We start from the raw sequence: 55,581 nt of genomic DNA, 5'->3' as shown, positions 1-55,581 counted from the left end.
GCACGCAGGCCGGCGTGGGCGGGGTCGCGCTGGCCGCCGTGCCCGGCGACAACCGGCCCCAGCTGACCGGCATCTACTCGCAGCTCGATGCCGCGGTCGACGACGTTCGCGGCCTGTCCTTCGAAGCTCGGGTGGACGACCGCTTCGCGAGCCAGGCGACGCCGCTGAAGGTCGCCGTGATGGTGCTGGCCGTCCTGGCGTTCCTCGGCTCGATGGTGGCGTTGCGGCGCATGGAGGTCCGCAGGCCGCCGCGCTGGGCGCCCGAACGGTGGTGGCGGCCGAAGGTCCGCGACGTGGTCGTCCTCGGCGCGCTGGGCGTGTGGTGGTTGATCGGCGCGATGACCGCCGACGACGGCTACATCCTGACCATGCTGCGTGCCTCCGACAGCGCCGGGTACGTCACCAACTACTTCCGCTGGTTCAGCAACCCGGAATCGCCGTTCGGCTGGTTCTACGAGCTCTACGCGCTGTGGGTGCAGATCTCGCCCGCGACGCCGTGGGTGCGGTTGCCCGCGCTGTTCCTCGGCGTCGTCAGCTGGCTGCTCCTCAGCCGTGGCGTGCTGCCGCGGCTCGGGCAGCAGGTGCGGCGCAGCGAGTCCGCCGGCTGGGCGGCGGCGGCGGTGTTCCTGGCCTTCTGGCTGCCGTACAACAACGGTCTTCGCCCGGAACCGGTCGTAGTGGCGTTCTTCCTGCTCGCGCTGTGCGCGGTCGAACGCGCCGTGGCCACTCGACGGCTGACGCCCGCCGTGCTTGGGCTGCTCGCGGCGGCACTGGGCCTGGGGGCGAATCCGCACGGCATGGTCGCGATCCTGCCGTTCGTCGTGGCCGCGAAGCCGCTGCTCCGGATGCTGTGGCAGCGGGTGCGGGAACGCGGCGCGCTGCCGGTGCTGGCTCCCGTCGCGGCGGCCGGGCTGGTGATCCTGGTCGGCGTCTTCTTCGACCAGACGCTGCAGTCCGTGCTGGATTCCGTGGCGCTGAAGACCAAGTTCGGGCCGAACGAGCAGTGGTTCGAGGAGCTCAGCCGCTACGACCGGCTGTTCGGGCCGTGGCCGGACGGGTCGTTGACGCGTCGATTCCCCGTGCTGCTGCTCATCTTGTGCATCGTGGCGAGCGGCGTGGTGCTGCTGCGCCGGGCCAAGATCCGGGGCGCCGCGCTCGGCCCGAGCCGCCGCGTGCTGGCGGTCGCCGCGCTGAGCTTCGTGGTGCTGGCCATGACGCCGACGAAGCACACGCATCACTTCGGGATCCTCGCCGGAATCGGCGCGGTGGTGGCCGCGCTGACGGCGCTGGCGACGAGCGCGGCGGTGCTGCGGTCCCGCCGCAACCGGGCCGGGTTCTTCGCCGGCCTCATGGTCATCTGCGCCTTCTCGGTCACCGGCACGAACTCGTGGTGGTACGTCTCCGGCTGGGGCGTGCCGTGGTTCGACCGGGCGCCGAGCCTCGACGGGCGGAGCGCGAGCACGTACTTCCTGGCGGCCGCGGCGATCGCCGGCGTCGTCGCCATGATCGAGCACCTGCGCCACGACGAACTGCCTGTGATCACGCCGGAGGCGCGGCGGCGGGTGCTCAGCCTCGGCGCCGCACCGCTGACGTTCACCTGCGCGATCCTGCTGGTCGGCGAGGTGGCGCTGTTCGCCGCGGGCATGCAGCGGCAGCGCGACGGCTACAGCCTCGGCGCGGACAACGTGAAGCAGCTCGCCGGTTCCAGCTGCGGGCTCTCCGACTACGTCGGCGTCGAGACCGATCCGCGGCGCGGCGTGCTCGCGCAATCGCACATCCAGCCGCGCACGGAGAGCGCGGCGTCGGCGAGCCGGCGCACCAAGAACAAGTCCGCCGACTACCTCGCGGCCACCGCGACGGGCTTCCACCGCTTCGGCTACCCGGAGGGCAAGCACTGGACCCCGCCGTTCGGGTTCGGCGGCGACGACGCGCCGGTGTGGGGCACCTACGCCGCCGACGGCCCGCTCACCGGCGAGTTGCGCACGCCGTGGTTCGACCTGCCCCCGCAGGCCACCAGCGGCGAGGCCCCGGTGGTGCTGTCGTTCGGCGGCGACGCGACGGGCGTGAACGCGCTCGGCGTCGAATGGGGCCGGGACACCCCGGAGGGCTTCGAGATCCTGGGCCGCGTCGACGTCGCCCAGCTCAGCGGCATGTGGTTCGACCGCCGGTTCGTCGTTGACGGCGCGACCAAGGTCCGGGTGGTGGCCGTGGACCGGAAGATCGATGCCGGTGGCTGGATCGCAGTCAGCGCGCCGCGTGTCCCGCAGCTGACCAGCATGACGCAGGTGATCGGCGATGCGCCGGCCTTCGTGGAGTGGACCGCCGCGCTGGTGCATCCCTGCCTGAACCTCGCGCGGCTGCACAACGGGGTCGCCGAGTTGCCGCAGTTCCGAGTGGCCGGCGGCGGGATCTTGCGCGACATGGGCCAGAGCTGGTCGGCGCCGGGCGCCGGCGGCCCGTTTGGCTGGCTCAACGTGGCGGGCAGCGTGCGGACGATGCCGACCTACCTCAAGGGCGACCTGCATCGCGACTGGGGCACGCTGTACCTGGTGGACGCCTACCAGTCCGGCGCGCTGCCTGCGGAGGCCGCGATGGAGGTCCACCGCGAAACGCACTGGGGGCTTTGGAGTCCAGGGCCGCTGACGAAGGCGGTGAAGCTGCCCGGCGGTGCGCCCAGTTCGACCGGGCGCACCGACATCCGTCCGCTCGACGGGATTCCGACCGGTGACGCCACGTGATCGGCTGTGAGCATCGCCATTCCGGCGGGGTTGTGGCGACCTAGATCGCTTAGGATCGCTAACCAACGAGTCGGAACCCCTTAGCCCGGAAGACGAAGCATGCCTCGCGCTCGAGAGCGGGTGGCCCGGCGCCGCCCGGCCGCCATTATCGTCCACTGTGGAATTCGTGTGTGCCGGGGAGCGGAGGCGTCGTGTCCGGCGTGATCCAGGGCTTCGGCGTCATCGCCGCCATCGTGCTGATCGGCTACCTGCTGGGCCGCGGCGAACTGCTCGGCGAGAACGCGCGCGAAGCGCTGACCAAGCTGTCGTTCTACGTCGGAACTCCCGCGCTGCTGCTGCAAATGCTGTCGGAATCCGATGTCTCGGTCATCTTCTCCGCCCCGCTGCTGGTCAGCGCGCTGAGCACGTTCGCGGCGGCGGGCCTGTTCGTGCTGGTCGGCCTGCTGCGCAGGTGGAACATCCGCCGCACGACCATCGGCGCGCTGTGCTCGAGCTACGTCAACGCCGGCAACCTCGGCATCCCGATCGCCGTCTACGTGCTCGGCGACGCGAGCCTGGTCGCGCCGGTGATGCTGTTCCAGTTGCTGGTCATGACGCCGATCGGGCTGACCGTGATCGACTTCTCGCAGGCGGGGGAGCGTTCCTCGGTGTGGCTGCGGATCCTCGCGCCGTTCCGCAACCCGATCGTCATCTGCTCGCTGATCGGCGTCGCGATCTCGTTGAGCGGCTGGCGGATTCCGGCTCCGGTGCTGGAGCCGATCACGCTGCTCGGGCACTTGTCCGTGCCGACGGTGCTGCTTGCGTTCGGCATCTCGTTGCGTGGCAGCGCGTTGCCCGCCGGTGGTGCGGAGCGGTGGCCGGTGCTGATCTCGGTCGGCCTGAAGTCGGTCGTGCACCCGGTGATCGCCTGGGCGATCGGCGCCGGCCTGTTCGGGCTGGAGGGCGCGACGCTGTTCGCGGCGGTGGTGATCTCCGCGCTCCCGGCGGCGCAGAACCTCTTCGTCTACGCCTCCCGCTACAACGTGGGCGTGCGGCTGGCGCGCGAATCGATCCTGCTGTCGACGATCCTGTCGGTGCCAGTGCTTTTCACCGTCACGGCACTGCTCGGCTGACGTGCCCGTGCGCCTCCGGTCGGCACCCCGGAGGCGCAGGGCCCCTCGCCGGTCAGCCCACGTTGAGGTCGACGCAGGCGTAGAAGGCGTTGGCGGTGTCGGCGATGTTCCAGACGGCCAGCAGCTTCTGCTTGCCGCTCACGCCGCCGAGGTCGACGGTGTGGGAGAACCGGTCCGGCGGCTGGGCGCCGTGGTCGTCGAACACCGCGACCCGGTTGCCGCCGATGAAGTACTCCCACGTCGTCGTGGAGTGGTTGGCGGTGATCGTCCAGTTGAAGTTCACCGTGTTGCCGACCTGCGTGGCCTTCCAGCCCTTGCTGTCGTCGTCGAGGTCGGCGAACCGGCCGTTGCCGCCGCTGCAGCTGGTCAGGCCCTTCGGGCCCTCGACGCTCTGCGGCTCCCACTTGATCTCGCCGCAGGGCACCGTCCCGGCGGCGCACTGGGCCTGGCGGCTCGGCGGCGAGTCGATGTAGCCGTGCGCGCCGGCGGTGCTGGTGGGTATCGCCACCAGGAAGGGCGCGATTGCCGCGCCGACGGCAGCGGCGGCGAGCCTTCGCTTCGAGTTCATCTCAGCTCCTTGTCAGTGCGGCCGGTGTTCCCGGCCGGCGGACCCCCCGAAATCCGGATCGGCGGTCGGCGGATACGGCGCGCGGCGCCGGAGGAGCGGGAGGAGACCGGCCTGTCGACGACCGCACATCGACCGGGCCTTCCCCGAAGAACAATGTGGTCTGGACCATACTGAGGCGGCAGAATTCGGTCAACACCTGCGAAAACAGTCACCGCGATGGACCAGGACCACTCCGATAAGTGGTCCGCCTTCGGGAATCGCGAAACTGTCGGGGGTGCGCGGGAACATGCGGGTGTTCGCCGAAGTCGGGCCGTCGAGGAGGCGACCGACATGAATCCGCAGCAGCACATCGCCGACGCCCGCGCCGCGCTCGGCGCCGCCGATCTCGTCGAGACCGGTGATCCGGTCGCCGTCCTCGACGACCTGGCGGCGATCGCCGAACTTGTGGGCCGCCTGGCCGAACAAGCCCGCCGGGACTTGGCCAGCTGGGCGACCGTCGGCCCGCACCTGGCGCAAGCCGGGGATCGCGCCGCCGCGCTGGCGCGCAACCTGCAGCACGCGGGCGGCACCCTCGCCTACAACGCGGCGCCGCCTCGCGCGGCGGCCTCCTGAGATCATGGGAGCCGTGACAACCTCTGGCACCACAGGTTCCAGCCCGCGGCGTTTCGCCCAGATCGACGTGTTCGCGGGCCCCGCCTGCTCCGGCAACCCGCTCGCGGTCGTGCTGGACGCCGAAGGCCTGACCGACGACCTGATGCAGAGGTTCGCCAGGTGGACGAACCTCTCCGAAACGACGTTCCTGCTACCTCCGACCCAGCCCGGCGCCGACTACCGGGTGCGGATCTTCACGCCGTCCGGCGAGCTGCCCTTCGCCGGGCATCCCACCCTGGGCAGCTGCCACGCCTGGGCGAGCGGCCGGCCGGAACCCGTTCCGGACCGGATCGTCCAGGAGTGCGCCGCGGGGCTCGTCGAGGTCCGCACGACCGCTGCCGGATACGCGTTCGCCGCGCCGCCCCTGCTGCGCTCCGGTCCGGTCGACCGGCAGCTGCGGGACGAACTCGCGGCCGCGCTGGGCCTTTCGCCCGACGACATTCGCGATGCGCAGTGGGTCGACAACGGGCCGGGATGGGTTGCCGCCCTGCTCGACAGCGCGCAGGCGGTCCTGGACGTTCCGCTGCCCTCTGGGCCGCTCAAGGTCGGCATCGTCGGGCCGCACCCGCCCGGCGCGCCGTACGACTTCGAGGTGCGCGCCTTCTTCCCGGAGTCGAGCGGGGTGATCGAGGATCCCGTCACCGGCAGCCTGAACGCGGGAATCGCGCAGTGGCTGATCGGCACCGGGCAGGCCCTCGAGCACTACACCGTCCACCAGGGCACCGCAGTGGGCGCGGACGGCCGCGTCGTGATCGATCGCGACCGGGACGGCACCATCTGGGTCGGCGGCGCGGCGGTCACCCGCATCCAGGGCGAGGTGCGGCTCTGATCCCGCCGCCGCAACGGGAATCCCGTTGTCCACTGTGGATACCAGTGTGCGTCGCATTCGGATGGCTCACCGTGTGCGTTCCGCCGGGCGCGTAGGGTGGCCGGGTGGGTGATTTCTGGGATCCCGCCGGGGCTGGAGTGCTCCGGCTGCCGTCCGGCCGTCTCGTCAGGGGCCGCGGCCTGCGAAAGCCGCTGCCTCCCGGATCGGTGCCGGTCTTCGCCGTCTACCTGCTCGGCAAGACGCCGCCGGAGGTGGAGTGGGAGAGCCGCTGGCTGCGCTGGCCGGACTTCCGCCTGCCCAGCGACCGGGCGCAGGCGCGCGAGATCCTGCGCGAAGCGTGGGAACGCGCCGAGGCCGAGCGGGTGGAGCTGGCTTGCGCCGGCGGGCGAGGCAGGACCGGCACGGCGCTGGCCTGCCTCGCCGTCATCGACGGAGTGCCGGCTGACGAGGCGGTCGCCTACGTCCGGGCGAACTACGACTCGCACGCGGTCGAGACGCCCTGGCAGAAGCGCTACGTCGCCCGCTTCTCCGCCTGATCGATCACGCGACCAGGCGCAGCCAGGCCGCCGCGAGTGCGGCGTGACCGGCCGGCGTCGGGTGCACGCCGTCCGCGGTCCAGTACTCCGGCCCGGTCGTCGCGGCGAGCTCGGCGAACATGCCGTCGGCGGCGAGCAGGTGCGCGCCGTAGCCGCGGGCGAGCTCGCGCACGACCTGGATCTTCGGGTCCAGGTCGGCGCGCCATTCCTTTCGCTCTTCCTCTCCGATGAGCGCGCCACCGGCCCCGGCCTCGACGACGCCGTGGATCGGCAGGAGGAACGGCTCGATGAGGATCAGCTCCGTGCCCGCCTCGGCCAGCGGCGCGAGCAGGCGGTCATAACCCGCTTCGAACTCCTCCACGGGAATCACGTACCCCGTCGGGTCTAGCGTGTGCCAGCCCATGTCGTTGACCCCGACGAGGATCGACACCACGTCCGGGCGCGCGTCGAGCACGTCTGTCTGCCAGCGGGCTTCGAGGTCCATCACCTTGTCGCCCCCGTTCGCGGTGTTCAGCCAGGTCACGGGCCGGTCCGGGTGCCGGAAGCCCCACTCGCCCGCGACGCGCAGCGGGTAGCCGAACCCGAGACCCTCTTCGCTCTCCAGCCGTTGGCAGTCGGTGATCGAATCGCCGGTGAACATCACGGTGCTTCCCGGTCGGAGGGTGATCGTCATATTTGCTCCTGGAACTCGGTTGGGAAAGAAAGGGAACGGGGTGGCTGCACTAGATTTCCGGGCTGCCGAACCACTGGCGGGCGGCTCGCTCGAACGCTTCCCGGTCGGGGTCGCGATCCCCTGCCCAGGCGACGATGCCGTCGGGCCGGACGAGCACAGCGCCCAGCCCGAGGTCGTTTCTCGCCGGCCCGGCGGCATACCGCATCCGGCTTTCCCAGCCCATCGCCGAACCGTGCAGGCGTCGGTCGGCGCTGAAATCGAGTGCGACGCCTCGTCCGTCCTGCATCAGGTCGCCGAGGCGAGTGCCGTCCTCGAGACGGAAGTCCGGGGCGTTGCGGCCGACCAGCGGCTGCTCGCTGCCGAGGTCGTGGCGGATCGACGATCCCGAGATCTTCTCGAACACGTAGGTCGTTCCGTCCCGGGTACCGAGCAGGTCGCGAATCACTCCCTGGATCGCCTGGGCATGCGGGTCCGGCCGCATGGCCGCCGACTGGGCGCGGGTCCAGTCGAGCGCCCAGGCGCCGATCGGATGGCGCTCGCGGGTGTAGGTGTCGAGAAGTCCGTCCGGCGCGTGCCCGTGCACGGTCGCCGCGAGCTTCCACCCCAGGTTCGTGACGTCGCCGATGCCGGTGTTGAGTCCCTGCCCGCCAAGGGGGGAGATAAGGTGCGCGGCGTCGCCCGCGAGCAGAACGCGTCCCTGCCGGTAGGTCGTCGTCTGCATCGCCCGGTCGGTGAAGCTCGAGGCGAGATGGACGTCGCTCAGTGTCACGTCGGTGCCGGACACGCGGCGCAGCACCGCCTGGAGATGGTCGCGTGTCGGCTGCTGCGAGCGATCGAACGCGCCGCCGTCGAAGTCCATCATGCCGATGTGCCCTTCCGCGGGCATCTGGACGTACATGCCAGTCGGTGTCAGGTTGATCCCAGGCTTCAGCTTCTCGGGATCGGCGATGGTGGCGAGCACCACGTAGCCGGTGAACTGCGGCTCGGTGCCGACGAAGTCGAAACCCGCGAGCCCACGCACCGCACTGCGTCCGCCATCGCAGCCGACAACCCAGCGCGCCGCGTACTCGTGCTCGCCGGTGTGCAGGACCACGTTCTCGTCGTCCTGGGCGATGGCGGAGACCGTGACGCCGCGCCTGATCTCCACGCCGAGCTTGACGGCCCGCTCGGACAGCACCGTCTCGACCGATTCGAGGCTTGTCATCACGACCTCCGGCGCCGGGCTGGGCAGCCGAAACGGCAGGGCGGTGACGTCGACCTTGGCCGGATCGAGCACCATGCCGGCGAAGTGACCCGCCCCGCGAGGGGGTGACGGCTCGTCCGCGTCGGGGTTCGCGCCGGGATCGTCGTGCACGCCCGACGCCGTCAGCAGCGGGTCCAGCATCCCACGGCGGTGGAACGCCTCGACCGACGTCGCGAACAGGCCCCGCAGCCCGAGCGGGTCCGCCCGCCACGGGGAGCCGGGCTCCGGCTCCCGCTCAAGCACCAGGACGGAGCAGCCCGCGAGGCCAAGCTCGCAGGCTAGGAAAAGACCAACCGGGCCGGCGCCCACGATCACTACGTCATGCATGAGAAATCCCTTCCGAAGCCGGTTCTCGGCGACACGCCAAGGCTGCTGCGGGCCGCTCACACGGGGCGCACATGGCGCTGACATGGGGGCCCATGGTGCTCACACGGGTGCGCACGCGAAGATCAGGGAATGGACGGGGGTGCGCGGCTGCGCGTCACGCTGCTCGGCGCCTTTCAGGCGTCTCGCGGTGACACGGCCCTGCCCGTTGCGGGTGCCCGCTTGCAAGGTCTGGTCGCGCGGCTGGCGCTGGCTGGCGGGCGTGCGGTCGAGCAGGGCGTCCTGGTCGACGCGATCTGGGCCGAGAACCCGCCGGCCGGCCCCGCCCACGCCCTGCAGGCCCTCGTCTCCCGGCTGCGCCGGACCCTCGGCTCGGCCGGCGACGTCACACAGCTCGCGGGGGGCTACCGGCTGGCCGTGGACGCCGCCGATGTGGACGCGCTGCGGTTCGAGCAGCTCGCCGCCGCCGGCCGTGACCGCCTGCGCGCCGGCGACCTGAATGCCGCGGCGGCCGTGCTCGGCGAGGCCGTGGCGCTGTGGGGCGACCGTTCCGGCGCCGAGCCCGCGGTCGTCGCCGCGGTAGCGCCCGCCGCCGCGACCCGGCTGGCCCACGCCTCGATCGAGGCCGTCGCCGACCTCGCCGACGCCGAGCTGGCGCTGGGCCGTGCCGACGCGGCGGCCGCCCGCCTGACCGCCCTTGCTCTCCGAGCACCCCGTCCACGAGCGGACGGCCGCGCTGCTCATGGACGCGCTCGCCGCCCAGGGTCGCCAGGCTGAAGCCCTCGCCCAGTACGAGCGAGTCCGCGAAACCCTGTCCGACGTCCTCGGCACCGACCCGGGCGCCGCCCTGCGCGAGCGCCACCTCCGCCTGCTGCGCGCCGAGCAGCCCGCGCCCGCCGCGCAGCCAGGCCTAGCAACCTGCCCGCGCCGTTGACCAGCTTCCTCGGGCGCGACGACGACCTCGCCCGGATCGACACGCTGCTCGCCGCCGGGCGCCTGGTCACCGTGATCGGTCCCGGCGGTGCCGGCAAGACGCGCCTCGCCGTCGAGGCCGCCCGCCGCCACCGGTCCGAGTACCGGGACGGTGCCTGGATGATCGACCTCGCCTCGGTCACCGAGCCGGCCAAGGTCGGCGCGGCGCTGCTGGCCGCGATCGGGCTGCGCGGCTCGGCGCTGTTCGAGGCTTCGGCCAGGCTGCGCGGCGACCTGGTCGGCGAGCTGGACGTGCTGGCTGACCAGCTGGGCGGCCGGCAGAGCCTGCTCGTGGTGGACAACTGCGAGCACCTGATCGACGCCGTGGCGCACCTGATCTCGGCGCTGCTGACTCGCTGCGCCGGGCTGCGGGTGCTGGCCACCAGCCGGGAGCCCCTCGCCATCGACGGCGAGGCGCTGGTCCCGCTCGGCCCGCTCACGCTGCCCGAGCCGGACGCGGACGTCGAGCAGGCCCGCCGCGCGGCGTCGGTGCGCCTGTTCGCCGAGCGGGCGGCGGCCGTGCGGCCCGGGTTCGACGTCGACGAGCACAACCTCGGCGAGGTGCTGCGCACCGTCCGCAGCCTGGACGGCATGCCGCTCGCGCTCGAGCTGGCCGCGGCCCGCCTGCGCACGCTCTCGCTGGCCGACCTGGCCGCCGGGCTGTCCGACCGGTTCCGCCTGCTCACCACCGGCAGCCGGACCGCCTTCCCGCGGCACCGCACGCTGCGGGCGGTCATCGCGTGGAGCTGGGACCTGCTCGGCGCGGACGCGCGGACGGTCGCGGAGCGGATCTCGGCCCTGCCCGGCGGCGTCACGCCGGCGTCGGCAACCGCGGTCTGTGCTGGCACCGCGGTGCCGGTCGGTGAGGTCAGGGAGCTGCTCGCGGGCCTGGTCGACCGGTCGTTGCTGCAGCTCGCGCCGGACACCGGCCGGTACCGGATGCTGGAGACGATCCGCGAGTACGGCCTGGAGAGGCTGGCCGAGCAGGGCACCCTGACCGGCGTGCGGGACCTGACCGCCCGATACTTCGCCGAGCTGGTCGCCCGCTACGACTCGCTGCTGCGCGGCCCCGAGCAGCTCGATGCACTCCGCGTGCTGCGCGCCGAGTACGACAACCTGCTCGGCACCCTGCGCCACTTCTGCGATATCGGCGATGCCGGCGGTGCGATCGGGCTCGCGGTGAACCTGATCTGGTACTGGCAGATGCTCGGCCGGCACCCCGACGCGGCCTACTGGCTCGGCGAGGCGGTCGCGGTGCCGGCCGAGCGGCCGAGCGTGGAGCGCGACATCGCCGAGGGGACGTTGCTGCTCAACGCCATCGCCACCCAGGGCTCGCTGGTCGATGACTCGATCAAGGAGCTGCGGGCGCTCATCGACCGGCTGCTGAGCTATCCGGAATTGCCGGACATCGGCGGCGCGCTGATCGCGGTCGGGCTGGCCTCCCTCGAGGAGACCGAGGCGTCGTCGGCGATCATCCAGCGGCTGGCCGACGGGCCGGACGGGTGGCTGGCCGGGCTGGCCCGCATGTTCCGTGCCCAGTCCGCCGAGAACGAGGGCCACCTCGGCCAGGTCCGGAGCGACGTCACCGCAGCACTGGACTGCTTCGCCGAGGCGGGCGACCGCTGGGGTCTGGCCACGGCCCTGCCGCTGCGCGCGCTGCTGCGGCAGTACGACGGCGATCTCGACGGCGCGCTGGCCGATCTGAACGAGGCCAAACGGCTGGCCCGCGAGTTCGGGTCGCTCAGCCTCAGCGACGAGATCTTCATCGACCTGCGCTGGATCGATCTGCACGTGCGGCTCGACGAGACCGCGCGGGCAACCCAGATGATCGCCGCGACCCGGGAGCGCGCGCTGCGCTCGGCGTCGCCCGAGATGGCGATTCTGCTCGACGCGCGCGAGGCAGACCTCCAAGTGCGAATCGGCGACCTGGACCGGGCGCGCGAGCTGATCGAGGCGGCCGAGGCCGGGTTGTCCGAGCAGCTCCCGTTCGGCGGCGACCAGGGGCAGGCGCTGATCGGCGCGGTGCGGGGCTCGCTCTGTCTCGAGCTCGGCGACGCGCCGGGCGCCGAGGAGGCGCTGGGCCGGGCGTACGCGGCGGCGGTCGACAGCAAGGACATGCCGATCGTGGCGACGGTGGCGGTGACCGTGGCAGGCCTCGCCGCGATGTACGGGCGGTACGACGACGTGGCCGTCATGCTCGGCGCGGCGGCCCTGACCCGGGCCGATCCGGCGCGGCTGCGCCGTGCGGCGCTGCCCGCGGCGGACAGCGCCGCGCCTTCGAGCTGAGCGGCGTGCTGCCACCAAGAGGCGGACTTCGCCGTCCGGCTACGCGCGACCTTCCTTGAGGATCTTTTCGGCGAGTTCGACCGCGAGGCGCCGCACGCCGTCCGGCAACTCGCCCCGCCCCGCCGCCAACGACAACTCGTCGAGCAGTCCCACCACGACGTAACGCTCATACGGCACGATCAGCGCCCGCCCGACGGCCGCTTCGGCCTGCTCCCGGCGGGCTTCACCGCGCAGCTTCTCCGCCGCTGCCCGCAGCAGCTCACGTTCCTGCCGGCGCCGCCAATCCCGAGGTCCGGTCATCGCTGGCCTGTCCCCACCCCGTCGACGAGGACCGCACCGGCGCGGCGCTGGTAGAGCTGTCGTTGCGTGGTCACCGCCGTCGGCCCCGCCAGGACGAAGGTGATTGCGCAAGCAAGTACTCGAACATGAGTTCTAGTCTGACAAAGTCGCCCCTTGATCGCATCTCGCCGCTGACCTGCGGCGACAGAGCGGTTGTCGTCACTTGCCATGTGCCCGTCGGCATGAACGCGCGTTGCCAGACGCACGATCAGTGGCATGAGCGTGCAAAGGGACGGGTTGCCGGTAGCCGACGTGCGATGCGCTGATCTGCTCGCGTGCCGCTTGCTGCTGATTCAGTCCGAGCGATCTCGCAGTCGAAGCCCACTCGCCGGGCGCAAGCGGATGCCAGGTGGCGAGCATCCTGGAAAGAAGGCGAACCGCTCGAATTCGGAGGCTGCGACAAGCATCTGAACGTCGTCCACTGGCCAATCCCCGAAGGCCAGACGGCGACATGTTCGACGAACGAGAGGCCGGTCCGGTCAGTGGAAGGTCACCGACGCCTCGGCCATCACCTGGTCCGGCTCGGTCTGCACGGTCATGTTCCCGTCGGGTCCGCCGCAGGCCAGTACCGGATCGCCGGCGAACACCGGGCGCCGCAGCAGGTAGCCGATGCTCGCGATCTCGCGTTCCGGTTCCCGCTGCCGGGCCAGTTCGCTCATCAGCAGCACCAGGATCGGGCCGTGCACGACCAGGCCCGGGTACGCCTCGACCTCGCGCGCGTACGGCGCGTCGTAGTGGATGCGGTGCGAGTTCGCGGTCAGCGCGCTGAACCGGAACAGTCGCACCGGGTCGCCGGTGAAGGGCTGCTGCCACGCCGCGTCCGAGGCGGGCAGCGCCGTGGGGCGCGGCGCGTCCGGGCTCTTGGCGGTGCCTTCTCCGCTGCGGTAGACGAAATCCTGCTCCTCGACGAACCGGACCTCGCCGTCCTGCCGGTATTCGCCGCGCACCGTCACGAACGCCATCTCGCCGGAACGGCCCTGCTTGACCGCCACGTTGGTCAGCGACGACGTGCGCTCGGCCGGGACGCCCAGCCGCAGCGGGCCGGTGATCGTGAGGCGGCCGCCGGCGAACATCCGGCGCCGGTTCGGGATGGGCGGCAGGAAGTGGCCCCGGGCCGGATGCCCGTCCTCGCCGAGTTCGCCGTGCTGCGGCCAGTTCAGGAAGTGCACCCAGTGCCAGAGCGGGGGCAGCGCCTCGGCATCGGCGAACTCCGCCGGCGTCTCCAGCACCGCCGCCAGCGCTCGCGACGGCTCGGGGGACAGGGCGTCCGCGTCCGTCAGCGGCTCGGGCTGCCAGCCCTGCAGGTAGGTGTCGAGACCGGGCACGGGTCCTCCTTCCGGCTCGGGCCCGAGCCGGCCCGGCCGATGCGCTGATTGGGCCGTACAAACTGTGGGCAAGTCTGTGCCCGTCGCCGCGCGGCGTCAATGACGAGGTCTCAGGGGCGGCGGTGATTCCGCCAACAGGTGGCGGTTTCCGGCGAACGGTGGTGGGTCTTGACCGGGCGATACATTTGGCCGTACAAAGGTTGGCGTCCGGCTGATCGACGTGGCGGCGCCGCAGGGCGTGGCGCGCTGGCGGAAAGGTTCCAATGGCATCCATCGCTGAGTCCCTCGCGCAGTGGGCGTCCGAGCTCGAACCGAGCGCGGAGGATCTCGCGCTCGCCCAGCGCTCCCTCGTCGACACCGCCGCGGTCGCCCTGGCCGCCCGGAACCACCCGCTGACCGAGATCGCGGCCGGGCTGCCGGACGCGGCGCGCTGGGCGGCCATCGGCCACGTGCTGGACTTCGACGACCTGCACATCGAGTCGACCACGCACATCAGCGTCGTGACCGTCCCGGTCGTGCTCGCCACCGGCGGCGACGCGCGGGCGTACCTGGCGGGTGCGGGCGTGATGGCGCGCCTGGGCAGCGCGTTGGGCTGGCCCCACTACTCGGCCGGCTGGCACGCCACCTGCACGGCTGGGGCGCCGGCCGCCGCGGTCGCGACCGGAACCGCGCTGGGCCTGTCCGCCGAGCAGCTGGCGACCGCGATGGCGCTGGCCGTCCCTGCCGCGGGCGGCGTGCAGAACGCCTTCGGCACCCACGGAAAATCGCTGCAGGTCGGGTTCGCCGCGCAGGCAGGGGTCCGCGCGGCGAAGCTCGCGCAGGCGGGCGCGACGGCGGACCCGAGCGCGCTGGACGCCTGGCTGGAACTGGTCGGAGGCACGGGCCGGCTCGACCTGGCAGGCCCGGCGGTGCCCGGCGGCCTGGCCATCAAGGTCTACCCCTGCTGCTACGCGATGCAGCGGCCGATCGCCGCGCTGCGCGACATCCGCCACGACATCCGGGGAGCGGTGCGCGGCGTGCGCGTCAGCACGCCGAAACCGACCGTGAAACCGCTGATCCACGACCGGCCCGGCACCGGCCTGGAGGGCAAGTTCAGCCTGCCCTACGCGGTGGCCACCGCCCTGCTCGACCACTACCCGGACTTCGCCGCGTTCACCGACGACGCCGTCAACCGGGAACCCGCCCAGCGCCTGCTGCGGCAGGTCGAGGTGTCCTACACGCCGGGTGAGGAAGGCCTGCTCACCGGCGAGGTGGACATCGAGGTCGAACACGACGGACCGGCCCTGCGGGTGCGGCTGGCGCAGCCGCCGGGCGCGCCGTCGCGGCCGCCGACCGAAGCGGAACTGCGCGAGAAGTTCACCGCCTGCGGCGAAGACGTGCCCGGGTTGCTGGCGGAAGCGGACTGGAAGTCGGTCCGCGAGCTGCTGCAGCGGACATTCCCGCGCACCGGGGCAGTCGAGTGAGGATCTGGCACGGCAAGGGAGCAATGCATTGAGCACATTGGACATCCTCAGCGCCGACGAGAAGCTCGCCGTGGAAACGGTGCGCGACTTCGTCGACAAGTCCGTGAAGCCGGTGGTGCAGGAGCTGGAGCACTCCAACACCTACCCGGAGTCCCTCATCGAGCAGATGAAGGAACTGGGCATCTTCGGGCTCGCCATCCCCGAGGAGTACGGCGGCACACCGGTTTCCACGCCCTGCTACGTGCTGATCGTCGAGGAGCTGGCTCGCGGCTGGATGAGCTTGGCCGGCGCGATGGGCGGGCACACCGTGGTGTCGAAGCTGCTGCTGCAGTTCGGCACCGAGGAGCAGAAGCGCAAGTACCTGCCGAAGATGGCCACCGGCGAGATCCGCGCGACGATGGCGCTGACCGAGCCCGGCGGTGGCTCCGATCTGCAGGCGATGACCACCAACGCCCGCCGGGAGGGTGGGGAGTACGTGGTCAACGGCGCCAAGACCTGGATCACCAACTCGCGCCGGTCCAAGCTGATCGCGCTGATGTGCAAGACCGACCCGGCCGCGAAGCCCGGCCACAAGGGCATCTCGATCCTGCTCGTCGAGCACGGCCCGGGCCTGACCGTCTCCCGCGACCTGCCCAAGCTCGGCTACAAGGGCGTGGAGAGCTGCGAACTGTCCTTCGAGGACTACCGCGCCCCGGCGTCGGCGCTGCTGGGCACCGAAGAGGGCCAGGGCTTCGCGCAGATGATGAAGGGCCTGGAGACCGGCCGCATCCAGGTCGCCTCCCGCGCGCTGGGCGTGGGCAAGGCGGCCCTGGAGGACTCGCTGCGCTACGCCCAGGAGCGGGAGAGCTTCGGCAAGCCGATCTGGAAGCACCAGTCGGTGGGCAACTACCTGGCGGACATGGCCACCAAGCTCACCGCCGCCCGCCAGCTCACCCTGCATGCCGCCCGGGAGTACGACGCGGGCCGCAGGGTGGACATGGAGGCGGGCATGGCCAAGCTGTTCGCCTCCGAGGCGGCCATGGAGATCGCGCTGAACGCCGTGCGCATCCACGGCGGCTACGGCTATTCCACCGAGTTCGACGTGGAGCGCTACTTCCGCGACGCGCCGCTGATGATCGTCGGCGAGGGCACCAACGAGATCCAGCGCAACGTCATCGCCGCCCAGCTGGTCAAACGCGGCGGCCTCGACGCCTGACGCCGGTGCCGGCGCTCCGCGGAGCTCGTGAGCGCTCGCTCCGGTAAGAGCCGGAACGAGCGCTCACGAGCTTCCGCTACGGTCAGGGGCGAGAAGCCGGGAGGTGAATGTGGCACAGCGGACCGATGGCCGGGAGAGCGCGTACCTGCGCCTGGCGCGGGAGCTGCGGGCGGCGATCCTGCAGCACGACTATCCCGAGGGCAAACGGCTGCCCACCGAGGCGGAGCTCGCCGAGACGCACCGCGTCAGCAGGCAGACGGTCCGCCGCGCCTTCCAGGACCTCGTCGCCGAGGGCATGGTGTACCGGATCCCGGGGCGCGGAACCTTCGCGGCGCCGCGGGAGGAGCAGTACCTGCGCCAGTTCGGCTCCATCGACGACTTGATGGGCCTGTCGATCGACACCACGATGGAGCTGATCACCCCGCTGCGCCAGCAGGTCGACCTGGACGCCGCAGGCCGCCTGCGGCTGCAGTCCGACCGGGTGCACACGCTGGAATTCCGGCGGCTGCACGACGACGTGCCGTTCTGCCTGACGACGGTGTTCCTGCCGCCGGCGGTGGGCAAGCTCGTCGAATCGGTGCCGGAGCTGACCGAGCCCGGCGCGCGCAGCGGCGTGACCATCATCGGCCTGCTCGACGACCGGCTGACCGACCCGATCGCGGAGGCCGAGCAGAGCATCACGGTGGGCATGGCGACCCCGGAGATCGCCGGACACCTCGGCTGCGAGCCGCAGCGCCCGCTGCTGCGGATCGACCGCATGTACCAGTCGACGACGGGCCAACCCGTGGAGCTGGCGGTCAGCTACTTCCTGCCGGAGCACTACTCCTACCGGGTCCGCCTCCGCCGCAACGTCCGCTGAGCGCCCAAGAGCACCCAGCGGACTGCGCGTACCGGGCTCCGGTTTCAGCCGCGCGGCGTGCGGCCTGCGGCCGTCATGATCCCGGCGACCGACGGATCATCGGCGAAGGCGTCGGCCGGCAACGTCGTGTTGTCGGCCAGCGTCACGCCTTCCGGGGGTTCGCCGGGGTCGGCGTCCCAGAAGTTGCCGATGAACGCGACGTGCTCCAGCGGCGGCGACACCTCCATTACGACTGGGCTGTCGGCCCGGTGGACGACGTTGCCCTGCACGGTGACCCAGGCGGCGCCGTAGTCGGTGTAGAGGCCGAAGTTGTAGGACGTGATCGTGTCGCGGACGACGTTGCCGCGTATCAGCGCCCCGTCGGCATGCGAGGTGCCCTGGCTTCCCGACACGTAAATGCCGCCGCCGTCGGCCAGAACCTTCATCGTGTCGTGCACCAGGTTGTTCAGCACCTGCGTGCCGTGCCCCTCGTAGACCACGATGCCCGCGTGCGGTGCGTCGTTGACCTGGTTGTGCGCGACGACGGTGTCCCGGGTGCCCGACAGCAGAACGGCCGGCGAACCGCTGTAGTCCTGTCCGATGTGGTGGATGTGGTTGTTCTCGATCCGGTGGCCGCGGGCACCCTCGCCGATCACCAGGCCACCGCCGGCCACCTCGTCGATCACGCTGTCCCGCAACGCGTTTCCTTCGCCGTCACCGCGGAATTCCAGCGCGACCGCGCCCAGCCTCGTGAACCGGCAGCCTTCCAGCACGACCCGCGAGGAGTTCTCGAAGACCACGTTGCCGGGCATGGCCGAGTCGTCGCCGGGGACGACGACCTGCCCTTGGCCGTCGGCGAAGACGATCGTGTGGAGCGGGCCGCCGTCGTGGTAGCCGTTGCCGTGGTAGTGCAGGAAGCCCTCCGGCGAGCTCGGGCGCAGCCACGTCGCATCGGCGAAGGTGATGCCGCGGAAGGAGATGCCGTGCACGTCTCGGGCGTGCAGCAGGGTTTCCAGCACCGGTGCCACCACGACGTCGTCGAGTTCCTCCCCAGGCCGCGGCAGGTAGTGCAGGACTCCGTCGGCGAGCGCGAAGGTGCCCTCGGTCAGGAACGCGGGGCTGTTCTCGACCGAGGTCGGGCTGTCGAGCCCGTTCTGCTCCCCGGCATTCGGGTCGTCCCACGTGATGACCGAGCGGTACAGCTGCGCCGCCCAAGCGAAAGCGGGCTGCGCCATGGTGATCGTGGTCGATTGCTCGTCGCCCGAGATCCGCGACGCCTGGCAGCGGGCTTCGGACCAGGGGTAGGCGCCCCGGTAGACGAACTCGATCTGGCCCTGCCAGGACCGGGGCCCGGGATCTGGCATGACGTAGCCGGTCTCGGTCCTGACCAGGCCTTGGTCGATCGCGATGGCCGCCCGCGGCGCGCGGCGTCCGGCCACGTAGAGCTGGCGGGTCGCCAATCCAGGGGCCGCTGCCCGGCAGACACCGTCATCGTCCTGCCGCCAGCCGTTGATCTGACGGCCGCCGCTGATCACGACCTCTTCCTGCGCTCCGGTGCCGTATCCGAATGCCTGGTAGACGACCCCGGAATCGGCGGCCGAGAGCGAGAACGTTTCGGTGAGGCGGTAGGTGCCCGCCCGGAGGTTGACCACGGAGCCCGGCTTCGCCGCCGCCCGGGCCCGGTCCAGCGTGGCGAACGGCCGCTCGATCGTGCCCGGGCCGGAGTCGTCACCAGAAGGATCAACGAAGATCATCAACGTACCTCTCTTGTGTATGGCGTACACTTTGGTTTGTACCACGAATGGCGAGGAGGAGAGGTGGCAGATCCGGAACGCAGCACCGAGCTGCTGTGGCAGGGCGAGTCGCGGCGAGGGCTCAACCTGGCGCGGATCGTGCGGGCCGCGATCGAGCTGGCGGACGACGAGGGGCTGGCCGCGGTGTCCATGCGGCGGGTCGCCGAGCGGCTCGGCTTCACCACGATGGCGCTCTATCGGCACGTGCCGGGCAAGGCGGAGCTGGTCGACCTCATGCGTGACGAGGCGATGGTGGGGCAGGCGACTGCCGGAGCCGGGCCGGAGGCGGGCTGGCGGGTGGAACTCGAAGCCTGGGCGCGCGACGGTTTGGCACTCTACCGGCGGCATTCGTGGTTGGTCGACGTGGAAGGCCCCAGGCAGGTGCCCGGGCCGAACGCGGTGGCGAGCTTCGAGCGGGCGTTGGGTGCGGCAGCGCGGAGCGGGCTGCCGCCCGCGCAGGTCGTGGCGGTGGTGACGCTCGTCGGCGGGTTCGTGGAGAGCGCGGCCCGGCAGCTGGTGGAGGCGGCGCGCTTGGAGCGGAGCTCCGGTGTCGGCCACGAGGAGTGGTGGGCGGGGCGCACTTCGCTGTTCGACCACCTCGACCGGTATCCGACGTTGAGCCGCCTCTACCGGGACGGTGGCTTCGACGAACCGCTGGACCCGTTCGAGTTCGGCCTGCGGCGGGTGCTCGATGGCATTGAGGCGCTCATGCGTGATGAAATTCGTGATGAAAATGCTTGCTCGGTGTGCGGAAAGCCGATCGAAGCCCCTGCGAAGGGGCGGCCCCGGGATTACTGCTCTCGTGCCTGTCAGCAGCGCGCCTACCGGATGCGCAAGGGCTGACCGCGCCCGCGAGAGCTGCGTCACAGCGGGATGATCTCGACTTTGGTCGAAGTTGGAGGGTGGTGCGCAGTCGAGCGAGTTCTGAGGAGCGGTCATGCGGGTTGTGCGGGTTAGCGAGTTCGGTGGGCCTGAGGTGCTCGTCGCGGGAGAGGCGCCCGATCCGGTCGCCGGGGCCGGGCAGGTCGTGATCGGCGTCGAGGTCGCCGCCATCGACTTCGTCCAAACCCAGCTGCGGCAGGGGTTCTCGCCGGGGCCGCCGCTGCCGCAGCTGCCCTACGTGCCCGGCGCGACGGTGGCCGGAACGGTGCTTTCGGTTGGTGACGGCGCGGATTCGGGCTGGATCGGCCGCCGGGTGGTCGGCCACACCTCCGACGGGCTCGGCGGGAACGCCGAGAAAGCGGTAGCCGATGCGGCCGAGCTGTTCCCGGTCCCGGACGAGCTGGGGCTTCCAGAGGCGGCGGCGCTGTTCGACGACGGCAGCACGGCGATCGGCCTGGCCGAACGCGCGGCGATCAAGCCGGGGGAGTGGGTTCTCGTCGAAGCGGCCGGTGGCGGCGTCGGCAGCCTGCTGGTGCAGTTGGCACGAGCCGCCGGTGCGCGCGTCATCGGCGCGGCGAGGGGCGAGCGCAAGCGCGAGCTGGTGATCTCGCTGGGCGCCGAGCTGGCGGTGGACTACTCGGAATCCGGCTGGCGGGAAGAGGTCTTGGCGGCGACGGGCGGCCGCGGCCCGGACCTGGTCTTCGACGGCATCGGCGGAACCATCGGCCGGGAGGCGTTCGAGCTGACCGCGCGCGGCGGGCGGTTCTCGGTGCACGGTGCGTCCAGCGGAGCGCCGAGCAAGATCGACCCGGAGGAGGCCGAGCGGCGCGAGGTCACCGTGATCGGCCTCGAGCAGCTCTTCGGCTTCGCGGCGACCGCGGGCCCGCGCAAGGAACAAGCGCTTTCCCAAGCGGCGGCGGGATTGCTGAACCCGACCATCGGCCAGACCTTCCCGCTGGAACGAGCCGCGGACGCCCACGCGGCGATGCAGAACCGCCAGGTGATCGGCAAGACCCTGCTCCAGGTGCAGACGGGAGCATGATCGGGACTCGTGAGTACTTTGGGCTGCTATGGCAATCCAAAGTACTCACGAGCCGGGTCAGCGGAGGTAGACGCGGTCCGGGTCGACGTCGTCGCGGAGCCGGCGGAGCTCCGCCTCCGTGGGCGGCTCGATGGTCGTCAGCTCGTCGGCCACCTGGAGGTCCCAGCCGGTCGCCTCGCGGACCTGGTCCACGGTGACGCCGGGATGCGTCGCCACCAGCCGCAGCTCCTCGCCGACTCCGTCGCGCGCCAGGATGCCGAGGTCGGTGATCACCCGCGTGACGCCCGCGCCCAGCGGCCGGATCCCGTCCCGCAGCGCCCGGTCCGGGCCCGGCGAGGTGCAGAAGTCCAGTTCGGACATGAAGGAACGCGGGTCGTGGCGGCGCATCACCACGAACACCTCGCGGGAGTTGGCCATCACCTCCATGGCCCCGCCCGAGCCGGGCAGCCGCACCTTCGGCGCGTGCCAGTCGCCGATGACCGACGAGTTCAGGTTGCCCCACCTGTCGATCTGCGCCGCGCCGAGGAATCCGACGTCGATCCGGCCGCCCTGCAGGACGTATCCGAACAGCGCCGTCATCGGCAGCACCGCCTCGGAGTCGGTGATCAGCACCGCGTCGGCGATCGTCTCCGGCAGGTGCGACGGGTGCGCCCCGCACACCCCCGACTCGTAGACGATCTCGATGCCGGGCGCGACGGTCAGCTGCGCCAGCGACACCGCCAGCGTCGGCAGGCCGATCCCGGCGAAGACGGTGTTCTTGCCGGCCAGCTCCCGCGACGCGACCGCGGCGAGCAGCTCGGAGGAAGTAACGGCCACAGTGGACTCCGTCGAACTGGTGGACCCCGTCGAAGTGGTGGACACAGCGTTCATCACGACAAACCTTTCGTTCTGCCCGTCAGAGCCGGCGTCCGTAGTTGACCGGTTCGCTCCACGCCTCGCCCACCGCCAGGCCCGCCCAGTGCTCGGCGCCGAGCTTCTCGAGGTATTCGGCGTGGTCGCGGGTGCCGCGGATCCACTCGTCCAGCCAGGCCTGCAACCGCTCGGGATCCTTGCTGATCTGCGACCAGTCGCGGTAGAAGTCGCCGTCCCGGTCGTAGTAGCCCTGCGCGAAGGCCGGGTGCGCGCCGCGCGGGCACTCCACCACCGCGTTCACCGCGTGCGCCGGGATGACAGTGCGGTTGGGGTCGGAGCGGATCACCTCGTCGGCGACCACCTCCTCGACCACGATGATCGCCCGCTTCGCGGCGTAGACGGCCTCGGCCTGGATGCCGGTCAGGCCCCAGATCTGGGTGTTGCCCGCCCGGTCGGCGCGCTGCGCGTGCACGATGGTGACGTCCGGGTTCAGCGGCGGCACCACGTAGATCTGCTCCGCTTCGCCGTCCGGGCCGGGAAACGGCGAGGTGACCTTGCGGATGTCCGGGTTCACCGCGGGCACGTCGCTGCCGCCGTAGGAGCGCAGCGGGTAGAACGGCAGCCGCTGGGCGCCGGCGAGGTACCGGCAGATCATCCCGTAGTGGCTGTACTCCTCGAACTCAAGCGGCTCGGGCTGCCCGGTCTCGATGCGGCGGCGCAACTCGCCGAGCGAACCGGCGGTGGAGTTGCCGACGAACGACGAGACGAGCTTGCGGACGCAGCCGCCGGCGATGAGCTGGTCGGTCACGATGTCGGCGGTCATCCGGGCGACGGTGAGGTCCTTGCGGCCCTGCCGGATGATCTCGTGCCCGGCCGCGGTGGGGATCAGGTGCGTGAAGCCCTCCAGCGCCACTGTCGCCCCGTCCGGGACGAACGCGGCGATGGCGTCCCGCATCGTCATGGTCTTGTCGGGCCGGGGGACCGGCGTCGTCGACTCGGCGACCGGGTTCTGCATCGTCGGGGCTCCTCGGTGTGCGCTTCGAATGCACTTCACATTGCCAGCCGACATTGATAACTGTCTAATACTGAATTAGTGTCGGATCAAGAGGCATTTTTTATGGATTCCCCGTGAACAGAGGTCGATCGTGGAGCTGCGCTACCTCACCGCATTCGTCGCCGTCGCCGAAGAACTCCACTTCGGCCGGGCCGCCAAGCGGCTGCAGATGGCGCAGCCGCCGCTGAGTCAGCAGATCCGCCAGCTGGAGAAGGAACTCGGCGTCCAGCTCTTCGAGCGCAACACCCGCTCGGTCCGGCTCACCAGCGCCGGCGAGTCGTTCCTGGAGCCCGCCCGCACGGCGCTCGACGACGTCGACATCGCGGTGCGCGCCGCGAAGGCGGCCGGCCGCGGGGAGTACGGCCGGGTCACCGTCGGCTTCGCCGGCGCCTCCAGTCACGAGTCGCTGCCTCGGCTGACCCGCGCGGTGCGAGCCGCGCATCCCGGCCTGGAACTGGTGATGCGCGGCCAGACCTACGCGAACGTGGCGCTGGCGAAGGTCGCCGACGGCTCGCTGGACCTGGGTTTCGTGCGGCTGCCGGTCAACCAGGTCGGCTCGCCGACCCCGGGCGTGCAGACCCGGGTCATCGAGGTGGAGGAGCTGATCTGCGCGCTGCCGACGGATCATCCGCTGGCCGAGCGCGAGAGCATCCCGATCGAGGACCTCGCCGCCGAGCCGTTCGTGAGCTTCCCGTCCAACGCCGGGTCCACGGTGCGCGACGCGCTGGTCAAGGCGTGCGTGTCCGCCGGGTTCAACCCGCGCGTGATCCAGGAGGCGCCGGATTCCTACACCATCCTCGCGCTGGTGGCCGCCGGCGTCGGCGTCACGCTGACGCTGACCTCCTGCCAGCACATCCAGCAGACCGGCACGGTCTACCGGCCGCTGGCGGGCACGCCGATGCTGCTGCACGCGGCGCTGGCCTGGCGCACCGACAACACCTCCGCGGCCCTGCGCACGGTGCTCGGCATCGCCGAGGAAGCCCTGCCCACGCCCACGGGCGGATGATCGCCGGCGGGCCGCTCACCTGGGGCGTTCCCGCGAATTAATAAGCCTGACGTCTCACTGTTGCACTGATTCTGTATTGGACACGTCTAGGTTTGGGTGGCACGGTTACCGCCATCACATCGGGACGCGGGTGCCGTTCGAGGACGCCCGCCGGCACCGAGCTTCAAGGGAGAATGCATGGGTGCGGCCAACGCGCGCGAACAGAGCCGAACGGCCAACCGCGCCGGGATCGGGGCTTTCATCGGCTCGACCATCGAGTGGTTCGACTTCTACATCTACGGCACGGCCTCGGCCCTGGTCTTCGACAAGGTCTTCTTCCCGGAGCTCGACGGTGCCCTCGGAACCCTGGTGGCGTTCGCGACCTTCTGGGTCGGCTTCCTGGCCCGCCCGCTCGGCGGCGTCATCTTCGGCCACATCGGCGACCGGTTGGGCCGCAAGAAGACCTTGGTGATGACGCTGCTGCTGATGGGTGTGTCGACGACCCTGATCGGCGTGCTGCCCGGCTACGCGCAGATCGGTGTGTGGGCGCCGATCCTGCTGGTGACCATCCGCATGGTGCAGGGCATCGGCCTCGGCGGTGAGTGGGGCGGCTCGGTGCTGATCGCCTCGGAGCACGCGCCCAAGGGCAAGTCCATCCTCTACGGCGCGTTCGCCCAGCAGGGCTCGCCGGTCGGCAACACGCTGAGCACCGTCAGCTTCCTGGCCATCAGCCAGCTGCCGGACGAGGCGTTCCTGGGCTGGGGCTGGCGGATCCCGTTCCTGGCCTCGGCGCTGCTGGTGCTGGTCGGCCTGTTCATCCGGATGCGGGTCACCGAGTCGCCGGCGATGGCGAACCTCATGGAGCACAAGAAGGTCGCCAAGCTGCCGGTGTTGGAGGTCGTGCGCTCGCACCCGGCGCTGCTGGCGCTGGGCATCGGGGCTTGCACGATCGGGCTGTCGGCGACCTACTTCAAGTCGACCTTCGCGCTGTCCTGGGCCACCAGCCACCTCGACTTCGACAAGAGCTCGTTCCTGACGATCATCCTGGTCGCCAACATCACCCAGATCATCGTGCAGCCCTTCGGCGCGGTCATCGCCACGAAGATGCGCAGCTGGTCCCGGGCGGTGACCGTGATGCTGCTGCCCGAGGTCGTGCTGCTGCCGCTGATGTTCGTGCTGATCAGCACCGAGAACTACGGGCTGGCGATGTTCGGCGTGGCGATCGCGACGATTCCGCACTGCCTGTACTACGCGGCGCTGGCGGGAATGCTCGCCAGCCGGTTCCCGGCGCACGTGCGCTACACCGGCATCTCGCTGTGCTACCAGATGTGCGGCACGCTGCTGGGCGGCACGACGCCGATCGTCGGCCAGTTCCTGCTGAACGCCTCCGGCTCGATCACCGCGGTGATCGCCTACGCGATCTTCCAGGTGGTGCTGACCCTCGGCTGCATGCTGTTGCTGCTGCGCCGCCCGAACTACGACGAGCGGGCCGAGGCCGGCCAGTCGCCGCGCGCCGAGGCGGTTCCCGCGTAACCGGGCGCGACCGGGTGCGGCTTCCCCGTCCGGCGGGGAAGCCGCCGCATCCCGTTTTTTTTGGAGGCACAGATGGAGAATCCGCGTTGGGTGCGGCGTCCCGAAGGTTCCAACTGGGGCGATTTCGGGCCGGACGACAACCTGGGGCGGCTGAACCTGCTCACGCCGGAGAAGGTCCGGGCGGGCGTCGCCGAGGTCGTCGAGGGCGTCACCTACTGCCTGAGCCTGCCGCTGGACCTGCCCGGCGGCACCGCGCTGAACCCCAACCGGTTTCCGCCGGTCCTGCGGCCGAACCGGCGCGCAGGGGAGGTCAACTACAACTTCGAGATGGACCGCATCGATCCCGGGCGCACCGACGTGCTCTGCGACGACTTGGCCGTCCTCCACCTGCAGTACTCGACGCAGTGGGATTCGCTGGCGCACGCCGGTTCGATGTTCGACGCCGACGGTGACGGAGTCGCGGAACCGGTGTTCTACAACGGGTTCCGCGCCACCGAGCACGTCGTCGGCCCGGCCGGGCTCGACGACTCGGGCATGCAGGCCCTGCACGGCACCAGCACGTCGTCGGCCGGGCCGCTCGGGATCGACCACATGGCGCGCAAAGCGGTGCAGGGCCGGGCCGTGCTGATCGACCTGCACGCCCACCTCGGCGGCGAGCGCGCCCTCGTCGGCTTCGACGCGCTCGCCGAGATCATGGCCGCCGACGAGGTGGTCGTAGAACCCGGCGACATCGTCTGCCTGCACACCGGCTTCGCCGAGAAGGTGCTGTCGATGCAGGGCAATCCCGATCCGGACGTGCTGCACGGGTACGGCGCCGTCCTCAACGGACGCGACCCGGAGCTGCTGCGCTGGATCACCGAATCGGGCCTGGCCGCGCTGGTGGCCGATAACTACGCGGTGGAGGCGTTCCCCGCCCCGGAGGCGCCGGGCCCGAACGCCGTGCTGCCGCTGCACGAGCACTGCCTGTTCAAGCTCGGCGTGCACCTCGGCGAGTTGTGGCGGCTCACCCCGCTCGCCGGGCACCTGCGGTCCAGCTGCCGCAGCCGCTTCCTGCTCACCGCCCCGCCGCTGAACCTGCCGGGCGCGGTGGGTTCGCCGGTCACCCCGGTGGCCACGCTCTGACGCACTCGCACCGGGAAGGCCCCGGCGCGCAAGGGAAAGCACAGATGACCAAGATCGCCAATTTCTTCACCGAGCTCATGCGCCGGTACCTGCCCGATCCGTTCGTCTTCGCGATCGGGCTGACCTTCCTGACCCTGCTGCTGGCGTTGACGGTGGAGGGCAAGGGTTTCATCGAGATCACCGAAGCCTGGGGCGACGGGTTCTGGAACCTGCTGTCGTTCACCACCCAGATGGCCGTCATCCTGGCCATGGGCTACGTGCTGGCCAGCGCGCCGGTGACCGACCGGCTGCTCGACGCGGTGGTCGCCCGGGTGCACCAGCCGCGCACGGCCGTCGCGGTGGCCACCCTGATCGGCGCCGTCGGCTCCTACCTGAACTGGGGCTTCGGCCTGGTCATCGGCGGGATCGTGGCCAAGAAGCTGGCGCTGAAGGTGCCCGGCGTGCACTACCCGCTGATCATCGCCGCCGCCTACAGCGGTTTCACCATGTACGGCCTGGGGTTGTCGGCGACGATCCCGCTGACCATCTCCACCAGCGGGCACACGCTGGAGAGCAAGATGGGCGTCGTCGAGCTCGGGCAGACGATCTTCTCGCTGCCGATGCTGCTGACCGCGCTCGCGGTGCTGGTCACGCTGCCGGTCCTCAACGCGATGCTGCACCCGAAGCCCGGCCAGCCGGTCAAGGAGATCGACCCGGCGCTGCACGTCGAGAGCAAGGGCGCGGCCGTCGAATCCGAGGACTTCGGCGGGATCACCGTCGCGTCGCGGCTGAACAACAGCCGCATCCTGAGCCTGCTGATCGGCGCGCTCGGCATGGTCTACGTGGTCGTCTACTTCGTCAAGGGCGGCGCGGCCGACCTGAACCTGGTGAACTTCTTCATCCTGTTCCTGGGCATCCTGCTGCTGGGCACGCCGCAGGCCTACGTCGCCAAGCTCGGCGAGGGCATCAAGACGATCTCCGGGATCGTCCTGCAGTACCCGTTCTACGCGGGCATCATGGCGATCATGGCCGCCTCAGGGCTGGTCGGCACGATCTCGCAGGTGTTCGTGGACATCTCGACGCCGGAGACGCTCGGGTTCTGGGGCCTGATCAGCTCGTTCGTCATCAACTTCTTCGCGCCCTCCGGCGGCGGCCACTGGGTCATCCAGGGCCCGTTCATGGTCGACGCGGCCAACGCCATCGGCGCGCCGATGCCCGACGTGGCGATGTCGGTGATGCTCGGCAACGCCTGGAACGACCTGGTGCAACCGTTCTGGATCCTGCCCGCGCTGGCGCTGTCGCGGCTGCGCCTCAAGGACGTCATGGGCTACACGGTGATCATGATGTTCTGGGTCGGCCTGATCTACATCGCCGCGATCCTGCTCTGGGGATTCCTCGGCTGACGGGCAGCTGTCCGAATAGGAGCGTGAAATGCCGTACTTCATCGAAACGTTCGACAAGCCGGGCCACCAGCAGGTGCGGCTGGACAACCGCCCCGCGCACCTGGCGTTCCTGGAGGAGCACAAGGCGCTGCTGCTGGCCTGCGGCGCGAAGCTGGCCGACGACGGCGACGAGGCATCCGGCGGCGTCTACCTGCTCGACGTCGAAACCCGGGCGGAGGCCGAGGCGTTCATCGCCGCGGACCCGTTCGCGAAGGCCGGCCTGTTCGCCGACATCAAGATCCTCCGCTGGCGCAAGGCCTACCTCGGCGGCAAGGGCTACCTGTAGCGGTTCGCGGCATCCGGCGGGGAAAGATCCCCGTTCGCCGCTGCCCGGGGCGAACCCGTGGGTAGCCTGTGCGCCACACGTGTCGGGCTGGAGGATGAAGTCGGATGAGCGGGGTGGCGGACGCGGCGGGCACCGGGCCGGGCGGCGAAGGGCGGGCGTACCAGCAGATCGTCGACGCGGTGGAGCGCGAGTTGGCCAGTGGCGCTCTGCGGCCCGGCGACCGGCTGCCCAGCGAGCGGGAGATGGTCGCGCGCTACGGCGTCAGCCGCCCGACTGTGCGCGAGGCGCTGCGCGTGCTGGAACATTCCGGGCTGGTGAGGTCGCGGCACGGCGACCGGTCCGGGCCGCTGTTGCTGGATCCGGCAGGCGGGCCGCTGAGCGACACCTTGGAGCGGATCGCCCGGTTGCACGGCTGCACAGCTGGTGAGCTGGTCGGGTACCGGATGATGCTGGAGTCCACGGCCAACCAGCTGGCGGCGTGCCTGCGCACCGACGAGCAGCTGGCGGCGATGCGCGCGAGCCTGGCGGCGATGCGCGCGGCGATCGAGCGCGGGCCGGAGGAGTTCGGCGCGGCCGACTTCGACTTCCACGAGGTGGTCACCGAGGCCAGCCGCAACACGCTGATCCAGTACAGCCTGCGGGCGGCCCGGCAGGCGGCGCTGGTGCAGATCGAGGACAAGATCGTCCGGGCGCGGGACGAGCGCGCGCAGATGCGGGAGTCGTTGCGCCACCACGAGATGGTGTTCGCGGCGATCGAGGCGGGGGACGGCGAGCGCGCGGGGAGGCTGGCCCGGCACAGCATCTTCGGCTACTACCGCGACTACCTCGACGAAACCGAGCGCCTCGCCCTCGCCGCGCTCTGCGCGGACGAGAACCCGTTCCTCGCGCCCCGGTCCTGACCCGGATTCCGGCACCCGGCAAACACTGGACAGACCAGTGGGGCGACATCTAGATTCCACTGGTCTGTCCAGTCGTCGGGCTGGTGAGTTCGAGGTTCGGGAGAGGTGAGGGCCACGCGCGCACTAGCCCTGGTCACCGGGTCCGGCAGCGGGATCGGAGCCGCCACGGCGCGGGAGCTCGCCGCGCGGGGCTTCGACGTCGTGATCAACCAGCCTCCTGGTCCCGACGCCGCCGAGGCGTTGGAGAAGCGTGCGGCGCAGCTGCGCGCCGCGGGCGTCGATGCGATCCCGGTGCTCGCCGATGTCGGCGACGAAGACGGCATCGCGGCGCTGGGCGATGCGGTCGACCGCCACTCCGGGCAGCTCTCGGTGCTGGTCAACAACGCGGGCACGGGGCTGACCAAACCGGTCGAGGACATCGCCGCCGAGGACTGGGACCGGCTGTTCGCGGTGCACGCGAAGGCGCATTTCCGCCTCGCCACCAGATGTTCCGGCGCCCTCAAGGCCGCCGGTGGCGCGGTCGTCAACGTCAGCAGCGTCGCCGCGAAGGTCGGCTTGCCCGGCCGCGCGGCCTACAGCGCGACGAAGGCGGCCATCGAGGGCTTCACCCGCGCGCTGGCCGGGGAGTGGGCGCGCGAAGGCGTCCGGGTCAACGCGGTGGCGCCTGGCACGATCCTGACTCCGCTGGTGGAGCGCAATTTCGAGCGCGGCCTGCTCGATCCCGACATGGTGCTGGCCCGCACCCCGATGGGCCGCTTCGGCACGGCCGAGGAGGTCGCCAAGGTGATCGCCTTCCTCGCCGGGCCGGACGCCTCCTACGTCACCGGGCAGACCATCTACGTCGACGGCGGCTGGACCGCCTGGGGAGGCTGAGATGGGCGGCACTCGCACCGCCGTCGTCACCGGCGGGGCCTCGGGCATCGGCGCGGCGATCGTCCGGCGGCTGACCGACGCCGGCTGGCGGGTCGCGTCGTTCGACCGAACGTCCACACCGGACGGTCAGGTGGTCGACGTCCGAGACGAAGCCGCCGTGACCGAGGCGTTGAACGACGTGGCGGCGAAGTGGGGGCGGCTCGACGCGGTCGTCCACTCGGCGGCCATCGCGCAGCGCGGCGAACGCGCGGACGAGCTGACCGCCGAGGCGTTCCGCGAGATGGTCGACGTCAACCTGGTCGGCAGCTTCGTCGTCGCTCGCGCCGCCGCCGCGCTGATGCGGCCGCAGGGCGGCGGCGCGATCGTGCTCGTTTCGTCGGCGTCCGGTTTCCGCGCCCGCTCCGGGATGGCGGCCTACGGGGCGTCGAAGGCCGGTGTCATCCAGCTCGCGAAGATCCTCGCGGTCGAGCTGGGCGGCACCGGCATCCGGGTCAACTGCGTCTCGCCGGGCGTGACGCTGACCCCGCTGATGCTGGACTCGTGGCAGGCCGAAAGCCCTGAGCACGCGTTCCAGCTGGCCAATGCCCAGGCGGCGATCCCGCTGGGTCGGTTGGTGACCGCCGAGGAGGTCGCCGACGCGGCGATGTACCTGGTGTCGCCGGAATCGTCGGCGATCACCGGTCACAACCTCGTCGTCGACGGCGGACGCTCGCTGTGAACGACTGAGGCGCATCGACAACGACCCTGTGCGGCAACGAAGGAGCATCATCCATGGCACAGGCGACGACGGCCGCCACCGGGCGGCGCGCCGCGGATTCGCGGCGCGCCCGCAAGGCGGTGATCGCCGGCGGTATCGGCAACTTCATCGAGTGGTACGACTACGGGGTCTACGCGGCGCTGAGCCCGGTGCTGTCGAAGCTGTTCTTCCCGGCCGCGGACCCGGTGACCTCGACGCTGGCGAGCTTCGCCGTCTTCGGCGTCGGGTTCGTCGTGCGCCCGCTGGGCGGGCTGTTCTTCGGGCAGCTCGGCGACCGGCGCGGCCGGCGCACCGCGCTCGGGCTGGCGCTGATCATGGTGTCGCTGTCCACCTTCGCGATGGGCCTGCTGCCCACCTACTCGCAGATCGGCCTGTTCGCTCCGCTGCTGCTGGTGGCGCTGCGGCTGATCCAGGGCTTCTCGGCCGGCGGTGAGTGGACCGGCTCGGCGACGCTGATGGTGGAGAACGCCGCCGACGGCCGGCGCGGCTGGGTGGCCAGCTGGCAGCAGTTCAGCGTGATCGTCGGGCAGCTGGCGGGCATCCTGATCGTCACGGTGATCACCAACGCCTGGTCGGAGCAGGTGCTGCGGGACTGGGCGTGGCGGCTGCCGTTCCTGGTCGCGCTGGCGCTCGGTGCGGTCGGGTTCTACATCCGCTTCCGGATGGAGGACACGCCGCACTTCCAGGAACTGCAGAAGCGGGACATCGTCGCCGAGGCGCCCACTCGCGAGTCGCTGCGCGCCCAGCGCCGCGCGATGGCGACCGCGTTCCTGTTCGTGGCGCTGCCGAACGTCGGTTTCTACACCTTCCTGACCTACATGCCGACGTTCCTCAACCAGGAGGGCGGCCTGCCGCTGTCCGACGCCTACACGATCAACCTGGTGGGCATGGCGATCTACGCGGTGCTGACGCCGGTGGTCGGCAGGCTTTCGGACCGGTTCGGGCGGCGGCCGATGCTGATCGCGCACGCGGTCGGCTTCCTGGTGCTGGCCTTCCCGATCTACCTGCTGCTGGCCCAGGGCTCGTTCGCGCTCGCGCTGGCCATGCAGCTGCCCGCGCTGCTGCTGATGTCGCTGTACGCGGGCCCGGGCACCGCCGCGATCACCGAGATGTTCCCGACGCGGCTGCGGTATTCGGCACTGGCGTTGCCGTACAACCTGAGCTCGGCGCTGTTCGGCGGCACCGCGCCGTTCGTGTCGACCTGGCTGATCGCGACGTTCCACACGCCGCTGGCCCCGGCGTTCTACACGATGGTCGTCGCGGTGCCCACGCTGGTGGTCTACCTGCGGTTGCGGGAAACCGCCCACGAACCGCTGCGCGATGCCTGATCTCGAAAGGTCTGCCATGACTGAGCACATCGACGTCGTCCTGTCCTTCGACGTGGACGCCGAAACCCTGTGGGAGGCGAGGGATCCGGACAGCGCGGCCAAGCCAGTCTGGCTGTCGCAGGGCCGCTACGGGCCGACGGTCGGGTTGCCGCGCATCATGCGGCTGCTTGCCCGGCACGGCATTCCCGCGTCGTTCTTCGTGCCAGGGGTGGTGATCGAGCGGTATCCGGCCGAGATCGGCACCATCGTCGAGGCCGGTTTCGACATCGGCCACCACAGCCACACCCACACCTGGGCGCAGAACCTGAGCAAGGAGCAGGAGCGCGAGGAGTTCGAGCGCGCCTACCGGGTGATCGAGGAGTTCACCGGCCGCGCGCCGCGCGGCTACCGGTCGCCGGCGGCCGAGTTCATGCCGAACACGCTGCGTAAACCGCGTTGTCATACCCCAGCCGTAACGTGATTGGAATGAAGGCGAACACGGCGGTGAGGTTCCGTCTGTACCCCAGCCAGGTACAGGCGGAACGGCTCACGGCGTGGTCGCATACCTGCCGAGCGGTGTGGAACACTGCGCTCGCGCAGCGTATTTGGGCATACAAGTCCGCACAACGCGCCACCGTGCGCTCAGCGGAGCAGTGCTCCGGACTCACCGAAGCACGTAAGGACCACGCCTGGCTTCGGGACCTTCCCGCGCAGTGCGCCCAGCAAGTTCTCCGGCAGCTCGATACCGCCTATGACAACTTCTGGAACCCCACCCAGCCGGCTGGGTTTCCGCGGTTCAAGCGGAAGCATCACCGGCAGGGTGTGACGTTCCCCGGTCAGGCGGTGCAGGTCCGCAAGGCGTCGCGCCGCATGGCGCACGTGAAGCTCCCCAAGCTGGGGTGGGTACGGTTCCGGCTGTCTCGCCCACTGGGCGGCGCCGTCCGCAACGCCACGGTTTCCCGCGATGGCCTGGGGTGGCACATCTCGTTCGGCATCCACCAGCCTGAACCAGCCCAGCAGCCGGTCAACACCGGGACACCCGTGGGGCTGGATGTAGGAATCGCCTGCTCGGTGTTCGTCTCAGACGAAGACACCGAGCGCCAACGACCCGAAACCTTGACTCCTGGCGAACGGGCGCGGCTGCGGGGGTTGGAACAACGCAAAGCCCGGCAGCTCAAGTACGCCAAAAAGCACAACGGAGGGAAGTACTCCAACAGACTCCGCAAGACCATCGCGGCGATCGCTGCGGTGAAGGCTCGGCAGGCCCGCAGGCGCGAGGACTGGAACCACAAGCTCACCACCGACCTGGCCAAAAACCACGGCCTGATCGCGGTCGAGGACTTGAAGGTCCGCAACATGCTCCGCTCCGCCAAAGGCACTACCGAGCAGCCCGGACGCAATGTGAAGCAGAAGTCCGGGTTGAACCGAAGCATCGCCGACCAAGGATGGTTCGAGATCCGCCGCCAGCTCGGCTACAAGACCCGCTGGTACGGCGGTGAGCTGGTCGTGGTCCCGGCACCGGGTTCATCGCAGACGTGCTCGAAATGCCACACCCGCGACCCCGAATCCCGTGAGGGTTGCGGCCGGTTGTTCGCGTGTGTGCATTGCGGGCACACCGAACATGCTGACCGAAACGCCGCAACCATCATCCTTAATCGAGCACTCAGCACCGCCGGACGGAAACCCACCACAGCGTGGGAGGCGGGAACTGCCGCAAGCGGTCACGGCAGTTCACAGAGCACGCGCAGTCCACATGGGCAAGGCACCCGCACGGGTAGCCGGTTGCGTGAACCATCCTCGAACGTCACCGCAGCATGACATTGAGGAATCTCCCGCCGTCAGGCGAGAGAGGACGTCAAACCTACCTGGTCAACTACACCGGCTTCGCGGCGGCGACGATGCCGTGCGGGACCGTCGACGGCCTGCCGGTGGGGTTGCAGGTGATCGGCCGGCCGGGCAGCGAAGCGACGGTCCTCAGGGCCTGCCGAGCGCTGGAACAGGTCCTCCCGCCGGTCGTACCCGCAGAAGCCTCGTGATCGAGGCCCCTTCGAGGAGTGCACAGTGGACAGTTATGACGTGGCGGTGCTCGACGGCGACGGAGTCGGGCCGGAGGTCACCGGCGAGGCGCTGAAGGTCGTCGAGGCCGCCGGGAAGCGGTTCGGATTCGAGCTCAAGACCACGCGGTACGACCTTGGCGCCCAGCACTACCTGGACACCGGCGTGGTGATCGACGACGCGACCGTCGAGCGGCTGCGATCGCACCAGGCGATCCTGTTCGGCGCGATGGGCGACCCGCGGGTGTCGCCGGGCATCCTGGAGCGCGGCCTGATCCTGAGGCTGCGCCGCGAGTTCGCGCAGCCGGTGAACCTCCGGCCGGTGCGGCTCTACCCGGGTGTGCCCACGCCGATCCGGGACCTCACCCCGGAGCGCTGCGACCTGGTGATCATCCGGGAGAACACCGAGGGGCTGTACGTCGGCGGGGGATCCACCGTGCACGCCGGCACCCCGCACGCCGTCGCGCTGCAGGAATCGGTGAACACCGTCCCGGCGATCACCCAGGTCGTGGACTACTCGTTCCGGCTGGCCCGGCGCCGCCGCGGGAAGCTGGCGCTGTGCCACAAGACCAACATCCTGGTGCACGCGGGCGCGCTGTGGCAGCAGGTGGTCGACGAGGTGAGCCGGTCTTATCCCGACGTGGAACTGGACTACGTGCACGTCGACGCGATGTGCCAGCACCTGCCGATGACCCCGGAGCGCTTCGACGTGGTGGTCACCGACAACCTCTTCGGCGACATCATCTCCGACCTGGGCGCCACCATCCAGGGCGGCCTCGGGGTGGCGTGCAGCGCCAACCTGAACATCGACGGCGCGGCGCCGAGCATGTTCGAGCCGGTGCACGGCTCGGCCCCGGACATCGCGGGCCGCGGCTGGGCCAACCCGGCGGCAGCGGTCCTCTCCGCCGCCCTCTGCCTCGCCGTCCTCGGTCAGGCCGAAGCGGCGCTGGTCTGCGAGCAGGCCGCGGCGTCGGTCCTGGCGGAACTCCCGGCCCTGGCGGGCCCGGCGATGGGAGCGTCCACTTCGGACCTCGGCGACCGAATGGCCGACCGCGTCACCAGGCTCGAAGTCCCCACCGCCCCCTCGATCATGACCGCGATCTCCACCGCGTGACCTTCCCTCGTGAGGCACTGCGAAGATCGGCTGCGGGGGGCGCCCGTTCGGCTGGCATGATCGGCTTCCATGGGTTTGTTCCGAACGAAGCCGAAGCTCGCCACCGTGCTGGGGCGGGCGTTCCGTTGCCTGGTGTGCGGCTGCCCGGAGTTCTGGTACCGCGAGGTCAAGTTGAACTCCACGGCCGCCGAGTTCTTCGACCTGGCGTGGGCGAACCGCTCCGCGCTGGGGTTGATCTGCGAGCAATGCGGCTACGTGCACGAATTCGCCGGGCGCGGGCGGCCCGAGCTCTGGGCGCTGGACAAGGGCTATCCGGCCGGCGCCGAGTAACCGTCCACATCGGACCAGCTCGTCAGGCTCCGGCGGGTTTCGAAGCGGCGCCGCCGGCCGCTGACCGGATCGGTGAACTCCAGCGTCCTGGCGAGGAGTTGCAGGGGCGCGGTGAAGTCGTCGGCGGCGCGGTCGCGGACGAATGGATAGAGGTCGTCGCCGAGGATCGGGATGCCGAGGCGGTTGAGGTGCACCCGTAGCTGGTGGGTGCGGCCGGTGCGCGGCAGCAGCCGGTAGCGGCCGAGGCCGTCGCGGTGCTCGATCAGCTCGATGCGCGTCTCGCTGTTCGGCTCGCCGGGTTCTTCCTGCGCGGCGAGCACGCCGCGGTGCTTGACGATCCGGCTGCGCACCGTCCGCGGCATCGGCAGCCGCGGGTCGAAGCGGGCGACGGCCTCGTACTCCTTGTGCACCAGGCGGTCGTGGAACAGGGTTTGGTAGGCGCCGCGCAGCTCAGGCCTGAGCACGAACATGACCAGCCCGGCGGTCAGGCGGTCCAGCCGGTGCGCCGGGCTGAGCTGCGGCAGGTCCAGGTCGCGCCGCAGCCGCACCAGCGCGGTCTCCACGACGTGCCCGCCGCGCGGCGTGGTGGCCAGGAAGTGCGGCTTGTCCACGACCAGCAGGTCGTCGTCGCGGTGCACGACGTCCAGGGCGAACGGCACCGGCGTCTCGTCGGGCAGGTCGCGGTGGAACCAGATGAACCCGCCTGGCGCGTACGGCGCGTCGGGCCCGAGCGGGCCGTCGACGCCGACGATGCGGCCCTCGCGGAGCATGGCGTCGATGCGTTCCGGGGCGAGCTTCGGTATCCGGTCGACGAGGTGGTCCCGGACGGTGGCCCAGCGGCCGTCGGCGGGTAGTCGCAACCGGACGGGGTCCAGGCCGTGCCGCTGGGGCAGCGGCGACTTGAGCTTGCGTCGCATCGCCCCACCAGCGTAACCGGCGGCCTACAGCCGGAGCTTGAAGCCCTCGTGCGAGGCCTCGAACCCGAGCCGGTCGTAGAAGCGATGCGCGGCGGAGCGGCTCTTGTCGGTGGTCAGCTGGACCAGGGCGCAGCCGCGCCGGCGGGACTCGGCGATGGCCCATGCGAACATCTCGCGCCCGAGGCCGTGGCCGCGGTGCTGCTCGTGGACGCGGACCGCTTCGATCTGCGCCCGCAGCGCGCCGCGCCGGGCCAGCCCGGGGATGAACGTCAGCTGCATGGTCGCCACGACCTCGCCGCCCGGCGTCGCGGCGACCAGCAGCAGCTGCGCGGGATCGGTGTCGATCGCCTCGAAAGCCCGCCGGTAGGGCTCCAGGTCGGCGGCGGATTCCCGGGTCGCGCCGAGCTGGTCGGCGGCCAGCAGCTCGACGATCGGCCCGAGGTCGTCGCCGGTGGCCCGGCGCAGCCGGTACGTCCCGGACCCGGCGGACAGCTCGGCCAGCACGCTCACCTAACACTCCACTGTGGACTCGGATTCGGGTTCTGCCTTGCGCGAGCCTAACGTGGCGCGCCGGGGAGCGCGAAAATCGGGAGCGCGAGCCGACGGGCCTTGACATGATCGTCGGGACGCCGGAGGAAGGACGGGTATGCCCGAGGTCGCGACGGATCGGCGGCCGGTGGCGGCGCGGTTGGCGGTGGCCACGCTGTTCCTGGTCAACGGGGCGAGCTTCGCCAGCGTCGTGCCCCGCTACCCGGAGCTCAAGGACGTCCTGGTCCTGTCCAACGCCGCGCTGGGCACCGCGATCGCGGCCCTGCCGCTGGGCTCGTTGGTCGCCGGCCTGCTGGCCGGGCCGATCCTGGTCCGCTGGCGGTCGGCCGGTGTCGCGGTCGGCTGCTCGGTGCTGCTGGCGGCGGATCTCGTGGTGATCGGGTTCGCGGCGCAGTGGTGGCAGCTGGCCGCGGCGTTCTTCTTCGCGGGTGCGATGGACGCGATCGTGGACGTGGCGATGAACGCGCACGGGCTGCGGGTGCAGCGGCGCTACGGGCGGTCGATCGTGAACTCCTTCCACGGGATGTGGAGCGTCGGCGCGATCATCGGCGGCACGGCGGGTTCGCTGGCCGCCGGAGCGGCACTGCCGTTGTTCGCGCACCTCGCAGTGGCCGCCATCGTGCTGGCCGCCGTCGCGGTCACCTGCGCGTGGTTCCTGCTGCCAGGCCGCGACGACACCGAGCGCGCGGGCGGACACCGGACCAGGCCGCGGTTCGCGCTGCTGCTCGCGCTGCTGGCGCTGGGCGCGCTGTGCGCCGCGGCGGCGCTGGTCGAGGACACCGCGGCGTCGTGGGGCGCGGTGTACCTGCGCGATTCGCTGGGTGCGGCCCCGGTGCTGGCGGGCATGGCGTTCGTCGCGTTGCAAGCGGCGCAGACGGTCGGCCGGCTCTCCGGCGATCGACTGGTGGACCGGTTCGGCAACCGGGCGGTGGCGCGCATCGGCGGCATCGCGGTGCTCGTGGGCGTCGGCTCGGCGCTCGTGTGGCCGTCCGTCCCGAGCACGCTGGCCGGATTCGCGTTGGCGGGCTGGGGCGTCGCCACGATCATCCCGGCCGGGTTCCACGCGGCCGACGAGCTTCCCGGACTGCCGGGCGGAACCGGGATCGCGGTCGTCGGCTGGGTCTACCGGCTGGGCATCCTGGCCGGCCCGCCGGTTGTCGGGCTGCTCGCGGACGCGGTCAGCCTGCGCCTCGGCCTGGTGGTCGTCCCGTTCGCGGGGGTACTGATCGTGCTGCTGGCGTCGCGCCTGCCGCGCTGACCCGTCACGCGCGGAACTCTTCCTCCGCGACGGTCCAGGCGCGGGCCTGGTCGCTGATCGTCACGCCGAGGCCGGGACGGGCGGAGATGTGCATCCGGCCGCCCGAGATTTCGAGGTGCTCGTCGAACAGCGGATCCAGCCACTCGAAGTGCTCGACCCACGGTTCGCGGGTGTACGCCGCGGCGAGGTGGATGTGGATCTCCATCGCGAAGTGCGGCGCGAGCTGGAGGTTCCGGTCGTCGGCCAGCGCCATCACCTTGAGGAACTGGGTGATGCCGCCGACGCGCGGGGCGTCGGGCTGCACGACGTCGGCGCCGCCGGCGCGGATGAGCTCGCGGTGCTCGGCGGCGCTGGTCAGCATTTCGCCGGTGGCGATCGGGGTGTCGAAGTTCGCGGCGAGCACCGCGTGGCCCTCGAAGTCGTAGGCGTCCAGCGGTTCCTCGATCCACACCAGGTTCAGCGGTTCCAGGGCGCGGCACATGCGGCGCGCGGTGGGCCGGTCCCACTGCTGGTTGGCATCGACCATCAGGGCGACGTCCGCGCCGATCTTCTCCCGCACCGCGGTCACGCGGGCGAGGTCGGTGGCGTTGTCGGGATGACCGACCTTGATCTTGATGCCGCCGATGCCGTTCGCCACCGATTCCGCCGCGCGGTCGAGGACCTCTTCGACCGGCGCGTGCAGGAAGCCGCCGGAGGTGTTGTAGCAGCGCACCGAATCCCGGTGGGAGCCGAGGAGTTTCGCCAGCGGCAGGCCGGCGCGCTTGGCCTTCAGGTCCCACAGCGCGACGTCGAAGGCGGCAATCGCCTGGACCGACAAGCCGCTGCGGCCCACGGAGGCTCCCGCCCAGGCGAGCTTGTCCCAGATCTTGGCGATGTCGCTGGGGTCTTCGCCGAGCAGCGCCGGGGCGATCTCGCGCGCGTGCGCGTACTGGCCGGGGCCGCCGGCGCGCTTGGAGTAGCTGAAGCCGATGCCGACCGGCCCGCCGGCCGTGGTGATCTCGGCGAACAGCACGGCCACCTCGGTCATCGGTTTCTGCCGCCCGGTCAGCACCTTGGCGTCGCTGATGGGAGTGGGCAGCGGCAGCGTCACCGAGGAGATCTTGACCCCGGTGATCCGGTCCAGCGTGGCGGAGTCGGTCGTGGTCATGGGATTTCGGCTCCGTTCAGGCGGATTCGTGCGATTTCGGCTGCAGGCGCCGACGCCCAGGACATTAGGTCGCGCACCGATGCCGGTCCAAGACCCGTTCGACATCGGTCGATACCTTGCCCGCATTGGAGATCCGGTCGCCGACCTCGTCTCGTTCCGCTGCGACCGCGGCCGCCGGTGATGCGCGCAAGGTATCGGTCGATGCCGAAATAGCCATGGACACGCATTTTCCGCGCTCTTAGGCTGCCGAGCGTTCGTCATCGTGACGGCACTCACACCGAGTGCGCGGCCCAGCGGACCGAAGGAGAAGGCATTGACCCAGGTGATGTCGAAGACGCCAGTCCGAGGGGCAGTGTCCGTGCTCGCCGCGGCCCTTTCCCTGTCGCTCGCCGCATGTGGCGGAAACCTCTCCAGCGGTGGCGGCGGGAAGTTCCCGAGCGGGCCGGTCACGATGACGATCGGCCAGGCCCCGGGCGGGAGCACCGACCTGATCGGCCGCGCGCTGGCCCAGGGCGCGGCCGACGATCTCGGCGTTCCGATGCCCGTGGTCAACACGCCTGGCGCCAACGGTGCCCTGGCCGCGAGGGAACTCGCCGGGAAGCAACCGGATGGTCAGCACGTGCTGGTCATCAACGCCTCCCTGACCGCCATCACGCCGCTGGCCGCCGCGCCGCAGGAAGCCGTCGGCATCAACGACTTCGAGGTGGTCACCGGGATTTCCCAGGACGACTACGTGCTGGTCGCCAACGCCGCCTCCGGCCTGAACTCGGTGCAGGGCCTGATCGACGCGCGCCGGAACCTCAAGTTCGGCACCACCGGGGTCGGCACCGGCAGCCAGCTCTCCCAGGAGCTGCTGTTCAAGCAGGCCGGGATCGACGGCACCGCGGTCCCGTTCGACGGCGGGTCGCCGGCGATGACCGCGGTGCTCGGCGACCAGGTGGACGTCGCCTCCGTCCAGCTCGGCGAGGCGATCGGCCAGATCCAGGCCGGAAAGCTGGTCCCGCTGGTCACCTTCTCCGCGCAGCGCAACCAGTACCTCCCGGACACCCCAACGGCCGTTGAGAAGGGCTACGACGTCCGGGTTTCGCAGTTCCGCGCGGTCGTCGCGCCGAAGGGAACGCCGCGGGAGGTCGTGGACCGGCTGCGCCAGGCGTTCCGGACGACGTTCGCCACCGAGCGGTACCGGAAGTTCAACGAGGACAACCTGCTCACCCCGCACGAGGTCGACGGCGCGCAGGTCGCCCAGGAGTGGACCGGCTCGCTGGAGAGCTACCGCGCCATGATCCAGCGGTACGGCATCGACCTCGGCGGGCCGAAGTGAGCGATCCCCGGCGCGACGGCGAATCGGCCGGCGCGGTCGCGAACCTGTTGGTAGCGCTGGTGATCGTCGGCATCGGCGGGAGCGGGATGGCCGGTTCCTGGGCGCTGGGCCTGGGCGGCGCGGCCGCGCCTGCCGCCGGCACCTGGCCGTTCCTGGTCAGCGCCGCGATCACCGTTCTCGGCGTGGTGCTCGCGTTGCTGGCGCGGCGCACGAACGACGCGGAAGGGCTGTCGTCGTCCTGCCTGCCGGTGCTCGGCGCGGTGGCCGGCATGGCCGGGTTCGCCGCCCTGGTCGGCGTGATCGGGTTCGAGATCCCGGGCGCGCTGCTGGCCTTCGCGTGGCTGCGCTTCCTCGGCCGCGAGTCGTGGCGGCTGTCCGTCTTCGGCGCCCTCGGCATCGTGGCGGCCTTCTACCTGATCTTCGTCGGCGCCCTGAACGTGCCGATTCCCCACCTGTTCTAGGAGCGGCGATGGATCTGACACCGGTGCTCGACGGGTTCGGCGTCGTCCTCGAACCCACCAACCTGCTCTACTGCCTGATCGGCGTCGTGATCGGGATGCTGGTCGGGGTGCTGCCCGGTCTCGGCCCGGCCGCGACGATCGCGATCCTGCTGCCGCTGACGTTCGAAGTGGAGCCGGTGACGGCGATCATCATGCTCGCCGGCATCTTCTACGGCGCCCAGTACGGCGGCACCATCACGTCGGTGCTGCTGCGGTTGCCCGGCGAGGCGTCGTCGGTGGTCACGGTCTTCGACGGCCACGCCCTGGCCCGGCAGGGCCGCGCCGGTACCGCGCTCGGGATCGCGGCGATCGGGTCGTTCATCGGCGGCACCGCGTCGATCGTCGTGCTTTCGGTGCTGGCGCCGCTGATCGCCGGGTTCGCGCTCGACTTCGGCCCGCCCGAGTACACCGCCCTCGCCCTGCTCGGGATCCTGCTGGTCGCCACCGTGAGCAGCGGCGGCCGGCTGAAGGCGGTCGTGGCCGCCTGCATCGGGCTGCTGCTGGCGGTGGTCGGGCGCGACACGTTCACCGGCGCCGAGCGGTTCACCTTCGACCTGCTGCCGCTGTCGGACGGGCTCGACTTCGTCCCGATCGCGATGGGCCTCTTCGGCCTCGGCGAGATCCTCTACAACCTGGAGGAACGGCGGCAGGGCGCGACGGCTGTCACCCGGGTGGCCAACGCGTGGCCGTCCCGCGCGGATCTCCGGCAGTCGGCGGGGGCGATCGGCCGGGGCTCCGTGCTGGGGTTCGTTCTGGGAGTGCTCCCGGGCGGCGGCGCCACGCTCTCCTCGCTCGCGGCGTACGCGCTGGAGAAGCGCCGGTCGAAGACGCCGGAGCGATTCGGCAGCGGCGCGGTCGAGGGCGTTGCCGCGCCGGAGACGGCGAACAACGCGGCCGCGACGTCGTCGTTCATCCCGCTGCTGACGCTGGGCATTCCGGCGAACGCGACGATGGCGATGATCTTCGGCGCGCTGCTGATCCAGGGCGTGACGCCCGGACCGCAGCTCGTGGACGAACAGCCGGAGCTGTTCTGGGGCGTGGTGAATTCGATGTACATCGGGAACATCTTGTTGCTGGTCATGAGCATTCCGCTGGTCGGGCTTTTCGTGAAGATCCTCCGGGTGCGCGGCACGGTCCTAGCCCCGATCACCGTGCTGATCACGCTGGTGGGCGCGTACACCGTCCGCAACAGCGTCTTCGACATCGGGCTGGTGATCGTCTTCGGCGTCCTCGGCTACCTGATGAAGAAGTTCGGCTTCGAACCCGGGCCGCTGGTGCTGGCCTTCGTGCTCGGGGCGTTGCTCGAAACCTCGCTGCGCCGGTCGCTGCTGCTCTTCGACGGCGATCCGGCCGGCTTCGTCACCAGGCCGATCTCCGGCACCTTGCTCGCGCTGCTGGTCCTGGTCGTCCTGCTTCCGTTGCTGCAGAAGCTCATCCGGTCGCGGCGGGCGCGAGAACGGGAGAAGGCGGACGTTTGAGCCCGGTCACAGCAGGTCGAGCAGCGCGTGCAGGGCCGGGTTGTCGTTCGCGCGGCGCCAAACCAGGTGCAGTTCCACGGGATTCGGCTCGGGGAGCCGGACCTCGCGGAACGTCACGCCTTCGAAATGCAGCCGGGCCGCGGTGGCGGGCACCAGGGCGCTGCCGAGGCCGACCTGGACCAGCGCCAGGGCGGTGTGGATCTGGCTGACGTGCTGCACGTAGGCCGGCTGCACGCCGGCGTTGCCGAAGGTGGTGACGAGCAGTTCGTGGAAGTACCGGGCTTCGGTCGGGGAGTACATCACCATGTCGGTGCCGTGGAATCGCGCCAGTTCCAGGGGTTTCGCGCCGTCGGCGAGCGGATGCCGGCCGGCAGGGCCGCCAGCAGCGGTTCCGCGCGGAGCCGGCGCGACTCCAGCTCGGGCCGCGCGGCCGGCGGACGGGCCAGCCCGAGGTCCAGGGAACTTCCCGCCAGCCGGTCGATCTGGTCGCGGGTGACCAGCTCGTGCAGCACGACGTCCACCTGCGGCAGATGTTCGCGAACAGTCGCCAGCAAGCCGCCCAGCACCCCGTACGCCGAGGTCGCGGTGAAGCCGATCCGGATGATGCCCGCCTGGCCCGAGGTCACCCGCCGCACAGACAGCGCGGCGTTCTCGGCCTCGTGCAGCAGGCGCCGCGCGTCCTGCAGGAACGCCCTGCCGGCCGGCGTCAGCCGCACGGTGCGGCTGGTGCGGTCGAACAGCTGGACCTTGAGTTCCTTCTCCAGTTGCTGGATCTGCCGCGTCAGCGGCGGCTGGGTCATGCGCAGGCGCTGCGCGGCACGGCCGAAGTGCTGCTCCTCGGCCACCGCGACGAAGCCGGTGAGCTGGTTCAGGGTGAACAATGATGCCGTCCCGGTATCGGTAGATGCATTGTTGGACTTGGACGTGCATTGATGGCCCACCTTACTGTCGTCCGCAGCCGGCACCGATTCCCCGCCGGCACGGCCACCTCCGCGGCGCCGGGGGAGCGGCCGGCCGGATCCGCCTACGAAGGAGATCGCCGATGTCCGCGTACCCGCCCACCGATGTGGCTCGGCAGCTGGCCGGCGGGCTGTTGTCGTTCCCGGTGACGCATTTCCGGCCTGACCGCGGCTTCGACGAGGCCGCCTACCGGGAGAACATCGGCTGGCTGGGCGGGTTCGGCGCGGCTGGTCTCTTCGCGGCCGGCGGCACCGGGGAGTTCTTCTCGCTGACACCGGCCGAAGTCGAGTCGGTGGTCACCGCGGCGGCGCAGGAAGCGCCCGAAGGCGTGCCGGTGATCGCCCCGGCCGGTTACGGCACGGCGATGGCCGTCGAGATGGCCCGCTCCGCCGAACGCGCCGGGGCCGACGGCCTGCTCCTGCTGCCGCCGTACCTGACCGAGGCGGATCAGGCCGGGCTCGCCGCCCACGTCCGCGCGGTCTGCGCGGCCACCGGCCTCGGCGTGATCCTCTACAGCCGCGCCAACGCGGTCTTCGACGAGGCGACGGTGGCCGGGCTCGCAGAGGACTGCCCGAACCTGGTCGGGTTCAAGGACGGCGTCGGCAACATCGAGAAGATGACTCGCCTGTATTCGCGGCTGGGCGACAGGCTGACCTACATCGGCGGCCTGCCCACCGCGGAGACCTTCGCGCTGCCGTACCTGGAGCTGGGCGTCACGACCTACTCGTCGGCGATGTTCAACTTCGTGCCGGAGTTCGCGATGCGCTTCTACCGGGCGGTGCGCGATCACGATCGCGCCGCGGTGTACCGCCACCTCGACGAGTTCGTGCTGCCGTACTGCGACATCCGGAACCGGCGCGCCGGGTACGCGGTGAGCATCGTCAAGGCGGGCATGAAGGTCATCGGCCGCCCGGCCGGGCCGGTCCGCCCGCCGCTGGTCGATCTCGACGACTCCGAGCTCGCGCTGCTGGCCGGCCTCGTCAAGCGCCTGCCAGGGGAGCCGCGATGACCGACCACGAACCGATCGCCGGCGAGCACCGACCGCGGAGGATGCCGACCATGACCGCTCAGCACAGCCCGTTGGTGACCGGCATGCAGGTCGTTCCCGTCGCGGGGCACGACAGCATGCTGCTCAACCTCAGCGGGGCGCACGCCCCGCACTTCACCCGCAACCTGGTGATCCTCACCGACTCCGAAGGCCGCACCGGAGTCGGCGAGGTGCCCGGCGGGGAACCCATCCGCAACACCCTGGAGGAGTCCCGGGATCTGGTCGTCGGGCAGCCGGTCGCGCGTTACCACGCGGTGCTGGCCGGCGTGCGCGACCGCTTCGGCGACCGCGACTCCGGCGGGCGCGGCGCGCAGACCTTCGACCTGCGCATCGCGGTGCACGCCGTGACCGCCCTGGAATCCGCGCTGCTCGACCTGCTCGGCAAGCACCTCAGCGTGCCAGTCGCCGAGCTGCTCGGCGACGGCCGGCAGCGCGACGAGGTGCCGGTGCTGGGCTACCTGTTCTTCGTCGGCGACCGCACCAAGACCGACCTGGACTACCGCGCCCCGGTGGACGAGCCGGCCGACGCCGACGACTGGTCGCGGCTGCGCCACGAGGAGGCGCTCACCCCCGATTCCGTCGTGCGGCTGGCCGAAGCGGCGCAGGCCCGCTACGGGTTCCGCGACTTCAAGCTCAAGGGTGGCGTGCTGCCCGGGTCGGCCGAGATCGAGGTCGTCACCGCGCTGGCCGAACGGTTCCCGGACGCCCGAATCACGATCGACCCCAACGGCGGGTGGCTGCTGTCCGAGGCGATCGAGCTGTGCCGGGGCCTGCGCGACGTGCTTGCCTACGCCGAGGATCCGTGCGGCGCGGAGCGGGGCTACTCGGGGCGGGAGGTCATGGCGGAGTTCCGGCGGGCGACCGGGTTGCCCACGGCGACGAACATGATCGCCACCGACTGGCGCGAGCTCGGCCACGCGATTCGCACCGACGCCGTCGACATCCCGCTGGCCGACCCGCACTTCTGGACGATGAGCGGCTCGGTGCGCGTCGCGCAGCTCTGCGACGCGTGGGGCCTGACGTGGGGTTCGCACTCGAACAACCACTTCGACGTGTCGCTGGCGATGTTCACCCACGTCGCCGCCGCGGCGCCCGGCGAGATCACCGCCATCGACACGCACTGGATCTGGCAGGACGGCCAGCGGCTCACCCGGCAGCCGCTGGTCATCACCGGCGGACGGCTACCGGTGCCGACCGCTCCGGGGCTCGGCGTGGAGCTCGACATGGTCCGGGTTGCCGAGGCGCACGAGCTCTACCAGCGGAAAGGCCTCGGTGCCCGCGACGACGCCCTGGCTATGCAGTACCTCGTCCCGGGCTGGGCCTTCGACGGCAAACGCCCGGCCCTCGACCGGTGACGGCCTGATCAGCCGAGCAGTTTGGCGAAGAACCAGCCGACGCGGCTCACCTTTCGGATGCGCGGATTGTCGGCCACGCCGTGGATCTCCCACTGCTGGCCGCAGACGTCGCATCGCCACATGCCGATCCGGCTGGTGTCGGGTTCGCAGGGGTGGCCTCGGCGCCCTCGTCTCATGCACCGATGACATCACAACGCGTGCCCGGGATGGCCCGGATCGGTTCCGGAAGATCGGGTGAAACCGTGACTTTCGGCCTTACCGAGCGTGCACGGAAACCCCGTAGCGTCATCGGGGCACGTCGGGGAGAGGAGCACCAGGTGACGCTGCGGGAGATGGTCGAGCAGATGGAACGGCGCTGGGAGGAGCTGAACACCCTGCGCGCGAGCCCGGACATGTACGGCAGCGAGAGCCTGGACGGCCAGCTCTCCGAGCTGGAGCTGTGGCTGCTGCGGATGCACCGCCTGAGCGCGACGAGCCCCGCCGCATGACGGGGATCGCGCCGGGAGTGCGGATCAGTTGACCAGCCGCTCGCGGGGGGCGAGCTTGTCGAGCAATCGGAGCAGCTCAGTGCGCTCGGCCGGGGTGAGCCGGTCGAGCAGTTCGATGTCCACGCGGTCGGCGATCGGCTCGACGGCGCGCAGTTCCGCCTCGCCGACGTGGGTGAGCCGCAGGAGTCGGCGGCGCCGGTCGGCGTCGTCGATGGTGCGGTGCACCAGGCCGCGCTGCTCCATTCGCACCAGCAGGGAGGCCAGGGTCGCTTTGTCGATCGCGGCCCGCTGGCCGAGCTGAGCCTGTTCGATGCCGGGGTTCGCCCGGATCGCGTTTAGCACCGCGTACTGCGGTTTCGTCAGGTGCGGCAGGCGGGATTGCCAGCTCGAGGTGTGTTCCTGCATGGCGCGGCGCATGAGGTGGAAGACGGCGTTGTCCAGCTCCACGTGGGCGTCACTTCCGTCGGGTCGGCGAACGGGGTGTGCGAATCCTAGTCCAAACGGACCAATTCGCGGCCGAACCGGCGGATATTCGGAACGTCACGGGCCTGGATTTCGGCCGAGATCGCAGGTGCACGGGTCCTGGCAGGCGTGGTTGAGGCCCGGCAACGGGTAGGTCTCGACCCGCCGCGAGCGGTCGATGGTCAGCCAGGCCAGCACGCCGCCGGCCGCGCACATCACCGCGGAGATCAGCATGGCCTGCCCGAAACCGGGGCCGAGCGGCGCGCCCGCGCCGGTGTGCGACAACCCGGCGATCACCGGGAGCACCGCGACCGCGAGGAGACCGGCCAGCCGGGACACCGCGTTGTTCACGCCGGAGGCGACGCCCGCGTTGTCGGGGCTGACGGAGGCGAGCACCGCCGAGGTCAGCGGCGCCACCGTGATGGACAGGCCGGCGCCGAACACCAGGACGCCGGGCAGCACGCCGCTCAGGTAGGTGCTGCCGGGCACCGCCCAGGTCAGCAACGCGAGGCCGGCCCCGCAGATGATCGGGCCGATGCTCATCGGCAGGCGCGGGCCGGTGCGTTGCGCGAGCGCGCCGACGCGCCCGGAAACCAGCAGCATGATGATCGTGATCGGCAGCGTCGCGATGCCCGCGGCGAGGGCGGTGTATCCCATCGACTGCTGCAACTGCAGCGACAGCAGGAACAACGCGCCGCTCAGCGCCGCGTAAACGGTGAAGGTCGTGAGGTTCGCGCCGGTGAACTGCGCGGAGCGGAACAGCGACAACGGCAGCAGCGGGTCCGGATGGCGCGATTCGATCAGCGGGAACGCGACCAGCGCGGCGACGCCCACCACGGCCGCCGCCGCGCTGGCGGCGTTCCACCCTTTCGTCGGGATCTCGATCAGCGCGTACACGGCACCGGCCAGCCCGACGGTCACGGTGATCGCGCCGAAGACGTCCGGTCGCCCGGCGGCGGCCGGATTGCGGGACTCCGGCACGTGCCGCAGCGCGAGCAGCGCCGCCGCCGCGATGGGGACGTTGATGAAGAACACCCAGCGCCAGGACGCCGCGTCCACCAGCCAGCCGCCCACGAAAGGCCCGATCGCCGAGGACACACCGGTCAACCCGGCCCAGCGGCCGACGGCCTCGCCGCGGTCGTCGTGCCGGATGGTGGAGTTGATCAGCGCCAGGCTGCCGGGCACCAGCAACGCGCCGCCGACGCCCTGCAGCAGGCGAGCGGTGATCAGGGCCGCGCCGTTGGGTGCCAGCCCGCAGCCCAGCGAAGCCAGCGTGAACAACACCAGCCCGAGCGTGTAAACGCGGCGGCGGCCGTAGCGGTCACCGAGCGCGCCGCCGAGCAGCAGCAACGCGCTGAGCGTGAGCAGGTAGGCGTCCAGCACCCACTGCAGGACGCTGAGATCGCCGCCCACGTCCCGGCCGATCGCCGGCAGCGCGACGTTGACGACGGAGCCGTCCAGGAACGCCACCCCGGAGCCGAGGATCGTGGCGAAGATGATCCAGCGGCCGGACTGGGAACGAAGCGCTACGGCGGCGGTCACCGCCCGACCATAAGGGGCGTGCCCGGGACCCGCCGTCGATCACCTGGTGCCCGGCGTGAAGGCCACCGGCAGGTGCTTGATCCCGTTGATGAAGTTCGACACCAGGCGCTCGACCGGCCCGGTCACCCGCAGGTCGCGCATCCGCCACAGGGCCTCGCGGTAGAACGCCCGCAGCTGCAGCCGGGCGAAGTGCGCGCCCAGGCAGACGTGCGGGCCGTTGCCGAAGGCGACGTGGTCGTTGGGCGTTCGCCGGATGTCGAAGCGGTGCGGGTCGGGGAACCGCCGTTCGTCGAAGTGCGCCGAGCAGTGGAACACCACGACCTTGTCGCCGGCGGCGATGCGCCGGCCACCGAGTTCGGTGTCGGCGGTCGCGGTGCGGCGGAAGCTGAGCACCGGCGGGTGGTAGCGCAGCGTCTCCTCCACGGCGGAGTCCAGCAGCCCGGGATCCTCCAGCAGCAGCCGAAGCTGGTCGGGGTTCTCGGCGAAGGCGAGCATTCCGCCCGGCAGCGCGCTGCGCACGGTGTCGTTGCCCGCCACCGACAGCAGGAAGAAGAACATCTCCAGCTCGGCGTCGGCCAGTCCGCGCCCGTCCGGCTCGGCGGTGGCCAGCGCGGTCATCACGTCGTCGGCCGGATTCCGGCGCTTGAACGCCGCGAGGTCCTGGGCGAAGGCGAACATGTCCGCCAGCATCGCCGGGGAACGCGGGTTGACCGGCTTGCCGTCCGAGTCGCGGATGACCTCGGAGTGCTCCGGGTCCTGGTAGCCGATCACCCGGTTGGTCCACTCCAGCAGCATCCGCCGGTCCGACTCCGGCACGCCGAGCAGATCGGCGAGGTTGCGCAGCGGGTAGTCGTCGGTGACCTCGACCGGCAGGTCGCACTCGCCGCGCTCGACGACGCCGTCGACCAGCAGTCGGGCCCGCTCGGCGACCTCGTGCCGGAAGCGGTCGATCCGCCGGGGCGTGAACGCGCGGCTGACCAGGCGGCGCAGCCGCCCGTGCTCCGGCGGGTCGAGGTTGAGCATCATGCTGCGGATGAACGGCAGATCCGCCGGGTCGGGATCGCGGATCTGGGTGGCGCCCAGCCAGGACGAGTAGGCCGTGGCGGACTTCAGCACCGCGACGACGTCGGAATACCTGGTGACGGCCCAGAATCCGGGCCCGGCCGGCCAGTCGCCGATCTCGTGCTCCTCCTGGTGGCTCACCGGCGCGTGCCGCCGCAGCCAGGCGAAGTCGTCGTGCGGCACGCCGTCGGCGTACTTGCGCGGGTCGAACACGTCCGGAACGTGGGCGGGCGCTGCCATCGAGACTCCTTCACCGCAGCCGTTGCAGGCCTACTCTGGCCGCGGCGCGCAACCCCGTCAACGCCCACCCTCCGTCCGAAGTGGACCAGGGTCTGTTTTATGCGCGGCGGTAGCCGCTTGCGGTGTGGGACTCAACTTGCGCCGCCGCGGGTTCACTGAGCCCACCCCGCTGGGGTTCTCCCAGCGAGGACAGCCTGGACATACATAAGTCGGGGATCCCGGAGTGAGACGGCCGCAGCAACTCCCGCAGGGGGGCCGCTACCCGCACCGCCACGCAAACCACATTCGAACACCCATTATCCCAGTGTCGGCACCGCCAGCCCGGTGGCCGGCAGCTGTGAGGCCTTGGCGTTCGGGGCGTAGCGGCGCAGCAGGTCCAGGCCGATCTGCGCGCGGCGCACCCGTTCGCGGCCGAGCGCCACCGCCGTCGGTGTCAGGTGGGTGCCGCTGGGGTAGATGTTCGGCGCGTTGCGCAGCCCGAACTTGACGTGCACCGGGGCCGCGACGCGCACGATCTCGGCGATCTCGAAGTGCCGGACGAAGCCGCCCATGTCGTCGGGTGCCTCCACGTAGACGTCCAGCGGCAGGTCGGTGGCGGCGCGGATGGCGGCCAGCTGCCCGATGCTCAGGTCGGTCGGCACGTTGTAGGTGTCGGCGCCCAGGTCCTCGGCGATGCGCACCGAGGCGGGATTCGCCAGTCCCATCTGGACGCTGATCTTGAACTGGAGGTCCGGCGGCAGGTCGCCGGCCGCGCGCATCGCCGCGGCCACCTTGAGCACGCCGAGATCGGTGATCAGCACGCTGCGGATGCCCGCCTCGGCGGTGCGGCGGATGTCCTCCAGCACGTGCACGAGTTGTTCGGTGCCGCGCGCCTGGGCGGCGACCGGGCCGCCGGCCGCTGCGGTGGCCATGGGGCTGGTGTCCCACCCGGCGACCGGCCGGGCGAACAGGCTCAGCTCGACCGACCGTCCGGCGGCCGTTTCGGCCATCTCGCGCAGCTCGTCGTCGGTGAGCAGCATGCCGCCGCTGCCCTGGGAGATGCGGTGCACCGGCACCTGCCGGGCGTCCGCCTCGGCGAGCACCGCGTCGAGCACCTCGGGCCCTTCGGTGCTGGGGATCTCCACCCGGTACTGCGCGCCGTCGGGGAACCGCTTGGTGCTGGTGACGGGGGAGTCGTCGGCGGGCAGTCCCTGGGACCGCAGGAATTCACGTGTCTGGCGCACCGGTAGCTCCGTCCGAAATGTCGAACAACGTTCGCCAAATCGTATGGTTGGCCGGGTCGGGTGGTCAAGCACCCCGGCTCGCCTGTGGTCGATATCGGATACGATGTTCGAAATATCGGTCAACGGGCCGATGAGTTCCGACAGGGGGAAGTACGCGTGGCACGAGCGGTACCTGCCGTGGAACGGGCCTTCGACGTCCTGGAGCTGTTCCTGGACGCCCACGAGCTGAGCGCGCCGGAGATCACCGCGCAGCTGGGCCTGCCGCGGACCACGGTGCACGAGCTGGTCGGCACGCTCAGCGAGCGCGGCTACCTGATGCCCGCCGGCCGCGGCAGCAACCGGTTCCGGCTGGGCGTGCGCGGCTTCCAGCTCGGCGCGGCCTACGCCGAGCGACTGGACCTCGCCCGCGAGGGGCAGCTCGTCGCGGAGGAGATCGCCGAGCGCTGCCAGGAAACGGTGCACGTCGGAGTGCGAGACGGCACGGACGTGCTGTACGTGGCCAAGGTCGACAGCAGCCACCCGGTCCGGATGGTCTCGGCCGTGGGCCGGCGGCTACCCGCGCACTGCACCGCGCTCGGCAAGGCGCTGCTGGCGACGCTGCCGCGCACCGAGGTCGACGAGCTCTACGGCAACCGCCGCCTGGAGGCGATGACCGAGCACAGCATCACCACCCGCAAGGCGCTGCGCCGGGAGCTCGACGCCATCGCCAAGGACGGCGTGGCAGGCGAGTACTGCGAGTCCAACGAGTCGGTGGCCTGCGTCGCCGCGCCGGTGCGCGACCAGTCCGGCGCGGTGGTGGCCGCGATGAGCATCTCGGCGCCGATCCTGCGCTGGAACGACGAGACCGAGGCGGCGCTGCGCGAACTCGTCGCGGAAGGCGCGACCGCCCTCTCCGAACGCCTGGGCCACACCGGTTCCTGACCAAGCGATTCCCGCAGGGGCCGGCACCTTTCTTTCAGTGCCGGACGATCACGACGGGGCACTTGGCGTGCTGGGCGCAGCGCTGGCTCACCGACCCGAGCAGCGCGCCGTAGAAGCTGCCGTGGCCGCGGCTGCCGACCACCAGCAGCTCGGCGCCTTCGGAGGCGTCGAGCAGCGTCTGCGCCGCGTGCCCGTGTGTGAGTTCACGCTGCACCGGAACCGCCGGGCTGAACTCGTGCTCGATCTCGTCGACGGTGTCCTCGAGGCTCTTGCGCGCGGACTCCTCGAAGTCGTCCGGCGGCATCGGGCCACCCTCCCAGCTGTAGAACGCCGGGAACTCCCATGAGGTGACCGCGTGCACCGTGGCCCCGGACAGCGCTGCCTGCCGCAGCGCCCACCGCAGGGCGCACTTGGACGATTCCGAGCCGTCCACGCCGACGACGATCCTGTGCTGGGTTCCGCTGTTCATGGCGCTGGCCTCCGGTTCCGCGATCCGCTGTGTCGGGCTCAGCCGCGGGCCTGCTCGACGAGCTCCTCGGACAGTTTCCGCAGCCGCGACCTGGCCTGCCGGTCGTAGGCCTGTTCGAGCGCGCGGCAGGCGCGGGTTCCATGGAAGTACTCCCCGGTGACCTCGTCCAGTCCCGGATCCACGACCAGCCGCATCGTCGCGGCGACGCCCTCGGCCACCGTGGCCACCGGGCTCACCCCGGCCTCGCGGACCATCGCGGTGTTCATGTAGGTCGCCGGGTGCAGCGCGTTGACCGTGACGCCGCTGCCGCGCAGCTGCTCGGCCAGGTCGAAGGTGAACATGATCTGCGCGAGCTTGCTCTGCGCGTACGCCCGGTTGCCGAGGTAGTTCCGGATCAGCATGGGGTCGTCGAAGTCGATCGGGTGCTGCCCGGCCGAGGCGACGTTGACCACCCGGGCCGGCGCCGAGGCGATCAGCAGCGACTGCAGCAGCCGCGTCAGGTGGTAGCCGGCGAGGTAGTTCACCGCGAACCGCAGCTCGACGCCGTCCGGGCTCTCCTCCCGCCCGCTGCCCGGCGGCCCGGAACCGATGCCCGCGTTGTTGACCAGCACGTCCAGCCGGTCGCAGCGCAACCGGACGTCGCTGGCCAGCCGTTCGACCTGGCGCAGCTCGGCGAGGTCGGCGACCAGCACGTCGAGGCGGTCCGAACCGGTGGCCGCCGCGATCTCCGTGCGCACCGCCTCGGCTCGCTCCGCGCTGCGCCCGTGGATCAGCACCCGGGAACCGGCCTCGGCGAGCCGGAGGGCCAGGGCTCGGCCGAGCCCGCCGGTCGCGCCGGTGATCAAGATGCAACGCTCGCTGGGATCGCGCACGGCTCGCTCCGAACTGTCGGCGGTGATTACCACCAGTGTGCGGACGCGCGCCGAGAACTGTCATCCTCGCGGCCCGGAGATCCCCGGCCGAGGTACCACGAAAGCGTTGTGTCGCAAGGCACTTTCTGAGGATGTCGGGACGTGCGGTACGGATAGTGCGGTCCTTACCCGAGTGGGTGCTTGTAACTGTGGGTAACGCGCGATACACCTGAGGACGGTGTGGTGCTTCGCCGCATCCGAACCTCGCCGAGGGAGCAACCATGACCACCAACGAGGAGAGCTCCACCGGACGCTATCTGGTGCTGCTGGAAGACAACTCCACGATCATCGGAACGCGCGAGCTGACGCGGCTGACGGGCATCCGCTGCGCCAACACGGCCGACGCGGCGGGCGCGGCGCCGGGCGAGCTTTTCCGCGGCGCGGGCGGGATCGTGCTGCATCAGCTCGGCATCGCGTTGGTCAGCGCAGATGCCGACCAGGCGGCAGCCCTGACGAGCGCGGCCGGGGAGACCGGCCCGATCGCGGCGTTCGAACCGGAGCGCCGGGTGTTCGCCATCGGCGCGGAACCGGCGGTCGCGGACGGCGAATTCACCTGGGGCCTGCAGTCCGTGCGCGCCGACCGCACCCAGCCCACCGGCAAGGGCGTGCGGGTCGCCGTGCTCGACACGGGCCTGGACCTCAAGCACCCGGACTTCGCCGGCCGGGACATCGTCACCGGCTCCTTCGTGGACGGCCAGGACGTGCAGGACGGCCACGGGCACGGCACGCACGTGATCGGCACCTCCTGCGGGTCGCGCACCTCGCAGGCCGGGCCCGGCTACGGCATCGCGTCCGAGGCCAGCATCTACGCGGGCAAGGTGCTCGGCGACGACGGTTCGGGCACCGACAGCGGCATCCTCTCCGGCATCGAGTGGGCGATCTCCAACGGTGCCGCGGTGGTGTCGATGTCGCTCGGCGCGCCGGCGCAGCCGGGCCAGCCGTACTCGGCGGCCTTCGAGCGGGTCGCGCAGCGCGCGATGGAGCGCGGCACGCTGATCATCGCCGCGGCCGGCAACGAGAGCGAGCGCTCCGCCGGGACGATCGCGCCGGTCGGGCACCCAGCCAACTGCCCGTCCATCCTGGCCGTCGGCGCGATCGATTCGCAGCTGCAGATCGCCGACTTCTCCAGCGGCACCGTCGACGAGATCGGCCAGGTTGACCTGGTCGGCCCCGGCGTGGACGTCTATTCGAGCTGGCCGGGAGCGGAGCGCTACCGGAAGCTCAGCGGCACCAGCATGGCCACGCCGCACGTAGCGGGCGTCGCGGCGCTGTACGCGCAGCAGCACCCGGAGCGGGCGTGGGGCCTGTGGGCACGGCTGTCGCAGACGGCCCGCCAGCTGCCGCTCGCCTCGACCGACGTCGGAGCGGGCCTGGTCCAGGCACCGTAGCGGCCTGAGGTCGCCGCGCGGTCAGTCTCCTTCGATGGCCTGCGCGGCGACCTTCGCGCAGTTGCCGAGATCCTCGGCGGCGGCCGCGGCCTGGTCGAGCGCGACGTTCACCTCGGACGGCTGGCCCGCGTGCGGTGAGTGGTAGGCGGAAGCCAGCATGTCGAGCTGCCGGGCCAGCCGGGCACCCGCCGCGGTGACGGCCAGCAAGGCTTCGCGCGCCGCGGTGATTTCAGCCGGTGTCAGGTCTTTGCGGGCGGTTCGTTCCAACTCGCCGCTGGCCTGCGACATCACTTCGGCGGTCGTGCCGACGTCCTGCCAGCGCGACGGCGTTCCGCTCTCCATCTGGTTGCCCCCCACAAGCGCCGGTATCGGCGCGTTCTGAACAGTTTCCGCCCTGGCCCGGGTCAGCGCTCTGCTGCGGCATGCTCGCTCACCTCGCCTCCGCAGGACTTCGACGTGCTTCGCGTACCCGGTGCGGGCGGCGGTCACACGTGCGAGTGGCGGGCGCGGAGGCGCGCTGCGACGACCGAGCCGAGCGCTCCGGCGGCGACCTCCAGGCGGCGCGGGCCGGAGACCGCGAGCCGTCGCCGGAACACGTCGTACCCGGACTCCACGATGCGGTCCAGGATCTCGCCGTACAGCGTGAAAGCGGTGCGCACGCACGGCCGGGATCCGGGCGCGAGCAGCGCGATGCCCGGCTCCGCGGCCCGGTACTTCGAGCGGGTGCGCGCGACCTGGTCGGCCAGCGCCCGGCGCACCGGGCGGTCCGGGCGGCCGGATTCCCGGCACCAGGCCAGCCGGTCCCGGTCGACGCCGAACACCGCGAGCTCCTCCATCGGCAGGTAGACCCGGCCGCGGTCGAGGTCCTCGCCGACGTCGCGCAGGAAGTTGGTGAGCTGGAAGGCGCCACCCAGCGCTGCGGCGTAGGGCTCGGCCTCCTCGGCCG

At 70.9% G+C, this 55,581-nt stretch carries 56 protein-coding genes and 1 pseudogene (2 of these 57 running past the window's edge); 36 read left to right on the top strand and 21 right to left on the bottom strand.

All coding sequences use genetic code 11. From position 1 onward, the window contains the following. Together AB0I53_RS18105 and AB0I53_RS18100 are read left to right on the top strand one after the other, a co-directional pair. A protein-coding gene (locus AB0I53_RS18105) for an arabinosyltransferase domain-containing protein (protein ID WP_358603696.1) crosses the window boundary here: on the top strand, positions 1–2,738 show its 3' portion. Its footprint begins 439 nt before the window's first position; only the last 2,738 of its 3,177 coding nucleotides appear in the window; the start codon falls outside the window, past its left edge; its stop codon occupies positions 2,736–2,738. Between the two features lie 191 nt (positions 2,739–2,929). Continuing rightward, entirely contained in the window at positions 2,930–3,850 is a 921-nt protein-coding gene (locus tag AB0I53_RS18100) for an AEC family transporter (protein ID WP_358603694.1), read from the top strand. 52 nt (positions 3,851–3,902) lie between these two features. On the opposite strand, the gene AB0I53_RS18095 is transcribed toward AB0I53_RS18100, so the two are convergent. Then, positions 3,903–4,418 (bottom strand): lytic polysaccharide monooxygenase auxiliary activity family 9 protein, encoded by a 516-nt coding sequence (locus AB0I53_RS18095; protein WP_358603691.1) that lies wholly within the window; start codon positions 4,416–4,418, stop codon positions 3,903–3,905. Positions 4,419–4,748: 330 nt separating this feature from the next. Here AB0I53_RS18095 and AB0I53_RS18090 point away from each other — a divergent pair, with 330 nt between their 5' ends. The 3 genes from AB0I53_RS18090 (at position 4,749) to AB0I53_RS18080 (ending at position 6,434) form a co-directional block, all read left to right on the top strand. Then, entirely contained in the window at positions 4,749–5,030 is a 282-nt protein-coding gene (locus tag AB0I53_RS18090) for a hypothetical protein (RefSeq protein ID WP_358603689.1), read from the top strand. A 13-nt stretch (positions 5,031–5,043) separates the two neighbouring features. After that, a complete protein-coding gene (locus tag AB0I53_RS18085) occupies positions 5,044–5,898 on the top strand; it encodes a PhzF family phenazine biosynthesis protein (RefSeq protein ID WP_358603687.1) in 855 nt (284 codons plus the stop codon). Between the two features lie 104 nt (positions 5,899–6,002). Then, positions 6,003–6,434 carry a protein-tyrosine phosphatase family protein gene (locus AB0I53_RS18080; protein ID WP_358603685.1) on the top strand — a complete coding sequence of 144 codons (432 nt, stop codon included), beginning with the start codon at positions 6,003–6,005 and terminating at the stop codon, positions 6,432–6,434. 4 nt (positions 6,435–6,438) lie between these two features. On the opposite strand, the gene AB0I53_RS18075 is transcribed toward AB0I53_RS18080, so the two are convergent. Beyond that, positions 6,439–7,107 carry a GDSL-type esterase/lipase family protein gene (locus tag AB0I53_RS18075; RefSeq protein WP_358603683.1) on the bottom strand — a complete coding sequence of 223 codons (669 nt, stop codon included), beginning with the start codon at positions 7,105–7,107 and terminating at the stop codon, positions 6,439–6,441. A 49-nt stretch (positions 7,108–7,156) separates the two neighbouring features. Then, on the bottom strand, positions 7,157–8,677 hold the full coding sequence (locus tag AB0I53_RS18070; RefSeq protein WP_358603680.1) for an FAD-dependent oxidoreductase: 1,521 nt from the start codon (positions 8,675–8,677) through the stop codon (positions 7,157–7,159). A 129-nt stretch (positions 8,678–8,806) separates the two neighbouring features. Between AB0I53_RS18070 and AB0I53_RS18065 the strand changes: the two genes are divergently transcribed. Genes AB0I53_RS18065 through AB0I53_RS18055 form a run of 3 tightly spaced genes read left to right on the top strand, consistent with a single transcriptional unit; the run spans position 8,807 to position 11,932 of the window. Beyond that, positions 8,807–9,451, top strand: coding sequence for a BTAD domain-containing putative transcriptional regulator (locus AB0I53_RS18065; RefSeq protein WP_358603678.1), 645 nt, complete (start codon positions 8,807–8,809; stop codon positions 9,449–9,451). Then, positions 9,417–9,608, top strand: coding sequence for a BTAD domain-containing putative transcriptional regulator (locus AB0I53_RS18060; protein WP_358603675.1), 192 nt, complete (start codon positions 9,417–9,419; stop codon positions 9,606–9,608). The genes AB0I53_RS18065 and AB0I53_RS18060 overlap by 35 nt, the downstream gene beginning before the upstream one ends. Next, the gene (locus AB0I53_RS18055; protein WP_358603672.1) at positions 9,605–11,932 is read left to right on the top strand and encodes an AAA family ATPase; all 2,328 of its coding nucleotides are present in this window, start codon (positions 9,605–9,607) and stop codon (positions 11,930–11,932) included. The genes AB0I53_RS18060 and AB0I53_RS18055 overlap by 4 nt, the downstream gene beginning before the upstream one ends. Before the next feature lie 39 nt (positions 11,933–11,971). Here the strand turns inward: AB0I53_RS18055 and AB0I53_RS18050 are convergent, their stop codons facing one another. Together AB0I53_RS18050 and AB0I53_RS18045 are read right to left on the bottom strand one after the other, a co-directional pair. Beyond that, positions 11,972–12,232 carry a hypothetical protein gene (locus AB0I53_RS18050; protein WP_358603669.1) on the bottom strand — a complete coding sequence of 87 codons (261 nt, stop codon included), beginning with the start codon at positions 12,230–12,232 and terminating at the stop codon, positions 11,972–11,974. A gap of 518 nt (positions 12,233–12,750) precedes the next feature. Next, entirely contained in the window at positions 12,751–13,596 is an 846-nt protein-coding gene (locus AB0I53_RS18045) for a hypothetical protein (protein ID WP_358603666.1), read from the bottom strand. Positions 13,597–13,859: 263 nt separating this feature from the next. On the opposite strand from AB0I53_RS18045, the gene AB0I53_RS18040 reads away from it, so the two are divergent. From AB0I53_RS18040 to AB0I53_RS18030, 3 genes are all read left to right on the top strand, one after another. Continuing rightward, the gene (locus AB0I53_RS18040) at positions 13,860–15,059 is read left to right on the top strand and encodes an MmgE/PrpD family protein (protein ID WP_358603663.1); all 1,200 of its coding nucleotides are present in this window, start codon (positions 13,860–13,862) and stop codon (positions 15,057–15,059) included. A gap of 37 nt (positions 15,060–15,096) precedes the next feature. Continuing rightward, positions 15,097–16,254 (top strand): acyl-CoA dehydrogenase family protein, encoded by a 1,158-nt coding sequence (locus AB0I53_RS18035; RefSeq protein ID WP_358603716.1) that lies wholly within the window; start codon positions 15,097–15,099, stop codon positions 16,252–16,254. Between the two features lie 109 nt (positions 16,255–16,363). Further along, positions 16,364–17,113, top strand: a complete 750-nt coding sequence (locus AB0I53_RS18030; protein WP_358603660.1) for a GntR family transcriptional regulator — start codon at positions 16,364–16,366, stop codon at positions 17,111–17,113. A 44-nt stretch (positions 17,114–17,157) separates the two neighbouring features. Here AB0I53_RS18030 and AB0I53_RS18025 read toward each other — a convergent pair whose 3' ends face one another. Next, positions 17,158–18,846, bottom strand: coding sequence for a right-handed parallel beta-helix repeat-containing protein (locus AB0I53_RS18025; RefSeq protein WP_358603657.1), 1,689 nt, complete (start codon positions 18,844–18,846; stop codon positions 17,158–17,160). A gap of 63 nt (positions 18,847–18,909) precedes the next feature. Between AB0I53_RS18025 and AB0I53_RS18020 the strand changes: the two genes are divergently transcribed. After that, on the top strand, positions 18,910–19,728 hold the full coding sequence (locus AB0I53_RS18020) for a TetR/AcrR family transcriptional regulator (protein WP_358603654.1): 819 nt from the start codon (positions 18,910–18,912) through the stop codon (positions 19,726–19,728). A 94-nt stretch (positions 19,729–19,822) separates the two neighbouring features. Next, positions 19,823–20,809, top strand: a complete 987-nt coding sequence (locus AB0I53_RS18015; protein WP_358603651.1) for a zinc-binding dehydrogenase — start codon at positions 19,823–19,825, stop codon at positions 20,807–20,809. A 57-nt stretch (positions 20,810–20,866) separates the two neighbouring features. Here AB0I53_RS18015 and AB0I53_RS18010 read toward each other — a convergent pair whose 3' ends face one another. Both AB0I53_RS18010 and AB0I53_RS18005 read right to left on the bottom strand, forming a co-directional pair. Then, positions 20,867–21,625 (bottom strand): CoA-transferase, encoded by a 759-nt coding sequence (locus AB0I53_RS18010; RefSeq protein ID WP_358603648.1) that lies wholly within the window; start codon positions 21,623–21,625, stop codon positions 20,867–20,869. Between the two features lie 79 nt (positions 21,626–21,704). Beyond that, a complete protein-coding gene (locus tag AB0I53_RS18005) occupies positions 21,705–22,676 on the bottom strand; it encodes a CoA-transferase (RefSeq protein WP_358603645.1) in 972 nt (323 codons plus the stop codon). A gap of 130 nt (positions 22,677–22,806) precedes the next feature. Here AB0I53_RS18005 and AB0I53_RS18000 point away from each other — a divergent pair, with 130 nt between their 5' ends. The 14 genes from AB0I53_RS18000 to AB0I53_RS17935 all read left to right on the top strand — a co-directional run bounded on the left by AB0I53_RS18000 (position 22,807) and on the right by AB0I53_RS17935 (position 35,396). Beyond that, positions 22,807–23,721 (top strand): LysR substrate-binding domain-containing protein, encoded by a 915-nt coding sequence (locus tag AB0I53_RS18000; RefSeq protein ID WP_358603642.1) that lies wholly within the window; start codon positions 22,807–22,809, stop codon positions 23,719–23,721. Positions 23,722–23,898: 177 nt separating this feature from the next. Beyond that, positions 23,899–25,233 carry an MFS transporter gene (locus tag AB0I53_RS17995; RefSeq protein WP_358603639.1) on the top strand — a complete coding sequence of 445 codons (1,335 nt, stop codon included), beginning with the start codon at positions 23,899–23,901 and terminating at the stop codon, positions 25,231–25,233. A gap of 72 nt (positions 25,234–25,305) precedes the next feature. Next, the gene (locus AB0I53_RS17990; protein WP_358603636.1) at positions 25,306–26,355 is read left to right on the top strand and encodes a cyclase family protein; all 1,050 of its coding nucleotides are present in this window, start codon (positions 25,306–25,308) and stop codon (positions 26,353–26,355) included. Between the two features lie 44 nt (positions 26,356–26,399). Next, positions 26,400–27,737, top strand: coding sequence for a TIGR00366 family protein (locus AB0I53_RS17985; protein ID WP_358603634.1), 1,338 nt, complete (start codon positions 26,400–26,402; stop codon positions 27,735–27,737). A 28-nt stretch (positions 27,738–27,765) separates the two neighbouring features. Continuing rightward, positions 27,766–28,062, top strand: coding sequence for a YciI family protein (locus tag AB0I53_RS17980; RefSeq protein ID WP_358603631.1), 297 nt, complete (start codon positions 27,766–27,768; stop codon positions 28,060–28,062). A gap of 104 nt (positions 28,063–28,166) precedes the next feature. After that, positions 28,167–28,961, top strand: coding sequence for a GntR family transcriptional regulator (locus AB0I53_RS17975; protein ID WP_358603628.1), 795 nt, complete (start codon positions 28,167–28,169; stop codon positions 28,959–28,961). A gap of 105 nt (positions 28,962–29,066) precedes the next feature. Next, on the top strand, positions 29,067–29,834 hold the full coding sequence (locus tag AB0I53_RS17970) for an SDR family NAD(P)-dependent oxidoreductase (RefSeq protein ID WP_358603625.1): 768 nt from the start codon (positions 29,067–29,069) through the stop codon (positions 29,832–29,834). Position 29,835: 1 nt separating this feature from the next. Beyond that, complete coding sequence (locus AB0I53_RS17965) at positions 29,836–30,552, top strand: SDR family oxidoreductase (RefSeq protein WP_358603622.1); 717 nt, start codon at positions 29,836–29,838, stop codon at positions 30,550–30,552. Between the two features lie 53 nt (positions 30,553–30,605). Next, positions 30,606–31,919: an MFS transporter gene (locus AB0I53_RS17960; RefSeq protein WP_358603619.1), complete on the top strand. Its 1,314-nt coding sequence runs from the start codon at positions 30,606–30,608 to the stop codon at positions 31,917–31,919. A gap of 16 nt (positions 31,920–31,935) precedes the next feature. Beyond that, positions 31,936–32,379 carry a polysaccharide deacetylase family protein gene (locus tag AB0I53_RS17955; RefSeq protein WP_358603616.1) on the top strand — a complete coding sequence of 148 codons (444 nt, stop codon included), beginning with the start codon at positions 31,936–31,938 and terminating at the stop codon, positions 32,377–32,379. Between the two features lie 5 nt (positions 32,380–32,384). Next, positions 32,385–33,716, top strand: coding sequence for a transposase (locus AB0I53_RS17950; protein ID WP_358603613.1), 1,332 nt, complete (start codon positions 32,385–32,387; stop codon positions 33,714–33,716). Continuing rightward, positions 33,713–33,934, top strand: coding sequence for an amidase family protein (locus AB0I53_RS17945; RefSeq protein WP_358603610.1), 222 nt, complete (start codon positions 33,713–33,715; stop codon positions 33,932–33,934). Before AB0I53_RS17950 ends, AB0I53_RS17945 begins: the two co-directional genes overlap by 4 nt. A gap of 25 nt (positions 33,935–33,959) precedes the next feature. Then, complete coding sequence (locus AB0I53_RS17940) at positions 33,960–35,066, top strand: 3-isopropylmalate dehydrogenase (RefSeq protein ID WP_358603607.1); 1,107 nt, start codon at positions 33,960–33,962, stop codon at positions 35,064–35,066. 69 nt (positions 35,067–35,135) lie between these two features. Further along, the gene (locus tag AB0I53_RS17935) at positions 35,136–35,396 is read left to right on the top strand and encodes a hypothetical protein (protein ID WP_358603604.1); all 261 of its coding nucleotides are present in this window, start codon (positions 35,136–35,138) and stop codon (positions 35,394–35,396) included. Here AB0I53_RS17935 and AB0I53_RS17930 read toward each other — a convergent pair. Together AB0I53_RS17930 and AB0I53_RS17925 are read right to left on the bottom strand one after the other, a co-directional pair. Further along, the gene (locus AB0I53_RS17930; protein WP_358603602.1) at positions 35,375–36,313 is read right to left on the bottom strand and encodes a pseudouridine synthase; all 939 of its coding nucleotides are present in this window, start codon (positions 36,311–36,313) and stop codon (positions 35,375–35,377) included. The genes AB0I53_RS17935 and AB0I53_RS17930 overlap by 22 nt on opposite strands. Before the next feature lie 24 nt (positions 36,314–36,337). Continuing rightward, on the bottom strand, positions 36,338–36,823 hold the full coding sequence (locus tag AB0I53_RS17925) for a GNAT family N-acetyltransferase (protein WP_358603599.1): 486 nt from the start codon (positions 36,821–36,823) through the stop codon (positions 36,338–36,340). A 136-nt stretch (positions 36,824–36,959) separates the two neighbouring features. Between AB0I53_RS17925 and AB0I53_RS17920 the strand changes: the two genes are divergently transcribed. Further along, positions 36,960–38,120, top strand: a complete 1,161-nt coding sequence (locus tag AB0I53_RS17920; RefSeq protein ID WP_358603596.1) for an MFS transporter — start codon at positions 36,960–36,962, stop codon at positions 38,118–38,120. Positions 38,121–38,124: 4 nt separating this feature from the next. On the opposite strand, the gene AB0I53_RS17915 is transcribed toward AB0I53_RS17920, so the two are convergent. Then, positions 38,125–39,267: a mandelate racemase/muconate lactonizing enzyme family protein gene (locus AB0I53_RS17915; RefSeq protein ID WP_358603593.1), complete on the bottom strand. Its 1,143-nt coding sequence runs from the start codon at positions 39,265–39,267 to the stop codon at positions 38,125–38,127. 322 nt (positions 39,268–39,589) lie between these two features. Between AB0I53_RS17915 and AB0I53_RS17910 the strand changes: the two genes are divergently transcribed. Genes AB0I53_RS17910 through AB0I53_RS17900 form a run of 3 tightly spaced genes read left to right on the top strand, consistent with a single transcriptional unit; the run spans position 39,590 to position 42,566 of the window. After that, the gene (locus AB0I53_RS17910; protein WP_358603713.1) at positions 39,590–40,588 is read left to right on the top strand and encodes a tripartite tricarboxylate transporter substrate binding protein; all 999 of its coding nucleotides are present in this window, start codon (positions 39,590–39,592) and stop codon (positions 40,586–40,588) included. Beyond that, complete coding sequence (locus AB0I53_RS17905) at positions 40,585–41,049, top strand: tripartite tricarboxylate transporter TctB family protein (protein ID WP_358603590.1); 465 nt, start codon at positions 40,585–40,587, stop codon at positions 41,047–41,049. Before AB0I53_RS17910 ends, AB0I53_RS17905 begins: the two co-directional genes overlap by 4 nt. Before the next feature lie 8 nt (positions 41,050–41,057). Further along, complete coding sequence (locus AB0I53_RS17900; RefSeq protein WP_358603587.1) at positions 41,058–42,566, top strand: tripartite tricarboxylate transporter permease; 1,509 nt, start codon at positions 41,058–41,060, stop codon at positions 42,564–42,566. A 6-nt stretch (positions 42,567–42,572) separates the two neighbouring features. Here the strand turns inward: AB0I53_RS17900 and AB0I53_RS17895 are convergent. After that, a pseudogene (locus AB0I53_RS17895) lies at positions 42,573–43,411 on the bottom strand (LysR substrate-binding domain-containing protein). A gap of 197 nt (positions 43,412–43,608) precedes the next feature. Between AB0I53_RS17895 and kdgD the strand changes: the two are divergent. Continuing rightward, positions 43,609–44,535: a 5-dehydro-4-deoxyglucarate dehydratase gene (kdgD, locus tag AB0I53_RS17890; protein WP_358603584.1), complete on the top strand. Its 927-nt coding sequence runs from the start codon at positions 43,609–43,611 to the stop codon at positions 44,533–44,535. Continuing rightward, complete coding sequence (gene gudD / locus AB0I53_RS17885; protein WP_358603581.1) at positions 44,532–45,929, top strand: glucarate dehydratase; 1,398 nt, start codon at positions 44,532–44,534, stop codon at positions 45,927–45,929. The genes kdgD and gudD overlap by 4 nt, the downstream gene beginning before the upstream one ends. An 8-nt stretch (positions 45,930–45,937) precedes the next feature. Here gudD and AB0I53_RS17880 read toward each other — a convergent pair whose 3' ends face one another. Further along, entirely contained in the window at positions 45,938–46,105 is a 168-nt protein-coding gene (locus AB0I53_RS17880; protein ID WP_358603578.1) for a hypothetical protein, read from the bottom strand. A 141-nt stretch (positions 46,106–46,246) separates the two neighbouring features. Between AB0I53_RS17880 and AB0I53_RS17875 the strand changes: the two genes are divergently transcribed. Further along, positions 46,247–46,417: a hypothetical protein gene (locus tag AB0I53_RS17875; RefSeq protein ID WP_358603575.1), complete on the top strand. Its 171-nt coding sequence runs from the start codon at positions 46,247–46,249 to the stop codon at positions 46,415–46,417. Between the two features lie 24 nt (positions 46,418–46,441). On the opposite strand, the gene AB0I53_RS17870 is transcribed toward AB0I53_RS17875, so the two are convergent. The 4 genes from AB0I53_RS17870 to AB0I53_RS17855 form a co-directional block, all read right to left on the bottom strand. Then, positions 46,442–46,864, bottom strand: coding sequence for a MarR family transcriptional regulator (locus AB0I53_RS17870; protein ID WP_358603572.1), 423 nt, complete (start codon positions 46,862–46,864; stop codon positions 46,442–46,444). A 93-nt stretch (positions 46,865–46,957) separates the two neighbouring features. Continuing rightward, positions 46,958–48,421 (bottom strand): MFS transporter, encoded by a 1,464-nt coding sequence (locus AB0I53_RS17865; RefSeq protein WP_358603569.1) that lies wholly within the window; start codon positions 48,419–48,421, stop codon positions 46,958–46,960. A 39-nt stretch (positions 48,422–48,460) separates the two neighbouring features. Beyond that, the gene (locus AB0I53_RS17860) at positions 48,461–49,723 is read right to left on the bottom strand and encodes a cytochrome P450 (protein WP_358603566.1); all 1,263 of its coding nucleotides are present in this window, start codon (positions 49,721–49,723) and stop codon (positions 48,461–48,463) included. A gap of 296 nt (positions 49,724–50,019) precedes the next feature. Then, positions 50,020–50,946: a U32 family peptidase gene (locus tag AB0I53_RS17855; RefSeq protein ID WP_358603563.1), complete on the bottom strand. Its 927-nt coding sequence runs from the start codon at positions 50,944–50,946 to the stop codon at positions 50,020–50,022. Positions 50,947–51,102: 156 nt separating this feature from the next. On the opposite strand from AB0I53_RS17855, the gene AB0I53_RS17850 reads away from it, so the two are divergent. Next, positions 51,103–51,867 (top strand): IclR family transcriptional regulator, encoded by a 765-nt coding sequence (locus AB0I53_RS17850; RefSeq protein ID WP_358603560.1) that lies wholly within the window; start codon positions 51,103–51,105, stop codon positions 51,865–51,867. A gap of 34 nt (positions 51,868–51,901) precedes the next feature. Here the strand turns inward: AB0I53_RS17850 and AB0I53_RS17845 are convergent, their stop codons facing one another. Together AB0I53_RS17845 and AB0I53_RS17840 are read right to left on the bottom strand one after the other, a co-directional pair. After that, complete coding sequence (locus AB0I53_RS17845; protein ID WP_358603557.1) at positions 51,902–52,336, bottom strand: universal stress protein; 435 nt, start codon at positions 52,334–52,336, stop codon at positions 51,902–51,904. A 38-nt stretch (positions 52,337–52,374) separates the two neighbouring features. After that, positions 52,375–53,208 (bottom strand): SDR family NAD(P)-dependent oxidoreductase, encoded by an 834-nt coding sequence (locus AB0I53_RS17840; protein ID WP_358603554.1) that lies wholly within the window; start codon positions 53,206–53,208, stop codon positions 52,375–52,377. Positions 53,209–53,468: 260 nt separating this feature from the next. Here AB0I53_RS17840 and AB0I53_RS17835 point away from each other — a divergent pair, with 260 nt between their 5' ends. Further along, positions 53,469–54,635 (top strand): S8 family serine peptidase, encoded by a 1,167-nt coding sequence (locus tag AB0I53_RS17835; RefSeq protein WP_358603551.1) that lies wholly within the window; start codon positions 53,469–53,471, stop codon positions 54,633–54,635. 21 nt (positions 54,636–54,656) lie between these two features. Here AB0I53_RS17835 and AB0I53_RS17830 read toward each other — a convergent pair whose 3' ends face one another. Both AB0I53_RS17830 and AB0I53_RS17825 read right to left on the bottom strand, forming a co-directional pair. After that, positions 54,657–54,977 carry a hypothetical protein gene (locus AB0I53_RS17830; RefSeq protein ID WP_358603548.1) on the bottom strand — a complete coding sequence of 107 codons (321 nt, stop codon included), beginning with the start codon at positions 54,975–54,977 and terminating at the stop codon, positions 54,657–54,659. 143 nt (positions 54,978–55,120) lie between these two features. Further along, a protein-coding gene (locus AB0I53_RS17825; protein ID WP_358603546.1) for a phytoene/squalene synthase family protein crosses the window boundary here: on the bottom strand, positions 55,121–55,581 show its final stretch. It continues 511 nt past the right edge of the window; the window shows 461 of its 972 coding nt (coding positions 512–972); the start codon falls outside the window, past its right edge; the stop codon is at positions 55,121–55,123.

Source organism: Saccharopolyspora sp. NPDC050389 (assembly GCF_040655595.1).
GTDB lineage: Bacteria > Actinomycetota > Actinomycetes > Mycobacteriales > Pseudonocardiaceae > Saccharopolyspora.
Note: the sequence above shows the minus strand (reverse complement) of the source record. Positions and strands in the feature narration are given on the sequence as shown.

Excerpts from the sequence above, each read along its gene's own strand:
- AB0I53_RS17965 (WP_358603622.1), top strand. The coding sequence starts at position 29,836 with ATGGGCGGCACTCGCACCGCCGTCGTCACCGGCGGGGCCTCGGGCATC.
- gudD (WP_358603581.1), top strand. The coding sequence starts at position 44,532 with ATGACCGACCACGAACCGATCGCCGGCGAGCACCGACCGCGGAGGATG.
- AB0I53_RS17915 (WP_358603593.1), bottom strand. The coding sequence starts at position 39,267 with ATGACCACGACCGACTCCGCCACGCTGGACCGGATCACCGGGGTCAAG.
- AB0I53_RS17990 (WP_358603636.1), top strand. The coding sequence starts at position 25,306 with ATGGAGAATCCGCGTTGGGTGCGGCGTCCCGAAGGTTCCAACTGGGGC.
- kdgD (WP_358603584.1), top strand. The coding sequence starts at position 43,609 with ATGTCCGCGTACCCGCCCACCGATGTGGCTCGGCAGCTGGCCGGCGGG.
- AB0I53_RS18060 (WP_358603675.1), top strand. The coding sequence starts at position 9,417 with ATGGACGCGCTCGCCGCCCAGGGTCGCCAGGCTGAAGCCCTCGCCCAG.
- AB0I53_RS17830 (WP_358603548.1), bottom strand. The coding sequence starts at position 54,977 with ATGGAGAGCGGAACGCCGTCGCGCTGGCAGGACGTCGGCACGACCGCC.
- AB0I53_RS17930 (WP_358603602.1), bottom strand. The coding sequence starts at position 36,313 with ATGCGACGCAAGCTCAAGTCGCCGCTGCCCCAGCGGCACGGCCTGGAC.
- AB0I53_RS18015 (WP_358603651.1), top strand. The coding sequence starts at position 19,823 with ATGCGGGTTGTGCGGGTTAGCGAGTTCGGTGGGCCTGAGGTGCTCGTC.
- AB0I53_RS18025 (WP_358603657.1), bottom strand. The coding sequence starts at position 18,846 with ATGATCTTCGTTGATCCTTCTGGTGACGACTCCGGCCCGGGCACGATC.
- AB0I53_RS17945 (WP_358603610.1), top strand. The coding sequence starts at position 33,713 with ATGACATTGAGGAATCTCCCGCCGTCAGGCGAGAGAGGACGTCAAACC.
- AB0I53_RS17845 (WP_358603557.1), bottom strand. The coding sequence starts at position 52,336 with ATGAACAGCGGAACCCAGCACAGGATCGTCGTCGGCGTGGACGGCTCG.
- AB0I53_RS17835 (WP_358603551.1), top strand. The coding sequence starts at position 53,469 with ATGACCACCAACGAGGAGAGCTCCACCGGACGCTATCTGGTGCTGCTG.
- AB0I53_RS18075 (WP_358603683.1), bottom strand. The coding sequence starts at position 7,107 with ATGACGATCACCCTCCGACCGGGAAGCACCGTGATGTTCACCGGCGAT.
- AB0I53_RS18040 (WP_358603663.1), top strand. The coding sequence starts at position 13,860 with ATGGCATCCATCGCTGAGTCCCTCGCGCAGTGGGCGTCCGAGCTCGAA.
- AB0I53_RS17950 (WP_358603613.1), top strand. The coding sequence starts at position 32,385 with ATGAAGGCGAACACGGCGGTGAGGTTCCGTCTGTACCCCAGCCAGGTA.
- AB0I53_RS17920 (WP_358603596.1), top strand. The coding sequence starts at position 36,960 with ATGCCCGAGGTCGCGACGGATCGGCGGCCGGTGGCGGCGCGGTTGGCG.
- AB0I53_RS17985 (WP_358603634.1), top strand. The coding sequence starts at position 26,400 with ATGACCAAGATCGCCAATTTCTTCACCGAGCTCATGCGCCGGTACCTG.
- AB0I53_RS17980 (WP_358603631.1), top strand. The coding sequence starts at position 27,766 with ATGCCGTACTTCATCGAAACGTTCGACAAGCCGGGCCACCAGCAGGTG.
- AB0I53_RS18005 (WP_358603645.1), bottom strand. The coding sequence starts at position 22,676 with ATGCAGAACCCGGTCGCCGAGTCGACGACGCCGGTCCCCCGGCCCGAC.
- AB0I53_RS17935 (WP_358603604.1), top strand. The coding sequence starts at position 35,136 with ATGGGTTTGTTCCGAACGAAGCCGAAGCTCGCCACCGTGCTGGGGCGG.
- AB0I53_RS17860 (WP_358603566.1), bottom strand. The coding sequence starts at position 49,723 with ATGGCAGCGCCCGCCCACGTTCCGGACGTGTTCGACCCGCGCAAGTAC.
- AB0I53_RS17880 (WP_358603578.1), bottom strand. The coding sequence starts at position 46,105 with ATGAGACGAGGGCGCCGAGGCCACCCCTGCGAACCCGACACCAGCCGG.
- AB0I53_RS17955 (WP_358603616.1), top strand. The coding sequence starts at position 31,936 with ATGACTGAGCACATCGACGTCGTCCTGTCCTTCGACGTGGACGCCGAA.
- AB0I53_RS17960 (WP_358603619.1), top strand. The coding sequence starts at position 30,606 with ATGGCACAGGCGACGACGGCCGCCACCGGGCGGCGCGCCGCGGATTCG.
- AB0I53_RS18050 (WP_358603669.1), bottom strand. The coding sequence starts at position 12,232 with ATGACCGGACCTCGGGATTGGCGGCGCCGGCAGGAACGTGAGCTGCTG.
- AB0I53_RS17900 (WP_358603587.1), top strand. The coding sequence starts at position 41,058 with ATGGATCTGACACCGGTGCTCGACGGGTTCGGCGTCGTCCTCGAACCC.
- AB0I53_RS18065 (WP_358603678.1), top strand. The coding sequence starts at position 8,807 with ATGGACGGGGGTGCGCGGCTGCGCGTCACGCTGCTCGGCGCCTTTCAG.
- AB0I53_RS17975 (WP_358603628.1), top strand. The coding sequence starts at position 28,167 with ATGAGCGGGGTGGCGGACGCGGCGGGCACCGGGCCGGGCGGCGAAGGG.
- AB0I53_RS18070 (WP_358603680.1), bottom strand. The coding sequence starts at position 8,677 with ATGCATGACGTAGTGATCGTGGGCGCCGGCCCGGTTGGTCTTTTCCTA.
- AB0I53_RS18095 (WP_358603691.1), bottom strand. The coding sequence starts at position 4,418 with ATGAACTCGAAGCGAAGGCTCGCCGCCGCTGCCGTCGGCGCGGCAATC.
- AB0I53_RS18090 (WP_358603689.1), top strand. The coding sequence starts at position 4,749 with ATGAATCCGCAGCAGCACATCGCCGACGCCCGCGCCGCGCTCGGCGCC.
- AB0I53_RS17995 (WP_358603639.1), top strand. The coding sequence starts at position 23,899 with ATGGGTGCGGCCAACGCGCGCGAACAGAGCCGAACGGCCAACCGCGCC.